Genomic DNA, 41,532 nt, shown 5'->3' with positions numbered 1-41,532 from the left:
GGGCGTTTTAGAGACTTGTACTTGTCTATGGAATATATATACCCGAATGTCGGATGTTCTTCACATCCGAACTCACTTTCATCCCATGCTTAAAGGCGGGCTATGCCCGGTATGGGCTTTCCCGTTCGTAAAATCTGTAATAGCCAACCTGTCTCATACAACGCACCTTGAACGACTTGGCGGACGCGACGATCCTTGAGCGCTTCGTCAATCGTTCCTTTTTCAAACAATGAGCCGATATATGACGCGATCGCATGTCCTGTGTTGACCGTGAACAACTTCCGCTCGATATATGGACCAATCTCGTCGACCCACGTCACACCGTGAAGCGGGGGCCGCGCGTCCAATCCTTGCGTCTCGATCACCCATTCATAGAACGTCTCAACTTCGACGAAGAGCGGGTCCTCGTGTTGTTGCAATGGGACGATGCGATCGACAGCCGCGTTCGGGAACGACGCATGGGCCGTCCCGATTCCACCCGACGCCTCGATTGCTTGTTTGAGCGAGGCGCTGCCGCCAATCATGTTCTCACAGGCGATGACGTATACAGGCGCCTCCGTCTCGCGGTCACGGAGTCCTTCACTGATGAGCGACGCGACTTTTGGAAGCAACGTCGGTCCGACCGCCGTCGTGACAAGATCGGCCTCGGCAATGAGCGCAATGACACGCTCCGGGTCTTTCAAACTGTTGACGCCGCTCACCCGGGCGTTTTACTGAAAGACTCTTAGCCGTGACAGGCGGCGAGAAGGCATCCGCCGAAACTTCGATCACCTTCATCCTCGTCAACTCCGCAAAGTTCTGGCGCTTCTCGATCATATCTAGCCGTTTCTCCAGATACCCTTACATGCTAACGGTTCTCCCTCGACACGAATAGCATTTTTCTCACACCGTCCTCCGATACTTTTTTATCGTTCATGTAAAAGTCACCACTTTCACTAAAAAGCGACTTTTTTTGAACAGGCTTGTCCCGGCGGGCTCGTTCGGGCATGATGGAAGTATCTATTAGATGGAGTGGAGGAATGGCTATGAATATCGGTTTTCTCGTCATCGGCATCATCTTATCGACGCTCTCGAAATGGTTGCAAGTTCAAGGGAATGACGAGCTCGGGGATTTGCTCGTGTTCCCGGCCGCCTTCTTCCTCGGTTTGGCACTTGTGACGAGCTTTCCATTCTTCAAAGACTGGTGGCGCGAACCGTCCAGCCGTCCGAGAGCCCTCCGATTCGCAAGCCTCGTCGCCGCAGGAATTTTATCGTTCCAACTGTTCGCCTGGCTCGTCTTCGGTCAAGGTGAGTGGCTCGGCGCACTGTTCTTGCTCCCATTCTTTGCTTGTGTATACTTCATCATCCGGACGTTCAAATAAAATGGGGCAGCGCTCAGGCGCTCCCCCATTTTCGTTCTTCATTCAATTCAGCTTCAGAGACGTAGTTGTCATCGAGACTAGCCATATAGCGCTCGTACCACTTTCCAATCGGAATCACAAAGAGGAATGAGACCACCCCAATCAGGAAGAACGTTTGGAGTGACATGAGCTTCGTGAGTGCAGCGTAGACCCACAGTAAAACGAGTGGGTACATGAGTAATCCGCTCATCGAACCGAAGTGGATGAGACGTCTTGCCTCGCGAGAGACTAGGTACTTCTTTTTAATCGTCTCACGTCGCCATGACTTATAAAAATCAGGCAGGCCCGCCACCGCGCCGATGAAGAAGACCGTCACCGTGGAGAGCCAGTCATACTCGACCAGAAAAAACAAGGTCATGACACCGACAAAAGACAAGAGAACAACGGATGTCTTTTTCGCGCTGTCGAACGCCATCAGTTCACGCATCTGGCTCCGCTTATTCATGATACTCACGCGCTTCCCGAATCAACTTCAAGTCCTTGTCCGTCAAATAGCGATCGTCATGCGTTTGGATGATGCGGTCGAGCCACTTGCCGATGAACGAGGCGCCCCAGAAGAAGGCTTGCGACAACAGGAAGGCCTGGAACGATTGCGGTTGCGGCGTCTGATTGAAGACGACGTAGCCGAAATAGCCGATGGCGGCAAAACCGATGAACATCGCCGTATAACGTAACGACAACAGCCTGCGCGCCTTTTTGTTCTTAACGAACCGTAACCACAAGTTAAACTTGGCGACTTCGATGCCAATCAATAGGAAGCAAAAACCGAAAATCGTTGCCATGATTGCGCCTGTTGACAGGTCTCGGTAAGAGGCGAATGTCAACATCCCGATGATGACCGTCACAGTGAGAATGCCGATCGTCCAGCCCGTGAACGTCTGAAAGCGGAGCAGCGTATCGATTTGTCGTTTTGAATGCGGGGATAATTCCATCTAACTCATCCTTTCAATCAGTTGTTCGTAAGTCGGTATGTCCGGTTCTACTGCCTGTAGTTTCTTTGTAAGGAGGCGGTCGCGATAGGAGTCCGTGAAGCGCATGAGCGCAAAGAAGACACCAATCAACAATCCGATGCTATGGTCGAGGACTAACGCCGTCATCGATGCCGCCAATAAAAGCGCCTCTAGCCATGTCATCGCATATTGGATGCGAAGCCACTTGATGGCCAAGGGATTCGCTACGACGTGACGCATGATGCGATATTCGTTCCCTCCCATGAAGATGAGAAAGATGGCGAGTAGCCACATTAACGGAATCATCCACATCCGTTCGACGAACAACGCATACAGAAAAACAACAACATAAAACATCGATGCCGGGAACCCGTATCGTCGTATCGTAATCACTTGCCTAACGTCATGTTGGATTTTCCCCACTCCCTCACCCCTTCTTTTTCCATCTCTTCCTTAGTATACGAAAATTTTTTCACCTACGTTTCAAATTTACTAAATATTCCCTCAACAATCGTTCGACGTTTTTCAACAAAAGGCGAAGGATTATCCGCCACCCGAACCTATTTTCTGATATACTGAGAGCGTATTCATACCTACAAATTTTCAACGTGAAAGGTGCAGACAGTTATGGGCCCAAAGTACAAACAAGTTGCCTCCCAAATCGAGACAGATATTATGAATCACGTCTATCAACATACGAACAAACTCCTCACCGAAGACGAATACGCAACAAAATATAGTGTCAGCCGAAATACGGTGCGGAAAGCAATCGAGATTCTCGTCAATAAAGGCTACGTCTATCAAGTGCAAGGCAGCGGGGTCTTTGTTCGTGACCACTATATGAGTGACTATGTAAACTTAGAGAAGTTACAAGGTCTCACGAGCGATTTCAGCGGCCGCAAAGTTGAGACGCGCGTTCTCCATTTCGAATTGACGACAGCGAACGAAGAAGTGGCGGAACGGATGAAGTGCGAGGTCGGAGCGGAGGTTTATTCTGTTAAGCGTCTCCGTCTCGTCGATGACCACCCGTTTTCGATTGAAGATTCTTACTTCCGAAAAGAACTTGTCGTCTATCTCGATCGAAACATTACGGAACAGTCGATTTACAATTACTTCCGGAATGACCAAAAGCTCGCTATCGGTTTTGCCGACCGCGTCATTTATGCCGACTTCTTGACGGCAGAAGATGCGGAACTGCTCGAATTGAACGAGAACGATCCCGCCCTTCTCGTCGACAACACGGTCTATTTGACGAACGGTCAAATCTTTGACGTCTCACGCACCATCCACCATTTCCGCCATGTGAAGATGCTTAAAGTTTCAAATATTAAATCCTAAACGCACGCGAGAGCCAAATCTCGCGTGCGTTTTTTCATTCCCATCTTGTGTAAAAAGTAAGGGTTTACATGTAAGCGGTATCGTGCTACTATCAGTTTGTATAATTTGTACCTATGAATTCAGGTTATCCATACAAAAAGGAGAGATACTATGGTTTCTGAAACAATCGAGATTACACCCGAAGATATCTTTGGTTTAATCGCCCTCTCGGGTGACGCCAAAGCGAGCTACCATCACGCGATGCTCCTCATGCAAGAAGGGAAAGCAGAGGAAGCGGCTGAAGCAGTGAAAACCGGTGATGCGACATTGAAAGAAGCACACGCCATTCAGACGAAATTCGTCACGCTCGAGGCACAAGGAAAAACGGCTACGGTCGGCGTCCTCATGGTGCACGCGCAAGACCACTTAATGAACACGATCCTCGTCAAAGAGATGCTCGGCTATATGATGAACATGCAAAACGAAATCAACCAATTGAAAGGAATGGATCAAAAATGATGAAAATCGGACTCTTCTGTGCAGCAGGTATGTCAACGAGTATGTTAGTAGAGAAAATGAAAGCGGTTGCCGCCGAACGTGGGATTGAAGCTGAAATCGCAGCTTATCCAGAATCGGAGATGGAGACGTATGTCGACGACCTCGATGTCGCCCTTCTTGGACCACAAGTGAAGTACTTGCTCTCGAAAGGCAAACAAATCTGTGAGCCAAAAGGCGTGCCAATCGACGTCATCAACACGATCGACTACGGCATGATGAACGGAGCAAAAGTATTCGACCACGCAATGAAACTTGCGAACAAATAATTCAACTGAGGTGACCACTTTGAAAATGCCTAAAGATTTCTTGTTCGGCGCAGCGTCGGCTTCTTACCAAGTCGAAGGCGCATGGAACGAGGACGGGAAAGGACTCTCGAACTGGGACGTCTTCTCGAAAATTCCTGGAAAAACGTTTGAAGATACGAACGGCGACGTCGCCGTCGACCATTACCACCGTTATAAAGAAGATATCGCACTTATGGCAGAGATGGGACTCGAATCCTATCGCTTCTCCATCTCGTGGCCGCGTGTCTTCCCGAACGGCACAGGCGAAGTGAACGAAAAAGGACTCGAGTTTTACAACAACTTGATCGACGAGTGCTTGAAGCACAACATCGTCCCATTCGTCACACTCTACCACTGGGACCTCCCACAAGCACTCGAAGAAACAGGCGGTTGGAAGAACAAGGAGACGGTTGACGCATTCGTCCGTTTCGCCGATACGTGTTTCCAATCGTTCGGCGACCGTGTCCGTCACTGGATCACGTTCAATGAAGCGGTCATCTTCTGCTCGCTCGGCTACTTGACTGGGGCACACCCGCCAGGCATCGAAGGCGACGTCAAAGGTTACTTCCAAACGACGCACCATGTTAATATCGCCCACGCGCGTTCCGTCGAATTGTTCAAACAAAACGGATACGAAGGGGAGATCGGAATCACACACGTGTTCAACCCGGCCTTCAGCATCGATGACGCCGAAGAGAACAAGTTCGCTGAAATGCACGCGAACGCGTACGCGACGCACTGGTTCTATGATCCGATTTTGAAAGGGGAATATCCGGCGTACGTCGTGAAAGGACTTGACGAAACAGGTCTCCTTCCTGAAATGACAGACGAAGAACTCGATCTCTTGAAGCGCACGGCTACAATGAACGATTTTATCGGCCTCAACTACTACAGCCCACAACGCGTCATGAAAAACGACTCGGCGCTCGTCATGGCCGGTGGTCGCGAGAACTCGACGGGCCGACCAGGTAACCCATCGTTCGATGGCGTCTACAAGACGGTCATGATGGATGACAAAGTTTATACGAAATGGGCTTGGGAAATCTCACCGGAAGCATTCCTCGACGGCATGCACATGCTCCAAGATCGTTATGGTGACGTGAAAATCTACATCACAGAGAACGGTCTCGGCGATGTCGACCCGATCGTTGACGGCGAAATCCTCGACGACCCACGTATCGAATATATCGAAGGCCACATTCGTGCCGTGAAGCACGCGGTTGAACAAGGCATCAACGTCGCCGGCTACTACGCTTGGTCGGCCATTGACCTTCTCAGCTGGCTCAACGGTTACAAGAAACAATATGGCTTCATCTACGTCGACCATGCCAACGGTCTCGAACGGAAGAAGAAGAAGTCGTTCTATTGGTACAAAGATTTAATCGCGACACGCGCTGAAAACCTATAAGGAGGTTCCTCATGAGCCGCTTAGAAACTGTATTTGAAAAATTCACGCCAGGGTTTGTTCGTTTCGCGAACGCCAAGCCCGTCCTTGCGATTAAGGACGGGTTCATCCTGACGATGCCGATGACGATCATCGGATCCTTGTTCTTGCTCATCCTCGCACTTCCGATCCAAGGTTGGGCCGAGTTCATGTCCGGTCTGTTCGGAGCGGATTGGACGCTCCCGCTCACGCAAGTCGTCGGCGCCACGTTTGACATCCTTGCATTAATCGGTGTTTTCGGGATTGCTTACTCGTATGTCAAAAACGAAAAAATTGAAGGGGTGCCTGCCGGGATTCTCGGGATCATCTCGTTCTTGATCATCACGCAAGCCTCCGTTCTCTCGGAAGGCGGCGAAACAATCGGTGGTGTCATCCCGAAAGTATGGACAGGCGGACAAGGTGTCCTCGCTGCCATCGTCGTCGGTCTCGTCGTCGGATTCATCTATTCGCAGTTCATCAAACGCGGCATTCGCATCAAAATGCCTGACGGTGTACCACCAGGTGTCTCGAACTCATTCTCGGCGTTGATTCCAGGTCTCGCCATCGTCTCACTTGCGGTCGCGACATTCGCAGTCTTCCAAGCGGTTGCGGAGCGAACGTTCACAGAAGTCGTCTATGACGTGCTTCAAGCACCGCTTCAAAACTTGACGGACACGCTCGCAGGAGCGGTCATCATCATGGTACTCATGTCTGTCATGTGGTGGTGTGGGATTCACGGAGCGGCAATCATCATGGGGATCATGGGACCACTCCTTACAGCGAACGCGCTTCAAAACCAAGCCATCCTCGACTCGGGTGAAGCACTCGTCGTCGGCGAGAACGCAAAAATCGTGACCATCCAGTTCCTCGACGTCTTCACGAAACTCGGTGGATCCGGAATCACCATCGGTTTCATCATCGCGACGCTCATCGTTGCCCGTTCGGCTCACTTGAAGCAGCTCGGTAAACTCTCGCTCGCACCGAGTATCTTCAACATTAACGAGCCGGTCATCTTTGGGATGCCAATCGTGTTCAACCCGATCATGTTCGTCCCGTTCGTGATCGTCCCGGCGATTGCCTCGTTCATGGTGTACTTTTCAATCCTTTGGGGCTGGGTCGATCCGTTCAACGCACTACAAGTTCCATGGACGACACCACCTGTCATTTCTGGTTTCTTGATTGGCGGATGGCGTGCAGCGCTCTTACAGATTGCAACGATTGCCATGGCCGTCGCCGTCTACCTCCCGTTCGTCCGCATGCAAGACCGCGTGTCATACGGTGAAGAAGTAAAAGCACAAGAAGAAGCAGACAAAGCGTCAGCCTAAATAAATAACGACAGCCCTTCTCATCACAGAGAAGGGCTGTTATATTTAGGGAAAGTCGTAAGAGAGTTGGTATAAAATGAAAAACTACACACCGAGCTTCCTAATCTTTTCGAGCGCCGCCCTTGCGTTCGGTCTCGGCTTCCAAACGATTATCCCGCATGCGATGTTGATTGGCATTGGGCTACATATGATTTTCCTGATGTGTGCCGCCTACTCGTTCGGCAAGTATCGGGCACATATCGCCAAGGTAAACACATAACGCCATGACGAAAGCCGTCATGGCGTTTTTTCATTCAACCTCTCGAACAGGGAACTCACTTGCGATTTCCCGTAACCCCTGTAAGAACTGTTCCACTCGTAAGACCGACGTCTCGAATTCAAAGTCGAGCGCTTCGGTCTCATCGCCGAGCGGGTGTTCGAGTTGACCCCGTACGTCCACTTCATCCCCGCCCCCGTCTCGCCGCGTCAACGTCAAACAGACATACGGCTCTGTCGGCTCGAACTCGACTTGTCGCACGTTACCGGCCAGAAACGACTCAAACACCGGTATGTAGTGCGCGACGAGCAGACTGTCGAGCATGATGTCATCGAATGTGATGCGGTGCTCCGGTGCGTGGAAGCCGACCCAATTCCGATGCCACGCTGCGTCATGGATGTTGTCGGCGTCTTTATACGCGTACGCATAGCTCTCAATCGAAATGTCAGTCGTTCCGTCACGCGACGCCAGTTTTGTAAGGGCCATCGTCAACCGTCCTTCCTGAGCGAATAGCCGTCAATCTCTAATAGGCGCATCCGTTTCTGGTCGACGGCCGCATGGACGATGACCGTCACCCCTGGATTGAGTTGCATCATCTTCCTGATTTTCGTCAAGTCGTCCCCTTTAATCTCGACGGGTAAGACGAACTCGCCTTCCTTCAAATGAACGAACTTGATCTTTCCTTTGTCGTCATAACCTGTCACTTCGTATGTCGCATACTCGCGTTTCATTAACATCTCTCCTTCTTCTGAATCGATTTCCACATCGAGACGACGAACGTCCCGTTCTCGCTCGATTCGTTTATCGCGTGCAATCAGTCCTTTCACCCCGAGAAACGAGGAGACCAAGACAAATACGATAACGAGTACGTCAAAATGGATGAACCCATAGAGCAACCCGTATAGGAACCAGCACAACAATGACATCATCATGAGCGACGTCGTCTTTTCCTGTTCCCGTTCTTGATTCGTTCTATGGTCTAACGCCATCATCCGTCCTCCTCTCCCTACTTCTTACGTTCCCTGCCCGAGTTGGTTCCACACAAAAACAGCCAATCCCTGTAGCGGCAGGAACTGGCTGTTTAAGTTGTTATGCTTCGACGATATCGCCGTATTTCGCTTTATGGTCGGCGATGACGCCAGCGTACCATTTTGCGCTATCTTTCCACACACGATCTTGCGTTTCGAAGTCGATGTAGAGAATGCCGAAGCGCTTCTCGTAACCGAAGCTCCATTCGAAGTTGTCCATGAGCGACCAGAGGTAGTATCCGGCGATGTTCATGCCTTCATCGTTCAAATCAGACACGGCAGTGAGGTGCTTTTGGACGTAGTCGATGCGTTTCACGTCATGGACTTCGCCGTTCTCGAGCACGTCGTCATACGCCGCGCCGTTCTCTGTGATGATGATTGGAAGGTCTGTGTACTCGTTACGTAAGCGACGGATCAGGTCTTTGAATTCGTTCGGGGCGATATCCCAGCCCATGCCCGTCTTCTCGTAATCGGAGTACGCAGCCACTGTCATGAAATCGTTCGCCGCACTGAACTCGACGAGTCCGCGACTATAGAAGTTGATTCCGAAGAAGTCGCATTCCGTCGAGATCGTTTCCATGTCACCTGGTTTGATGAAATCGTACGTATGCACGTACTTCGCGAACAAGTTCATCATGTCGACCGGATACTGGCCTTTGAATACTGGGTCGAGGAACCAGCGATTCGAGTACCCGTCCGAGTTGTTCTGTGCGAGGCGGTCGTTCACCGAGTCCGTCTTCGCATAGACCGGCGACAAGTTGAGCGTGATGCCGATCGGTGTCGTCGACTTCAAGTCTTGTTTCAACAGTTCGACGGCTTTTCCGTGTGAAAGCAGCATATGGTGCACAGCGCGGACCGCTTCGTTCAAGTCACGGTGACCCGGTGCGTGCACGCCGAGATGGTAACCGAGGAAGCCGGCACACCATGGCTCGTTGTGCGTGATCCATGAGTCGACGACGTCGTCGAGCTCATCGAAACACACTTTGGCGTAGTCGAGGAACCAATCGACCGAGTCGCGGTTCACCCAGCCGCCTTCCTCATGCGCCCACATCGGGAGGTCCCAATGGTAGAGCGTGACGGCCGGTTTGATGCCTTCTTCGCGGAGACGTGTCGCGAGCGTCTTGTAGAACGCCATCCCAGCCGGGTTGAACTCACCTTTCGCCGGGAAGATGCGCGGCCAAGCGATCGAGAAGCGGTACGTGTAGACACCGAGCTGTTTAATGTGCTGGATGTCTTTTTCGAAGCGGTGATAATGGTCGCAGGCGACATCACCGTTATGCTTCTCGAACACGCGACCGTCGATGTCACAAAACATGTCCCAAATCGACGGGGTCCGCCCGTCTTCGTTGTGCGCACCTTCGATTTGATACGAAGATGTCGCCGTTCCGAAGACGAAGTCTTTGTTAAATTGCATAGTGTTTTCCTCTTTTCTCTATTATTCTTTGACCGCGCCAGCCGAGATACTGCTGACGATATACTTCGACATGAACAAGAAGGCGATCATAATCGGCACGACCGAGATGGCGATACCGAGATACAAGGCACCGAGGTTCTCGGCGACTTGTGAACCTTTCAAGAAGCCCATGAGGACCGGGAGCGTGTACTTCTCTGGTGAGAACAAGAGTACGAGCGGCATCAAGTAGTTGTTCCATGAGCCGATGAACGTGAAGATCGACATCGTGGCGACGGCCGGCATCATCATCGGGAGTGCGATCGTATGGAAGATGCGAAGCTCACTCGCGCCGTCAATCCGGGCCGCTTCAATCATACTGACGTGAAGCGTCGCCTGCGTGTACTGGCGGATGAAGAAGACGACGAACGGACTCGCGATCGACGGGATGATGAGCGGGATGAACGAGTCGAGAATTCCGAGTGTCTTCGAAATCTCGTAGAATCCGATCAAACCGAGCTGTCCTGGTACCATCATCATGACGAGCATGAAGATGAACATCGCGTTTTTGCCTTTGAACTCATAGAACGCGAAGCCGAACGCGGTCATCGCCGAGAAGTAACCGGAGAGCAACGTGACGAGCACGGCGATAATCAAACTGTTTTTGAAGCCGGTCCAGATGTTGATGTAGTCACTTAAAATCGCATAGTTGTCGATAAGCGCCGTACCCGGGATGAGGGAGAAACCAGACATGATTTCTCCGTTCGTCCGCGTCGCGTTGACGAGCATCATGAGGAACGGGATGAAACAGACGATCGTCAAGACGATCAACCCGGTGTAAATGACACCGCGGCTAAAGATTTTTTTCTTTTGCTTTTGTTTCGGTGGCTCCACGCGAAGCGGTTTCTCTTCACGCGGCGGCTGTACTTCGCTGTCGGCGAGCATACGCCGTGTTTCTGCATTCTGTTCCATTGCTTATGCTCCCTTCTGCGCAGCGCGCTCTTTACGGAACATGCCTTTGAAGACGACCGCCGAGAAGACGAGCGTGATCAAGAACAAGCCGTAAGCGACCGCTGCCGCATAGCCATAGTTGTTATACTTGAACGCTTGGTTGTACAGGTAAAGGACCATCGTGTTAAGCGAGCCGTCCGGTGCACCGATTCCGTCCGTCAAGAGGAGCGGAAGATCGAACAATTGCAGGCCGCCGATGAGCGACGTGATCATAATGTACAAGAGAATCGGTTTGAGTAATGGTAACGTGACATACGTGAACATTTGCCAACGGTTCGCGCCATCGATATGGGCGGCTTCGAAGAAGTCTTTTGAGATACCCGATACGCCGGCCATGACGATGATGAACGAGTGACCGAACCACATCCATGTCAAGATGAGCGAGACGGACAGTTGTGCCGTCACCGGTTGCGAGAGCCAGTTGATTGGGTCTGAGATGATTCCGACTTTGAGAAGAATCATGTTGAGTGAACCGTGCTGCCAGTCGAGCAAGATTCCGAACAAGAGCGCGACCGAACTGATCGTAATCAAGTTAGGCAGATAAAAGAACGAGCGGAAGAACGCGAGTCCTTTGAGCTTCAATCGAAGGTCAGAGAACAAGAGTGCCAGTGCCAATGCAAGACCGATCTGTAAGGCGAAGTTTACTCCCCAAATCTTGATCGTATTGACGAACGCCTCGATGAAGAACGTATCCGTCAACAAACGCGCGTAGTTCGCGAAGCCGACGATTTCTTCTCCTGGGCTGCCGGTATAGTTGGTGAAACTGTAATACAGGGTCAAGAAGACCGGGTAGATACTGAATGTCAAAAAGACGACCCAAAACGGGGCAATAAAGGCATAGCCATAGCGGTCTAGTTTTTTCACGTCGTGTTACTCCTTCCATAGCAACCCTTAGGGGGGAGGGTCGTCCCCCCAAGGATTAGCTGGCTTCAGTCAACTTGGATATCTGGGTAAGCGTTTTTCGCTTGTTTCTTGAATTCGGCAATCGCTTCTTCTTTCGTCTTCTTGCCTTCCACGTATTGGAGGACCGAAGCGCCGTAAAGCGTGTCGAGCTGTTGGTCGTACTTCGTGACGATACCTGGTGTGATTTCATCCGCTTGGCCAAGGAAGAACTCGTAGTTGTTCTGTCCGCCGAGGAACTCATCGCTGAAGTCGTCTTTGATTTTGTCTGTTACTGGTTTGAAGGCAAGAACGTCGCCTGTCTCTTCAGCCCAGTCCGTCAAGAACTCTTCGTCTTGTGTCATGAGTTTGACGAAGTCGTAAGCGGCTTCTTTGTTTTTCGATCCTTCGTACACACCGAGCCATGTGCCGCCCCAGAAGTACGGGCTTGGGCCGTTTGTGACTGCCCAGTCGCCGGCTGTGTCTTTCGCGCTGTCTTTCAAGACGCTGTGAAGGCCCCATGTCGGAAGGACGTATGAGAAGACTTGTGTTTCTGTCTCTGTGCCGCCTTCTTTCACTTTGATTGGTTTCGACATACCTTCGAACCAAGATGGTGACCATTCAGGAGCGAGTGCCGTGTACTGCTTGTCACGAAGCTCTTTCGCGTAGTCCATGTAGTTGATCTTGTCTTCTGTCAACACGAGTTCGTTGTTTTCGTTTACCCATGCTTCTGGGTTCGCGCCTTGTGAGAACCAACGGATCGCGCCTTCGTCTGGGAACATTTTGTAGCCTTTTTCTTTCATCTTCTCAGCGACTTCGAAGACGCCGTCCATCGAGCTCATCATGTTTCCGATTTCAGCCGGATCGTCCGTGCCGAGCACTTCTTTCGCTAAGCTACGTTTGTAGTAGACGCCACCTGGTGTCGTTTGCCATGAAAGAGCGCGCACATTGCCTTCTGAGTCTTTCCCGAGGTCGAAGACGTAAGGGATGTAGTCGTCAGCGATTTCGTTGACGTTGTATGGCTCGTCCGAGAGGTTTTCCCAATAGCCTGCGTCTACCCATTGCTTGAGGAAGGCGATTTCACCTGTGAATACGTCAGGTGCTCCGACGCCGCTCTCGAGTGCTGGCTTCAATTTTGTCGGATAGTCGGCGATTGGCACGATTGTCAATTCAACTTTGACACCGTTACGCTCTTCGTATGTTTTGATTGGTTCTTTCAACTCATCTGTGAACGACCAAACTTTGAGGACGTCGTCTTTCGAGCCTGAAGTAGAACCTGAAGTTCCTTCGTCGTTTGAGCATGCGCCCAAGACGCCGACTGAAAGTGCACCGATTGAAAGTAAGCTGACTAATTTTTTACGCATGTGTAAGTCCCATCCTTTTTAAGGTTTTTAGAAAGCGTTTGCAAGAAGAGGTAAATAATTGTCGAAAGCGCTTTCGGTTTGGTTGAAATAAATAATCGAAAGCGGTTTCGATTTTTAGTGAATGATGCTTCGAAATCGCTCTCTTCTCTCCATCCCGCTGAAGGGAACAGAGCGACTTCGAAAGATCATCGTCAGTTCTTCACTTGTAATGGCGCGCATGACGCCCGTTCCATCAATTTGACCGGAATGACGCGACGCTCGGTCCGTCGTTCCTTGGCGGTCATTTGTTCAATCAACAGTTCCGCTGCCGCTTCGCCGATTTCGTCCGTATCTTGGCGAATCGTCGTCAGCTTCGGCGTAATGTATTGAACCATTTCGATATCGTCGTATCCGATGACGGAAATGTCTTCCGGCACGCGTAGCCCCCGTTCATGGATGGCTTCAATCGCACCGATGGCCATCTGGTCGCCGGCGACGAATACCGCGGTCGGACGTGACTCGAGGTCGAGCAACTTTTCCATCGCCTGTTTGCCTTCTCCAACCGAGAAGAAACCGGCGTTGACCAAGTACCCGGGTTCAATCGGAAGACCGATCGCCTCCATGGCAAGTTCATACCCTTTCACACGAGCGGCTCCCGCATCAATCGTCTGGTCCCCAGCGATGTGCGCAATTCGAACGTGTCCGAGGTCGTGCAAGTAGTTCACCGCGAGGCGTGCCCCTTCGATGTTGTCGGAATAGACGACGCTACAGTTGGCGCTGTCCATGTCGACGACGACGATTGGGATATCGCTTTGCATGAGCTCTTGAACTTGTTCGTCCATCCGGTCCGAACAGATGACGACGATGCCGTCGACGGTCCGATGTTTGAAATGCTCCAAGTAACTCATGTCACGGTTGCGCAGGTTTCGCGAGGCGAAGATTAAATCGTAGCCTTGCTCTTCTGTCGCGTGACGAAAACTTTCGATAATGCCGTTGAAGAACGGGTGTTTCATCCCGACTTCGTTCGCTTCTGAGAACATGACACCGATCGCCCACGACTTCTTCGTCGATAACGACTGTGCGTGTGCGTTCGGTAAGTAGTCCATCTCAGCCGCAGCCTGTAAAATCTTGGCCCTCGTCTTCTCACTCACGTCTTTATAGTTATTTAACGCTTTAGAGACGGTCGTGATCGAGAAGCCTGTTTTTTTCGCTAAATCATAAATCGTACCCATATCAGTCTCCTCTTCCCGAAAGCGCTTTCGGTAATTTGATTGTAGCGCATGAATTTGTAGGAATCAATTCTTTTTCGTGGAATATTTTGCGATAAATTTTCATACCGTCTTTCTTCTATATTACTGCAAGTCGTAACTTTTTGTCGTTAGTGTTCCTCTCATAAACACTGAAACCTTCGACTTCTATTACTTTATTCTTTAACAGTAATCGTCCAATCTCCATCTGCTTTTACAACAAAAACATATACACTAGTATCTTCAAAAGAATATCGCTGAGAACCTTCATAATTTCCAATTTCATTTACTAATAAATCTATTGCATTTACTGTTACGGCAAAATTCGAATCTCCATTATGCGTAAATGCTATTTGATAGCTTCCTTGATTAATTTCAAAAAAGATTACGTCGTCCCCATTCCCCTCTAAAATACCAGGTAAAGTTTCAATCTCTAAAGGACGGTATTGCATAATTTTAATATCCCAATTACCTTGATTACCGTTTATATTCAAATAATAATCTTCAGTTTCTTTAATCCATATGAAACTTTTTCCCTTGTAACTTCCGATTTCATTAACGAGTAAATCTAACATATTTCCCTGCGCATCTTGAAGTACTACTGCAAAGTTACCTGAACCATCATACGTACTCTCCACTACAGCAAAACCTTCTTTAAGTGAAATCGCGTCTGTGCCTGCGTCAGTTGAGCCACTAATTGTAGTCGTTAGCTCATCTTGATATTTTTTAATTTGTTCGTCTTTAAGTTGATTTATATTTTTTTCAGTTTCTACTTCGATGATTGAATTGTTATTATATACAATTACTATATTTCTATTCTCAATTGTAACTTCATCAATTTTTCTATTGTAAACATTGTATCCTCGAGACGTTTTTAATCCATGTTCCTCCATGTAGTCTTTATAACTTGATGTTGGATCCCCAACCTTTACCTCCTGCATAAACTCTTCAATAGAAGCTTTTGTAGCATCGGCTTCTTCCTTTTCATTAACTGATTCATTCTCGATTTCGTCTACTTCAGTATCTTCTTGCTCAGATGCTTCATTTGGCACAGTGATAGCACTTCCTTGATTTGAATCTGTTACAAGTTCTTGATTATTTCTTTCAATAATTCCTAAAAGAAAAACTAACCAAACTCCTACTAGAATAAATGAGCCTCCAAGGATAATGGGAAACGGGGTAACGTCTTTTTTAATGAAATAACGATAAATGGAAATGAAACAGAACAATGCCCCACCTATCATCAAACCGAAACCGCCAAATGACAGTACGATTTCTATCATCGCTAATGCCCCCTCTCTAAAATTTAAATCCGGGTGATTCGTTATAGATATTTACCCATATTTCCCAGACAACTCTTCATTTTTCTAAATTTGATTAACGAAAATAAACCCACTTAAATAGTTTTAAGTAGGTTCAGATCTATACAATTTTAGCCTAGTGCGTCCGCGTATATAACCAGACGAGGTTCGTAAATTTTTGGACTTCTGTCTCGCCCGTCACACCTTTAAAGAGACGTTGGAACGGCTTCAACAGTTGCTCAAGAACGATTTTCCGGAGACGCGGTTGATGCAGCTCGTAAGTAATCGCTTCAAACAAGTCCTCCTGTTCCTCCGTCATATTCACGTGAGCGCCGATTCGTTCGGCCATCTCAATCAATTCTTCTTTCGTGACAAGATTTTTATCCGTCGTCCCGCGCATCTGATCGACGGTTACCGGATTCAATATGTGTTCGTTCGTCTCAATCATACGGGCTGCCATTAACTCCACATAGGTGTATAAGTTTCGGACGAGCTTTTGAATCGAGTAGGCCGTGTTTGTAATCCGGAGGGTGAATAAGATGTGCTGCAACATCCCGTTAAAAAGTACCGTCAATTCGACAGAGTACGGCCGAATCTCTTCCCCAATGATTTCGGTCAAGCGCATTGCGAGCCATTCAATCTCATACACACGATGCTGTAAGACGAGTTTCTTTAACTCCGGTTCATTTGCGGACATGATTGACTCGAACAGGGCATGAAGATTACGTTCTTCATTTAATTGGATGAGGATCGAGATTTGTTCGATAAAGACATCCTTGTCACGTTTATCTCGGCCCATCTGCATTTCAATCCGGCGTTGCCCCGCGTCATAGCGCAAGTTTTCAAGGATGTTTGCGACACAGTCTGTCTTCGAGGCGAAATAATTATAAAACGTTCCTTTTGAGATATTAGCTCGCTCAATGATTTCCTGTACCGACGTTTGCTGGACACCATTCTCAATGAATAAGTTCATCGCGACGTCAGCCACTTTTCGTTTCTTATCTTTCATATTTTACGGGCTCCGTTCTGCTTAGTTTGTAGCTTAAGTATACCATTTTAAACTAACGGTTCAAAATGGTTGATTTATTTGTACAACGGGTATAAAATCATCACATCAACACTTACTAGTATATAACTATTCAGAACATAAAGGAGCAACTCGTATGAAACCAGAATTCCAAAAGAAACCGCCATATGTTATGCTCGCGGTCCTGTTCGCAGGGGCGTTCATCGCCTTCTTGAATAACTCATTACTTAACGTCGCGCTCCCGTCCATCATGGTCGACTTAGAGATTGCTGACTATTCGACCGTGCAATGGCTCGCGACCGGCTTTATGCTCGTGACGGGAGTCCTCGTTCCGGCGTCTGCTTATCTGATCACACGTTTCTCGAACCGGACGCTCTTTATCACCTCGATGGCCATCTTCGCGGCCGGTACAGCCATCGCTGCATTCTCGCCGACGTTCGGCTGGTTGCTCACAGGACGAATGATTCAAGCGGTCGGCGCCTCGACGATGGGGCCGCTCCTCATGAACGTCATGCTCGTCAGTTTCCCGCGTGAAAAACGTGGGACGGCGATGGGCGTCTTCGGGCTCGTCATGATTTCAGCGCCAGCGATCGGTCCGACACTCTCGGGTTACATCGTCGAGTATTATGATTGGCGCGTCTTGTTCGAAATGATTCTCCCACTCGCGATCATCGGTCTCGCCCTCGCGATTTGGAAAGCAGAGAACGTCATGGTGCAAAACAAAGAACAATCGCTCGACTATTTGTCACTCGTCTTATCCACAATCGGTTTTGGTGGCGTCTTGTATGGTGTCAGTTCGGCAAGTTCTGACGGTTGGGACAACCCGATCGTCTTGACGACCATCATTGTCGGATTGGCAGCTTTAATCGCGTTTGTTATCCGTCAACTCAACATGGAAAAACCACTCCTTGACCTACGGGCATATAAATACCCGATGTTCGCACTCGCATCGATTATTGCGATTGTCAACGCCGTCGCCATGTTCTCCGGAATGATTTTGACACCGGCCTACGTCCAAAGCGTCCGTGGCATCTCGCCGCTCGACTCCGGACTCATGCTCCTCCCAGGGGCCATCATCATGGGTATCATGTCGCCAATCACCGGGAAACTGTTCGATAAGTTCGGACCGAAGTTGCTGTCGATTATCGGTCTCACGATTACAGCCGTTTCGACGTATATGCTCGCTCACGTCCAACTCGATTCGACGTACACGTATATCGTCATGACATATACGCTCCGCATGTTCGGGATGTCGATGGTCATGATGCCCGTCATGACTAATGGTCTCAATCAATTGCCGACGCATCTTAACCCGCACGGAACGGCCATCAACAACACTGCCCAACAAGTTTCGGGTGCGATCGGGACGGCCGTCCTCGTCACCATCATGAACTCAGTTACACGGACCGAAGCCGAATCGCTCATGACCGGCGTCGACCCGGCGACACTCACCGAGAGTGCGATGGGCGCGTTGACGCAGCAAGCACTCCTCTCAGGGATTCAAGTCTCGTTTTATGTCGCCCTCGGCATGAACATTTTGGCGCTCGTCCTCGCCTTCTTCGTGAAGCGGGTCGATGTTCGAAACCTTGATTTCAAACAAGAAGATATAAACAAAGAACTGAAACGCGCAAACTAAACAGACAAGAAATTAATGTACAGGAAAATGGACGAGTCTCCTCAGAGGTTCGTCCATTTTCCTGTATAACGATGTAAATCATTTAAAAATGTCAATGCTTATGATACCGATAATGACTTTTCAATCCACGCACCTACATGAGGTGCGATAAGCGCGTCGACGTGAAAAAACTCGATTTCAAAATTTCAATCCACGCACCTACATGAGGTGCAATCACGGAAACGATGGCAAGCAAGGCCGCCTACGAATTTCAATCCACGCACCTACGTGAGGTGCGATGATGGGAACAGCTCGAAGCTGGACGGACGAAGGCATTTCAATCCACGCACCTACGTGAGGTGCGATCTTATCCAGTCTCCGAGTTACCAGACGTTACGCGAATTTCAATCCACGCACCTACGTGAGGTGCGATGTGCAGGACAAGGCGATGACCTCGATGTTCTCCGAATTTCAATCCACGCACCTACGTGAGGTGCGATAAGGAGGATTCGACACAATGGCAAACATCAAGAAATTTCAATCCAAGCACCTACGTGAGGTGCGATCCAAAATGATTTTCATAGCAAAATCGAACTGATCGAATTTCAATCCACGCACCTACGTGAGGTGCGATGTACCCGCTCACACTCGACATTCAATTCTTTTCTATTTCAATCCACGCACCTACGTGAGGTGCGATATTTTACCGAGATATTCAGCTTCGTAGGAGTTGCTATTTCAATCCACGCACCTACGTGAGGTGCGATGTCAAGTTTATACACGGGTCGTCAAACAATTAAGAATTTCAATCCACGCACCTACGTGAGGTGCGATTCGATAGCGACTGCTGTATTGTCGTCTAAACGATTTCAATCCACGCACCTACGTGAGGTGCGATTGCTGATTGATATGGATTTGCCTATGGATTTATCATTTCAATCCACGCACCTACGTGAGGTGCGATGGTCTAAACGTGGAAGATGAAACGCTCGAAACAACTATTTCAATCCACGCACCTACGTGAGGTGCGATCTATCCATCGTCGCCAAGTAGGGCGTGCCTTATGAATTTCAATCCACGCACCTACGTGAGGTGCGATTCCGCAACGCCAAGCGTGACTTCGGGATCCCGATATTTCAATCCACGCACCTACGTGAGGTGCGATTTGTCCACCAACTTATAGAGGACCATTGTCGTATTTCAATCCACGCACCTACGTGAGGTGCGATGGGTCTCCCACATCATCGAGCTCTCGCTCACGATATTTCAATCCACGCACCTACGTGAGGTGCGATCCAGTGGTCATACCGTCACCTGTACCACCAGGAGATTTCAATCCACGCACCTACGTGAGGTGCGATGTCCTTGTGGAGCTTCGGGGCAAGCTTGGACTTATTTCAATCCACGCACCTACGTGAGGTGCGATTAAAGATATCGTCAATTTGGATAAAGTCGTCAAAATTTCAATCCACGCACCTACGTGAGGTGCGATGTGTGAGCCCGACGTCCTTCGCGTGGTCGTCTAAATTTCAATCCACGCACCTACGTGAGGTGCGATTAACTGGGTACGAACAGAGGTACAGTTACGAGATATTTCAATCCACGCACCTACGTGAGGTGCGATCCCTTCCAGTTGCGGGTCATGCCGGGCGCTAAGGATTTCAATCCACGCACCTACGTGAGGTGCGATGTCCTCCGCCCCCCCTACTAACAGGGGGGTGGAATTTCAATCCACGCACCTACGTGAGGTGCGATTGTTCCGTCGGGTCATAAACATAACCACCCGGAAATTTCAATCCACGCACCTACGTGAGGTGCGATGTCTACCTTGAGTTGGACGTTCGTCTCTTGGTTTTATTTCAATCCACGCACCTACGTGAGGTGCGATAAGAGCGAATTGCCCCTTGTCATCCAATCTAAACATTTCAATCCACGCACCTACGTGAGGTGCGATCAGCGGCGCTCGATTGGTTGAGCGTGGTCCGGGAGATTTCAATCCACGCACCTACGTGAGGTGCGATCAGGAGGCGTTGATCCACCAGGCGCACGCTGAGGTATTTCAATCCACGCACCTACGTGAGGTGCGATAAAGTCGCGCACTGACTCATGGCCTGTACTGGATATTTCAATCCACGCACCTACGTGAGGTGCGATAAATCCGAATCATAACCCAATTCATCCAAGCAATTATTTCAATCCACGCACCTACGTGAGGTGCGATAAATTGCCACGATCATTCAATGACAAATCGAGATATTTCAATCCACGCACCTACGTGAGGTGCGATAGGTAGATCATCGGGACTCGTTTGTTTTTCTGTCATTTCAATCCACGCACCTACGTGAGGTGCGATGATGACCTCATCGTCGCGCTCAATCCGTTTGTAAATATTTCAATCCACGCACCTACGTGAGGTGCGATTTCTCCCAGGTCGATTGAAATACGCGACGCTTGTTATTTCAATCCACGCACCTACGTGAGGTGCGATATGCGTCCAGTCCCGACTTCGCGAGCTGTTTGATGATTTCAATCCACGCACCTACGTGAGGTGCGATGGTTGTATGAGTAATAGAACGAATAGTCAAAATCATTTCAATCCACGCACCTACGTGAGGTGCGATGATAACGTAAAGGGTTATAGTAATAGCCAACATATTTCAATCCACGCACCTACGTGAGGTGCGATAGCATGGACGATTACACCAAGCGCCTGGAGGCTGAATTTCAATCCACGCACCTACGTGAGGTGCGATAGAAAGTGATTCCCCGACCGCCGTACTCGTCGTAATTTCAATCCACGCACCTACGTGAGGTGCGATAAGTACCGGCGTTACCTGCAAGACCTTCAAAAAATTTCAATCCACGCACCTACGTGAGGTGCGATGCGGCTTCTTGCTGAAGGTGGTCAAATATGTGGGAATTTCAATCCACGCACCTACGTGAGGTGCGATAAGATCTCGACCTTTATGACATGAACGCCTGGATATTTCAATCCACGCACCTACGTGAGGTGCGATAAACCCATCCCATGCAATATTGTTGTTCATCGAAAATTTCAATCCACGCACCTACGTGAGGTGCGATAGCCGATTCCAAATAAAAAACCGACTAAAAATAAATACAAGAAACAATATTATCCTTTTTAGGATACAAATCTTAAAAATCATTAGTCTCTTATCTAGGAATATGCTGAAAAAATGGTGCGAACCTTTCTAGAAAATACTGTGCACTACATGTTCGCACTCACTAAAAACAACTTCCCCTTTAAAAAATGAGAGGTCCTTCCAAATCTAAAGATTCTTTTGCTCCATAATGCTCCACTTTTGTGGCATGTTGATTGCCCAAGCGATAAAATCGGAGACTGTCTTTATCCGCATCAACAATATCCTTTAATTTCAGTTTCAACGCTGTAAATTCAGTTTGATCTACGATGCATTCAAACACACTGTTCTGTACGCGCTGACCGTATTGCTGACAAACTTTCGCAACTTGTCTAAGCCGCTTCGTGCCTCCAGGTGAAATAGTATTCACATCATACGTCACTAAAACGAGCACATACATCCCTCACTTGTATAGGAAAGTTGGATATTCTTCTAAGTCACCACGCAAATGCCTTGCCAAAAGTAACGCTTGTGCGTAAGGTACGAGTCCCCACATCATTTTTTCTTTTAAGTAAGGATGCTGAATCATCTCCTGTTTTTTCTTCTGCCAGGAAGAGAGAAAAACTTTACGCCCTTCTTCCGTCATGAGTACAGCCCCGTTCTCCTTTTGAATAAAATGCTTTGCTTGAATGACTTTCATATTGATTAGCGAAAGTACAAATCGATCCGCATAAATCCCGCGAAGCTCTTCCATCAAATCAAGCGCCAGCGAAATCCGTCCCGGACGTTCCCGATGCAAAAATCCTACGTACGCATCGAGTCCGACTGCCTCGAGCGCTGCGCCAGTATCTCTTGCTAACAAGCTATAAGCGAATGACAACATTGCATTCACGCGATCAAGAGGCGGTCTTCTCGAACGTCCTTTAAATACGAAATCGTCTTTTTGCTGAAGAATCATTTCGTCAAACAATTGGTTGTAGCGAACCGCCACTTTTCCTTCAAGTCCTCGCAACCTCTCCAAATCTTCGCATTCTCGAATTTCGATTAACTTTTTAGAGAAATATTGTGACGTCTCTTTGAAACGCGTAACGTCAATTCGCATTGGATAATCTCGAGTCGTTCGTTCAAGCATCCACTTTTGGTTGTACACTTTTCCCAGAATAAAATTGCGGGCAAGGTTTGCCGATTGGATTTCACAGTCAGACTGTCGATACTGCGTTTTGCGTAATACAACATTGCCTTTGCTTTCACCAATAACGCGCGCTAAAAATCGACCGTTCCTTGTCATAAACGTCAAAGGTACACCGTTCTCGGCGCAATATCCCATCAATGCAGGACTCGCACCGGTATACCCAAACGTAACGATTCCCTCAAGGTTATGGAGAGGCACTCGGCCTATAACTTTGTCATCTATCTTTACTACTACGTTCCCGCCATCAAGCGCAAGGTATGCATCCGATTGATTTACAAATAGCGTATTTAGCATCTTTTTCAATCCCGAAGCCTCCTCTCCATATACTCACTGACACTTTCTCGAACCATCAATTCTGGCAAGCAGATGTTTTGAAGCGAACAACTTTTACAATGTGATCCGGTTTTTACTTTCGGCGTGTGTCGGTGATGATAATAGTTGTTCATTTTTGTCACGATTGCTTTTACTTCTTGTTTTAATGAATCTGACAATAGTACAAGGTGACGATGCTTCGTTTCGTTGTAATACAGATACCCCTCAGTAATTCGACATAAGAACATTTCCTCAAGACAAATCGCTTGCGCAGCTAACTGAAGCTCATCTTCTTTACCGACTTTCGGCTTCCCTCGCTTATACTCGATTGGAACCGGACGATACAGACCAGGGTTCCCATATAAAGAAACCCCAGCCGAATCCTCGACGAATTCAACGACGTCACATTGTCCACTGATGTTCAACGCTTCTGACTTGATTGCCATCCCACGTACAATTAGTCGATCTTTCCTTTTTTCGCGCACATGCGAATCATCCGCTTTTTTATGCAAATACTGTCCTTCAACAGTTCGAGTGTTTTCTTCCCATTGTTGTTCGATGTGGATGAGTGCCCACTGTCTCGGACAAAACTGAAAATGTTGAATGCCCGACAACAACAAATAGGAATCGTCTTGTTTATAATCCATCCAAAATTTCAGGCTCTAAACCATCAAGTGTAGCAACATGAATTTCATAATCCGAAAAATCTTTTGGTTCTTCTGTCGTTGGTTTTATTGAGATGGACCGATGTACTTTCGCAGATGAATATTGTCCTAATTTCGAACTATGTTCCCACCAATATACTTTATGCACTTCCATACTTCCTTCTGGGCGAGCCGAAGAAGCATCATTCTCAAACAGTGACACTAAAACCTGTTTTAGTTTCTCAGCATCCTCTTTCGTAAAATTTGTCTTTTCGGCAAGTTGCGTATTGATACTTCCGTTCAATACATAGACTCCATGATCGACGCGATGTTTCATTCCCATCGTGTCAGAGCCACGTTCTTTGCCGCTCTCAGAGTTCACACTTTTCGTAATCTGCATACTCGTAATATCGATCGGGGCCACACTCGTTGCCGTGTGTATGGAGACAGGGCCACGCACACCAATGGACACTCCAGATTTCTCCCCTTTGAAAGCAAACACCTGACCAAACGAACGGACGTCCATCCATGCTGCACACGCTTCTTGTGCAAATTGCTCTCCCATCCCTTTGCCCTTCATCAACTTCTTTAATTCTTCATTTCCTTCAGCGCGATCCCGCAGACTCTCATAACTATCTGAACGACGATCATTCGATTGTACAAAAATCGACTCGCCCATATCTTGGAGACGGTTCCGAATCTTACGTTTAATGGCGACATCTGAAATCTCGCCGTACCCATCATAGTTTTGACGAGGACGGTTACCGTTGAGCGGATCCCCGTTAGGGTTTGCTTTAGAAACAGACAGAATGACGGTAAAATCGATTTTGTGATCTAGCACGTTCATGCTTCAACACTCTCCTCGTTAGATGAATTTGTTTCTTCACGTTTTTGGTACAATTCATGTCGCTGACTATAAAAACCTAAAAGGTACTTACCAGATAACGGTTTGTTCGTAAAATCACTCGGATCAAGTTGTGATCCTACCTCGTCAATCAATTTGTTAATGTAAGTCACTTTCCCACCAAGTTTCGCTTGATATGGTTGAAGTGCACTTTGAATCGTCATCCATGTCCGTGCAGGATTTTGAGAAAATGCGTTCATGTAACGAATCGCGTTGGTTGAACGATTTTCTTTCCCTAGCGCTTTCCGCTCCAAATAGTCAGCAAGCGCTAATAATCGTCCGAACAAATAATCTCGATCTTTGAAATTTGAATCTAATGCCACATTCATCCCTTCTTTCTTGTTAATCATTCCACAGGCGATTTGTAACGTTTTCTCCCACTCCCAAGCTTCTAGACCTACCGGATTCGATGCTCGTTGAATTAAACTACGACGAATATCATCTGGTACGATACGCCCGTCCACTACACACGGAATCAGTCTTTCTACAGCAGCTTTTATCAGTTTTTCATTAGCTCGCGGGCCATAGGACGCTGTTGCAATATCGTGCAAAGATGGCGCACCGATGAAAGTTCGACGTTTTTTCTCACGATCAAAGTAAACGTATTCCCATGGATGTTCGGTGTGCCAGGATTCGAGTCGACTAAAGTATTGTTCTTGATCAAATGAGCGATAGTACAAAATTGCCAAGCGTCCTGTCGTTGCCGCATCGAGTATTAAAATATTCACTGTTTGTAGAGGCAATTTTCTTTTATAACCGATGAGTGCGTCAGAAAATGCTCGTGCACCTTCTCGGTTCGTATCGAATACTTCTTTCTCCTCCACATCGTTAAATAACGCAGCAAGCGAAAAAGTCGAATCCACCGCACTCGGCATCTTGGTCACTTGACTCCCCCAAACGAGAAAGACACGTCGGTCAATCAGTTTCCCTTGTCTTTGAATAAGCCACTTAAGTGCATTGTGTGCTTTTTGCGATACTTCGTAACTGATCGTCGCTGCTTCAGAGGCTTTGTCAAAACGACCTCGAAACGTGAATCCACTACTGTCGTTCGCCGAGATGAGCTTTGCTTTATCTCCAGCATTACGGATTTTATTCGCATGTTTGGTGGAACCAACTTTTTGTTCCCCCGTTACAAAACATAATGTAGAGTCCCCTGCTTGTTCAGCGTAGTAAGCGATAAAAGATTGATAAAACTCTGAATCTTGCCATGGCTCTTTATAGAGTTGTTCTGATGAATGAACATGAAAACGTATAAACGCTCCTTCCATTCCACCGGTAACTATGGAGTAGATTTGTGGCTTTTCTTCTTTATCCTTCCACGTCCATTTCAACGTGCCGTCCGTCTCTGTAAAAAGTACTTTCTCGTTCACTAAATCTTCAATGAGTCGTCCCTTTTGTAAGTACGTATAGATACTCTTCAACCGATCAAATCCATAAGAGGATTCAGACCATTTTTTCAGGTTATCCATGTACACTTGATGCGCATTGTCTTTTTTATACACGCCGCCAAATGCTTCATAGTCACCAGCTACGTAAGGTAACTTGTCGTGTAGCGGATAAGGAGCAATGACACTCCCTGCTCTGCTAGATGAATCTTCAGTGCTAGGAATCAATGTGTTCCCATGACCCTTCTCAATCACTTCGGATGAGTGAAATTCACCGTCAGATGTTATATTGACAGTGATATGAGCCGTTTGTGTCGTATGAGAAATCGGAAGCAACGTGAACGTCTTCCCTTCCCAACGACTTCCTGATTTACCCACTTCATCGAGATGTTGATTGTATGTCTCGTATAGTTGTTGCCAAACGCTCATGCCATCACCTCCTATAGTTGATCATGCAACGATTCTACTGACTCAATCGAACTTTCTGTAAATAGTTTGGCATGCATCTTTTTGATGGGTTGGACAAGCGAACAGTCTTCTGGTCTTGTGAACGCGATCACACCATTTTGCATCACTGGATGCCACAAACGAACAGCAAGTTCATTAACCCCTGTCTCGTCGGCATAATTGAAACCGTGAACCATCGTTCCGAAATGAAGATCTACTCCATCGTAAAAACCTTCCCCTTCATCAAATTCAATGGGCTCTACATACGCTTGGCATTCTCTTGCCCCTAGGAAAATATCTCTTCGACCACCCGCTTCCAGCGAACGTTTCAGAATGGCATAATGCTTTCCTTCATTTCGATCAAACGCTAAATCAGGACGGTGTGGATTGAATTCGAAATGCGCTCGAACGTGATAGCACACGTCCCGCAAATATGTGTAGTGCGCTAGAGAATTCCCACCACTATACTCAATTGGCCGCATCCCCTTCGATTCCATTTTAATCGGCTTTATAATCCGAATCGCATCGACAACCATGACAATCGTCGGCTTCCAGTAAATTGATTCGACAATCCCTTTGATGGCCTGATACGTAGGAATTTGATACGACATTTTCTCGCCACCTAGTTTAGTTAATGGATCCGTAAACAAGGCGTAATCTCCATACACTTTAAACTCAATCGAATTTCGCATAATTCTCTCCTTTCATCACATGAATAAACTTTGCATCTCCGAATCTTGAGAAAGATTTAGCCCGTACTGTTCATCGTATGCCGATGGTTGAAGCACGAGCAAACGACCATCTAGCAAAGAAACAATCCCCCCATTTTGCTCAAGTGCTTGTCGTTCATTACTATAAATGCTGATCGTGTATTGCTGAGACTCCGTCAACCATTTCCGCGCATCTTCCCAATTGATGTCGCCATTCAAGAGTGCAATCAATTCTTCTCCCTTATCTCCATAAGGAACGAGCACGTCGTCCGTTTTCTGATCGATTACATGAAAGTTGTCAGCAACCGTCCGATGACGAGCGACCAACAGGAGTGGAGTATCACTCGCTTGATGTTGATTTGCAACTCCTTTAAACAGCATAGGCGCGAGCGTTTCAGCAGTCGGTCCATTAATCGGGTAGTCTAAGTCAGCTTCACGGAGTTGATAAAACTCTTGGAAATATCGTTGCATCGCAAGCCGGGATAGCAACTCTCCACCATAAGCGTTCGAATCTCGCTCCAAATCGACAACCAATCGTTTAACAAGCTCCTGTCCTTTTGCAATGTCCGTTAATTTGGAGACACTTTCCTCAACGTGATTGATTAAGTAAACCGTTCGCCGTTCTACCTCACCATGTCGATTGCAACGTCCGGCTGCCTGCGCGATTGAATCGAGTCCTGCGAACGAGCGAATGACACATTGGAAACTCACATCGACTCCCGCTTCTATCAGTTGGGTGCTTACACAAATCACTCTCTTACCGGCATCAAGTCGTCCATTGATTTTTTCTAATATGCACTTTCGATGAGCAGCGCACATCGATGTACTTAAGTGATAAACTTCATCTTCGGAAAACGATGATTTCAATGATTCGTATAGCCTACGGACGACTGTTTTTGTGTTTAAAATGATTAGAACGCTTTGATTGGTAACGCTCTGATTTTGCACGAATAAATCAAGTCGTTCCGTATTAAAGTCTTCGGAGACAACTTCAATATTAGTCCGTTTAAACGCTTCAATGACGGTCGGTAACTCTTGAATCATTTCTCCATCACTCGTTAACCGATGTTTAACAAAATCTAGTGCGGGTTGCGTAGCCGTACATAGAATCACACTTGAACTTAGTCCGTCTTTTAAGAAATTCAACGATTCATTGAATAGCGATACGCATTTGGTAGGAACTTTTTGCACTTCATCAAAAATGACGACCGCTTCACTTAAATGATGAAGACGACGTGTATTACGATTGCCCTTCGCATAGAACGTATTCAAATATTGAACCATTGTCGTAAAGATAATGGGGGCGTCCCAATTGTCTTTTGCTAAATTCAATTTCGCCTGTAAACTCATTTCATCTTCCGAGGCATCATCTAATCGAATGACATTAGAGTGGTGTTCGACGATTTCTTCAGTGTTTAATACTGCTCTCGCCACTTGAGCATTTTGCTCAATAATTGTCGTAAAAGGTACAACATAAATAATTCTTTTTTTCTGATGATGAGAAGCGTGGTGTAAAGCATAGCGTAGGCTTGCCAGCGTTTTGCCCCCACCTGTCGGAATCGAAAGTGTATAAACCCCGCTCGGTCGTTCAGCGTACTTCATGCACTGCTCAGACATTTGCTGCCGAAGAACGTTTATCGGGGAAATAGTTGAACAATCGCTTTTCAAAGAGGACAAATGTTGCTCTAGGTTTTCTTTTAACATCTGTAGATCAACAGCTAAACTGGAGTCGACTCCCTTTTCTTCAAACTGTCTTGTATTCGTTCGATCTGAATCGATCAAAATGCTGAAGACTAACTTTGTAAGAAAAGTGGAGTTTACTAGCGTCTGTCCGATTCGCTCCAAATAACTCATCAATTGTTGAGAAGCTGCCTCCACATAATTTATGAAGTCTGGTTCTGATATCACTTCATCAAAGAATCGCTTTTTACATACCTCGTATTCATTCAATACTTTTAATTCAACTCGTTGTAGAAAGGGTGAGTCCTCACCTTGAATGTAATTATGGAGATTTCCATGATGTGATATGATCGCGTTGCTCACGATTTCTCCCAATAACTGGTCCGGCATTTTTCTTTTTAATGTCTCGAACAATAGACGCCCGCCTGCTGTAGCATGATCCACTTCGCCTCGTCTAACCTTTTCTCCAGACACGGCTCGACGGATGTAATGTTGGAACGCATCACTGTACTTGCCCATATCGTGTAGCAAGGCTGCAAGACCACAAACTTTCGAGATGCCAAGAGATTCTCCCCATCTCTCAGCTAAAAATTTCGTATCCAATAAATGCCGGTGAACGGATTGAATTTCTCCATCTCCAGCGCGTACATGAGCAATGTATTCCACGATTCTCTTCCTCCCTAAGCCCTAAAAACATTCCACTAAACAGGTGTTTATACCTTTATTTTATTACACTATTTTACTTTTGGTGGTTAAATTTTCTTTTAGGGTTCAAATAAAAAAAGCGACATTCGCCGCTTTTCATTTCACTCGCTTCACTGTCACAAACTCTTGCAACATGAAATTGATTTTATCCAATTGATAAGGTTTCACGTCTTTGGATGCTGCTACATACTCTTCATATTGTGGATGGTTCGGATTTTTTAAGATGTCGTGAATCATCTGATTTCCTTCCATTCCGCCGACGTCTTCGAACGGCGTCTCTCCTTCCCATTCCGTCACCGTCGGATACGGGAGTGGATAGTCGTCGATGACTTTCTCGAGCGTCAGTTCATGTCTCCAATCATCCCCGTAGTCATACGTGTAGTAAAGGGTCGGATGCGACTCGATGACGGTCGGCAACTTCACGTTTTTCATATCTCGAACGGAGACGTGCTTGTAAAGCTCATAGATTCCTTTTTCAAATTCGCTTAATTCCGATTTCGATTTATAAAAAGCGAGCTGCGCTTTATGATCTAGCACTTCTTCTGAAAATAAGACGAATCGGAACGTCGGCTTCCGTAAATCATCTTCAAATTTCGCCAAGTGTGCGTCGTCCCACCACATCACGATTTGAATCGCGTCATGGAGCCGTTTGAAGTTCGTCTCGGCCGGGATAATGAAGCGGCGCCAGACCGGCGTCGGGCTGTCAAGCAGTTGAATGTGGAACTGGTACGCTTTAAACATAAAACTAAATCCTCCTTGTTTCGTTTTAGATGTTTTGCTTTGATGTCACTTGAGCATCGCCTCTTCCCTTTATTTACGTCATTCTTTCTTTTCAAAAATAACTGAGTAGGAAGAAATACACCAGACAAACAACGAAAATCGTCTTGAAATCAAAAACTCAAATTTGGGTTATTTTCCCTCTTAATCAAATTGAAATAATTTCGAAGGTGAATATATGGTATTATTTTCATAGTTTGTTCAATCGTTTAGGAGGAATGGATGATGAAAAACTGGCTCGTCACGTGTTTGACCGTCGCGTTACTGTTACTCTCGTCTTTCGTACCACTCTCATCAGCAGAAGCCTCATCAAAGAAAGAGAATCGTGCAATCATGGGTTCTTCCACTGTGACACCTCAACAGATGGCCGATTTCGTGAAACGAAAGAATCCGCATAACGTTCGACTCGAAGGGGTGACGGTCGAGGAGCTGGCGAAGCTATTCATCATCATCGGGGCGAAAGAAGGTGTCCGCGGTGATGTCGCGTTCGCACAGGCGTTGAAAGAGACTGGCTACTTCAGCTATAAGGGCGATGTTCTGCCGAGACAACATAACTACTCAGGCATCGGCACGGTCGGCAAAGGGGTGAAAGGCCATTTCTTCCGGTCTCCACACCAAGGGGTGACGGCCCAAATTCAACATCTGAAGGCGTACGCCTCCAAGGACGACTTGAACATGACACGTGTCGACCCACGCTTCCATTATGTGAAACGAGGATCGGCGACGACGTGGCCGGCGCTCCATCGTAAATGGGCGATGCAGCCAAAAGGCAACTACGGCACCGAAATCTTATCCATCTATCGGGAGATGGAACGGACACAGCTTCGCGTCGCCAAAAAATGACAGGACATATAGGGGTGAAAGATAGTGACTTGCAATCAAGTACGATTGTTTAGCGGACTCGCGCTTCTCGTGGCGGGCGTCGCTCTACTTCTCAAACGTTAAGCATCCGGGCATCTGCTCAGATGCTTTTTTAGCACAATCGATGAACATAAAGGAGATTTTGTTTAGATGCAACCACACACCTACATCTGCAATGGTCGACAATGTACCATTCGCCTTGCCAAGACTGCCGACGCGAAGCAACTTGAATCGGTCCGTCTCCAGATTGACGGCGAAACTGAATATTTAGACCGTGAACCAGGCGAATCGTATTTAGATGTGCATGTGTTCGAACGATTGATTCATATAGATTGCGATACGGATAATCATGTTTTTCTTGTCGCTGAAGTTGATCACCAAGTCGTCGGATTTGCCCGCTGTGAAGGCACCTCATTGAAACGGAAAGCTCATGTCGTCGAGTTCGGCGTCGGGGTTCTACAAGCTTATTGGGGACTCGGTCTCGGTTCGGCACTGTTGCGCGCTTCTATCTATTGGGCTGATGCGAACCATATCTATAAAATTAGCTTGAGCGTCCTCTCAACGAACGAAAAAGCCGTCGCTCTCTATGAGCGTTACGGCTTCGAAGTCGAAGGTAGATTGCGACACGACAAGCGACTTCGTGACGTTCTCTACTACGATACGATTTTAATGGGACGTCTGAACGGGGTTTGAGCATAGCGTTCGAATTCTGTTTTTAATGCCCTCGATACTTCCCGAGTGCACGCATGTTGAGCGAGTAGAGCACGCCCGCATAGATGACGAGTCCAAGTAAATATGGCCAGATTCCGGACAAGCCGCTCCCGTACACCATCACTTCTTTGATGGCGGTCGCCCCGTAAAAAATCGGCATGACGTAACTCAAATTGCCGAGACCATACGGGATGAGATCGAGCGGGATGAGTCCGGAGAAGAACACTTGTGGGATGATTGTGAACGGAATCATCTGGACGACTTGAAGTTCAGAGCGGGCGAACACTGAAATCGTCGCCCCGAACAAGACAGCTGTCCCCGCCATGAGCAGCATCGCCAACATGACCCACGCCATATTGCCGACCGAGGTCAGGCCGAGCACGTAAATCGTATAGAGCACGATGATGACCGACTGCACGACGGCGAACACGCCGTAGCCGATCGTGTAGCCCAAAATGACCTGTCCCCGTTTGAACGGCGTCATGAGGAGACGCTCGAGCGTGCCGCCGCTCCGTTCTTTCACGAGCGCCATCGCCGATAAGATAAAGACGAAGAAGAACGAGAACAGCGACAAGAACACGTAACCGAACGAATCGAACGTCGATTGCCCTTCTTCCCCGTATACATAATTCATCTCGATATCAGCCGCCGGATTCAACGTCGACAGCGCCGTTTGCATCTCTCTTACCGCCTTCGAGGACTTCGTCGACGGTTCCCGGAGTGTGATCGTCGTCCCTGCCTGCGTCGCTTCGAACACCGCATCGACGTCTGGATTGTCTTCCAAGTAGCCGAACGGATTGTCGAACGTATCCAACCGGACATCGAGCGTCTCGGCCTCGAACGCCTCGACGAGTTGCGTTTGTGCGTTCTCATCGAGTACGACGACCGGGACATAATCCGAGTCCCCGAGCAAGAAGTAGACGAGCGTCAAGATGAGGAGCGGCGCAATCAAAATCAAGGCGACGCTCCGCTTGTCGTTCAGCGTCTGAAAGATGACGCGTTTCGCCAAGTTACGCATGACCCGCCCCTCCTTGTCGTCCGGCGATGAGGAACAGTTCCTCGACGCGACCGTTGTCTGTCTGACCTAACAGATGCGGGATCGTGTCATAGGCAATCAAGCGTCCGTTATAAATGAGTGCGGCCCGGTCGCATTCTTGCACTTCATCCATGACATGAGTCGAGACGATGATCGTTGTTCCGGTCGCCCGAATCGTCTGAAACTGATCCCAAATCTGGCGGCGTAAAATTGGGTCGATGCCGACGGTCGGCTCATCTAAAAACAAGACGTCGGGCTGATGCAGGATGGCGATTGCGAGCGAGAGCCGCTTTTTCATCCCGCCCGAGAAATTTCGGACGAGTTTCTTCCGGTCATCCGCCAAATCGACGAGCGTGAGCACTTCTGTGATACGCGTTTGGAGCTTCGTCTTGCCGAGCTTATAAATGGACCCGAAAAACTCGAGGTTCGCCTCACCCGACAAATCGTCGTACAGCCCGTCGTTTTGCGGCATGAAGCCGATCTTGTGGAGCATATCCATGCTCGGCATGACCTTCTCCCCGAGCTGAATCATCCCCTCGTCTGCTTTCAACGCGCCGATCATCAGCCGGATGAGCGTCGTCTTCCCCGAACCGGACGGACCGAGCAGGCAACAAATGTCCCCTGAGTTGATAGTGAAGCCGACGTGGTCGATGGCAATCTGTTTGCCAAATGATTTCGTGACGTCGTGTATATGGATATCCATGGGCCTACTCCTTTTTCACGTCATCCTATATTTCCTAGACAGTGTGTTGAGTTAGCTTTAGTATAGTCTCCCGATTCAGACACAACAATCGCCAATTTTTATACGATTGTTGTAGTTGAACCGTTCGATCAAAGGATGAGACAACGTATTTTGAAGGCGCAATGTGCTGAAATTGAATGTTCAGAAGTGTGCGTGCAGGGAATAGAGGCAATAGTGGCAAATGAATCAATAAGCGTTTCATAAATCATGTCGGAAAGAGGCGGTACGTGTATGCAGAGCGTGAACAAGTCAGTGATTGTCATCGGGGGCGGGCTAGGCGGGATTTCGGCAGCCATCTCGCTCAAACAAAAAGGCTATGACGTGGCTTTATATGAAAAGAACGACCATATCGGAGGGAAAGTGAACCGGCTCGAGCAAGACGGGTTCGGATTCGACCTCGGTCCGTCGATTTTGACGATGCCGCAAATTTTCGAGAAGTTGTTCACCGGGAGCGGCAAACGGATGGAAGACTACGTGCCGATCAAGCGGTTAGACCTCGAATGGCGCTCGTTCTTCCCGGACGGCACAGTGCTCGACCTGTATCATGACCTCGACGTGATGGCGAGCGCGAACCCGTCGCTCTCGAAGAAAGATATCAACGAGTATCGCAAGCTGTTAAACTACGCTAAGCGCATTTATAACACGACAGAGCGCAGTTACTTAAAGGATGGGTTCGAGTCGCCGCTCGAGGCGGTCACGCAAATCGGTCCGATTGCGACGCTCATGGGCTTCGATTTGGCGTCGACGATGTACAGCGCCATCTCGAAACGAATCAGCAACCCGCACCTCCGGACGATGCTGTCGTATTACGTCAAATACGTCGGGTCGTCGCCATATAGCGCCCCTGCCGTCCTCAACATGATGATTTACATGCAGCACGCGCAAGGGTGTTGGTACGTCGAAGGTGGCACACATAAGCTCGCCGAAGGTTTGACAACACTCGCCGAAGAGATCGGCGTCAAGCTAAACACCGGACAAGGCGTCGTTCGGGCCCATACGCTCAACGGGAACATCTCGGCGATCGAGCTCGAGGACGGACGACTCCGCTCTGCCGATTACTACGTCTCGAACATGGAAGTCATCCCATTCTATCAAAAGATGGTTGATGTCGAAGAGGCGTTCGTCGACAAACTCGTCGACAAATACGAACCGGCCAGCTCCGGCTTCGTGCTCCATCTCGGCGTCAAAAAAGAATACCCGGCACTCGCACACCACAACTTCTTCTTCTCAGAAAACTTACAAGAGCAGATGGAGAAGATTTTCGACAGACACGAGTTGCCGGACGACCCGACGATTTATTTGGTGAACGTCAACAAGACCGATGCGACCCAAGCACCGGCGGGACATGAGAACATTAAAATCTTGCCGCACATCCCGTACATTCAAGAAGACCCGTTCACCGAGGCCGATTACGCGGCGTTCGAGGAACGGGTGCTCGATAAGCTCGAACGGATGGGAATGGATGGCCTACGTGACAACATCGTCACGCGGAACGTCTGGACGCCGCACGACATCGAGCGCATGTACGGGTCAGACCGTGGTGCGATTTACGGGACCGTGTCGGACAAAAACCAGAACGGCGGATTCAAGCATAAGAAGAAAAGTGAACTGTATGAGAATCTGTACTTCGTCGGCGGCACGGTCAATCCGGGCAGCGGGATGCCGATGGTCACGCTCAGCGGCCAACAAGTGAGCGATAAGATCGCGAAGCGCGACGGTGTGATGACACGATGACCGAATCATTTTGGGAACGGCATCGCTTCAAGTTTTATACTGCCGGCATGGTCATCTGCGGCTGTTTGATTGGTATGTTTTCATAAGAAACCCAGCCTCTGACGAATCAGAGGCTGGGTTCTATTTTTCCATCCAACGGTAGACGACCATGAAGCCAATCCATGCCGCACAAAACGGTAGGACGAAATTGATCAGTTGCCACATACTATCTGTTAATTGCATCGCTTCGCATCTACTTTCGTCTTACTCATTCTTCTAACTGAAGGAGATCACGGACTTCTTCGGCATCGGTTGGATTCATCTCAAACACGTCTTCTCCAGCGAGCCCTCTCGTGAACTGCATCGTTCCCGCTTCGTCCTCCCAAATGTTCACCATCAATTCCATCGTCGACTCCGCCGGGTTGTTGATCGTCACGACGTAGTCGGGTAACCCTTCCATCTCAACCTCAATCGCAGGACTCGCTTCCACAATCTCGATGAAGCGGTTAATGTCGGCTTCGTCTTGAACCGACGTCTCTGAGAAGACGACCGTCTCTTCATTTTTGTACGTGCCGACGACGAGCTCTCGTCCTTGTTCGCCACATGCGGCGAGCAGGAGGAGCGGAGCGAATAAGCAAGCGAGCAGTGTCCGGTTCATCCATCTTCCTCCTTGTCAGTTAAGCCGATTTTTCGTTGCTTCCCGATGTGCCATCCGGAGCTCGTGATTGTTCACATGGTTCGGATCGATCAGTTCGAGCTTCCGGTTCACCCACACCGACAAAACAATGAACGGGATGAACAGGGCGAGCAACATGACCGCAAACACGACGAGCGACCCTTCGATCGACCAGGCGATGGCAATAAACAGACCGAGCAGGATGACGTTCGCGAGCACGATCCCAAATTCGAGACGGACGTATTTTTGATAGCGCGCCTCGTCATTGAACGTCTTGAGCAGTTTCATCCGGTGCCACGCTCGATATAGGCTCGGCAACTGGGTCGCCATGATGATGACGGCGAACGTCGCGAGCGAGATTTCTTGCGTGAAGATAAAGAAAAAGGCGATCCCTAAAATCATGAACGTGAGCAAGAGCGCCGTTTTGTTCACGTTGCGGTCGTTCTCGACCATTTGTTTGATGCGTTGTTCTTTTTCAACCATATTGATTTCCCCCCATCATGATGTCTTTCGTTTTTGACGCTCGAGTTGCGCCTTGCTGAGCTCTGTCCCGGTTACATGATCTGGGTCAATCGTTTTCAACTCGCGGTCGATGCGATAGCCGAGCACGATGAACGTGATCAAGCCGACTAACACGACGATGATGAACGTGAGTAACGTGATCCACCCGAGGATCGAGCTCGTGATCAACAACAAGAGGAAGACAAGGTTCCCGACGGCCAATCCAAACTCGGAACGTACCTTTTCTTGATAGCGGGTATCGTCATTGAACGTGAGGAGCAATTTCATCCGATGCCAACTCTTATAGAGTATCGGAAACTGTCCGACTAAGATGATAGGCAACAATAAAAGAACATCCGTCGTCATAAAATAGATGATGAACAGCGCGATGAATCCGAATGTCGGATACAGCGTTTGTTTTTGTCGTTTGCGGTCGTTCTCAATCATGCGTTCTAGTCTTACCGTGTGGTCAATCATCCAATCCTCCTAGCTAAATCTCATTTCCTTCTTTTACGAATCAGTCGTGCGAAAGGTTTCACTCAAACGGAATATCATTCTCGACGATGTACTTCGTTTCCTCGTAACTTTGTTTACTGAACGGGTCGTCGTTCTGTCGAAGTGCCTCCAAGAAGGCGTCGATCGACGCGTCATCTTCAATCTTCCGCATGAGAATCAAATGTTGCATCGTACAGATTGCCGTGACCCGGAGCGTCTCATCATTCATCCATGTCAGCAGTTCCGTGACGAGCTCGTCTGCACCAAGCATGTCGACTCCGTTCGCCCACGTGTTCGCCCCCTTCGCTTTCTCACTCTTATCGGTGCTGTACAGTTGTCGTCGCGCATAATCGATAAACGCCTCTCCGTCGGCGAGTCCCGTGAACGGCTCGAACTCGACCGTCGTGAGCGCTTCCGTGAATTGGCGGAACGAGTCGAACAAGACGTCAATCTTTTCCGTGTCCGTGTCGATATACGCAATCTTTGGCGTCGCACTCTCGCGATAGTCGAACGCGAGGAAGAAGTGTCCATCGCCCGCGAAGGCGATCAATCGCTCATCCTCGACGCCCCACTCGGTCAATAGCGCCTTCGATTGGATCAAGCCGTCCGACAGACCGACGCCGGCAATCGAATCGACGAGGGCGATGTCGTCTTGTCCGTTCCACACAATCGGCAAGTCACGTGGCTCGACTCCACCACCGTTTTGGATGCGAATCGCTTCAAGATAATCATCTGGGAGTTTCACCCCAAGGCGCGCCTCGACTTCTTTCAATACATCTTCTGTTAACTCGGGTAACCGATTCGGGTCGTCCGGGTCTTGTCTCCATATATTCATCGTTTCCCTACTTTCATTAGTCTTCTCTGCTTCCGTAGTTCTTGATATGTGACATGCTCTGAGTCGACTTCTTTTAAACGACGGTCCACCCACGCTGACATATATACGAATGGCAAAATAATCAACGTACCGAGCCAAGAATAGGCGATGTTCTGATTTACTTGCATGACACCGCCCCAAACAAATAGAGAGAGTGCAACGACTGTTAGCAGCACTCCTACTCCTTCGATTTGAACATAACGTCGATACGTTTTATTCGAATTGAAACGAAACAACAGTCTCATCCGTGCCCAACCCCAGAACAACAGTCCTGCATGAATCATTAAAAAGATTGTGAACAACAGAACGCTCGTCCACATCCCGACCGCATATAAAAGATACCCTGTGATTAAGACAAGAATGAAGATAAGCAGGCCTGAACAAATTGCAACGTTCTCTAGCCTCGTCATCTTCTCCATGCGAGCTTGGTGTGAGACTCTCATTCTTCTTCCCAATGCCGTTTCATCCGCTCCCGTTTCGTCAATCCGAGCAAACTGTCGACGACGTGCTCGTCATCGATTTGAAGCAGGCGCCGGTCCACCACCATCTCGATAAACAAATAGCCGATCGCCAAGCTCACTATAGTCCCTGTGAACAACGATAACGGGACGAACCCTGATGCAAAGAGCGACATCATCCCCATCATGCCAAACAGTAAGACGAAATTCAAAAGCCCTTTAAAGCGAATCCAGCGCCGATAGCGTTGATCCTCATTGAACGTCAATAGCGTCCGTGTCTTCCGCCAAGCCACGAAACCGAGCGGCAACGCGACGACGAAAAAGAAGACGAATGCGGCGATCTGTTCATATGCGCCTCCCGTGAAAAGCCATAATCCGCCTGCGAGTCCGATTAAGAATGTGCCGATTAACATCACGATTCCCGTTCGGTTTCGTACGTATAATTGTTCGACTCGTTCTTCACGTGTCATTTTTTCATTCCCCCTGAAACCAAATGCTTGCGAGTTGCGTACATAAGAATAGCATACCAATAATTAGGAGGCTTTCATATGGATATCCTCATCTTAATCGCTTTACTCGGTGCCGTCGTGTTCATCCTCTTCAGCTGGAAACCGCATCACCGCTCCCCTTTCGAGCATCGTTCGACGTTTTATCCGAGAGAGTCGCAAACGACAACATGCCCGCATTGCCAAACCTCCGTCAGAAGGCAGGAACACGGGCAGACTTGTCATAGTTGCGGTAAGTCATTTTAACGTCATCCGACGCGTCGGACACGCTCGTTCAATACTTTTTCTTTCCCGCTCAATTGAAACAGCAATACTCCGCCGACAATCAAGACGATGCCGACGACCGTCTTCCACGTGAACGGAATCGCCTCGAGCCCGAACAAGCCGAGTGTGTCCCAGAGGAGCGCGAACAGGATTTGTGACACCATGACGATGGAGATGGCGTAACTCGGGCCGAGCCGCTCGACGCTTTGTGTCACGCTCATGACGACACCGACCCCGATGATGCCACTGAACCAATACCACGTCTCCATTCCGGTGACGGCAAACAAGGCCGTCCCGTCACTGATTAGTCCCGCCACGAGCGAGGCGAGAAAGCCAAGCCCGAGAACGAGCGTCGTCGTGGCCCAAGCCCCGACACGTCGCTTCACGTTCGCATTGAACGTATTTTGGATACAGACGAGCATCCCGCCGAACACGGCAAGCATCATCCCGATGGCCATACGTTTCCCTCCTCACTCATAAATACTCTCTCCCGCCATATCAATTAGACGATTCCGATCGACGACCGTGATCGACCGTCTGTCCCGTTCAATTAACCCGTCCTCGACGAAGCGTTTGAGTGTCCGATTGACGTGCCGATAGCTCGTCCCAATCAAATCGGCGATGTCGGTCAACTCATCGACCGTCGAGCCAAGTGTCGTCGTCTCGGGCGTCATCGACAACAAATAACTCGCGAGCCGGACGTCGACCGGATAAAACAAGTTGAAGCTCATCGATTGCGACTTTCGCTCGAACTTGCGGGTGATCTCCGCTAATAAGTAGTTGAGCCAAATGACGTCTTCAGTCGCGTGACGCGCCAGCGCCTCGAACGAAATGACGAGCATCTCGACGGTCGTCACCGCCTCGACCGTGTTCAAATAAGGAGTCCGCTGCACATATTCGATGTCCCCAATCAAGTCGAGCGGTTGCTTGAACGACAAGACGAGCCGCTTCCCCGCAGCCGACGTGTGAGAGACGCGAATCTTCCCGTTGACGAGAAAGCGGAGTGCATGGGCTGCGTCACCTTGCGTACAAATCGTCGCCCCCGGTGCGTAACGGACGAGCGCCAAATCCGGCCACGCCGCACGCGGCAACACCTCGTCGAGCCCGACTTGGCTCATGTAGCGTTCCACTTGCTCGTTCCCTACCATTTCAACAACACCACCCCGGCAACCATCATCGCCACACCGACAAGTTGCGTGACGTTCAAGCGACGCCGCACCATCCCGAACCAGCCTCGTCCGTCAATGACGAGGGCGAGGGCAAGCTGGGCGATTAAAAACAACGAAATCGTGAGCGTGACGCCGAGCGTATGCACGGCCGTCATGTTGCTGAACAAGATGAGCGCCGCGAAGGCTCCGCCTGACAGATAGAGTGGCTTCACATGTCGCATCTCGCGATAAGTCCGGTCGCGGACGAGGAGCATGATGAGGAGCGCCACGATAAAACCGGTCAGCTGGGTGAGCGTCGCCGCCTGCCACGTGCCGATTGCAGAACTGATATTGGCATTGGCCACACTTTGTAAGGTCAAAAAGAATCCACCGCTGATGGCGAACAAGACACCGCGCATCTCCATCTCCTCCTTTTTTTCTTTAGTTAACAATAATGGACAGCTTCGATAAAGGACAGATGTCCTGAACCATGAAAAAAAAGGCCATGACGAATCATAGACCTGCGCGATATGCTTCCAATCGCTCTTCTTTCGCGACCGACAGTTGCTTATTCGTGACGTGTGCCGGGTCAATCTGACGGATGCGTCGCTGCAAGAAACGCGAGACCCCGAACGTCAACGTCGAGACCCCACCGATGATACCAAGCAGCCATGGCAGCGACAGGCTTTCCGCGAGATAGCCAATCACAAGGCCGAGATACACAACAAACTGAAGCCAGAGGGAGGCAAACTCGAAATAGATGAGCCGACTGTATCGTCGATCCTCATTGAACGTCAGTAACAGTTTCGTCTTCCGCCACTCCAAGCAGAGGTACGGGAAAAAGAGGACGAGCGTACTGAATGGCACCCATCTCGGGGAAGCGCCACTCACAATAATCGTCACGACGATCCCGACAAACCAAACGCCCCAGCGCCAGCGCCAATGGACGTCGTCTTGCTCCAACAACTGTTTAATTCGTGTTTCTTTCGTTACCATATGTACTCCTCTCGTACGAGCGGTAGAACCGTGAGATGTCGTTTCGTGTCGGCTGATTTGGGTCAACGTGCTCGAGCTGTCGACGTGTCGTGTAATGATGCCACCCTAACATCGCCGAACAGACACCGTAAACCATCCATCCGATGATTGGGACGCCCAAACGACTGAAAATCACCGCCGCTGTGACCCACACCATCCAAAGAGGATACATGCCATACAAGCGCTTTTTGACACTCCCACGATTGAAACCTTGGGATTCTGAAGTGCTTGTGCGAGCGCAGTCCATTTCTGTTTTGCTCAAGCCTTCAGATGAGGGTGTGCCATCACCCCTCCTGAGACA

At 48.6% G+C, this 41,532-nt stretch carries 45 protein-coding genes and 1 CRISPR repeat array; of the genes, 12 read left to right on the top strand and 33 right to left on the bottom strand.

The genetic code is table 11. The annotated features are described in order from the left end of the window. Positions 1-89: 89 nt before the first annotated feature. Positions 90-701, bottom strand: a complete 612-nt coding sequence (locus tag KNP76_RS11520) for a mannitol dehydrogenase family protein (RefSeq protein WP_246514260.1) — start codon at positions 699-701, stop codon at positions 90-92. Between the two features lie 324 nt (positions 702-1,025). Between KNP76_RS11520 and KNP76_RS11515 the strand changes: the two genes are divergently transcribed. Further along, positions 1,026-1,361 (top strand): hypothetical protein, encoded by a 336-nt coding sequence (locus KNP76_RS11515; RefSeq protein WP_034807116.1) that lies wholly within the window; start codon positions 1,026-1,028, stop codon positions 1,359-1,361. Between the two features lie 13 nt (positions 1,362-1,374). Here KNP76_RS11515 and KNP76_RS11510 read toward each other — a convergent pair whose 3' ends face one another. Genes KNP76_RS11510 through KNP76_RS11500 form a run of 3 tightly spaced genes read right to left on the bottom strand, consistent with a single transcriptional unit; the run spans position 1,375 to position 2,743 of the window. Further along, positions 1,375-1,845: a hypothetical protein gene (locus tag KNP76_RS11510; protein WP_214844619.1), complete on the bottom strand. Its 471-nt coding sequence runs from the start codon at positions 1,843-1,845 to the stop codon at positions 1,375-1,377. Further along, positions 1,838-2,332: a hypothetical protein gene (locus KNP76_RS11505; protein WP_211779988.1), complete on the bottom strand. Its 495-nt coding sequence runs from the start codon at positions 2,330-2,332 to the stop codon at positions 1,838-1,840. Before KNP76_RS11505 ends, KNP76_RS11510 begins: the two co-directional genes overlap by 8 nt. Continuing rightward, positions 2,333-2,743, bottom strand: coding sequence for a hypothetical protein (locus KNP76_RS11500; protein WP_214844618.1), 411 nt, complete (start codon positions 2,741-2,743; stop codon positions 2,333-2,335). A gap of 234 nt (positions 2,744-2,977) precedes the next feature. On the opposite strand from KNP76_RS11500, the gene KNP76_RS11495 reads away from it, so the two are divergent. The 6 genes from KNP76_RS11495 to KNP76_RS11470 all read left to right on the top strand — a co-directional run bounded on the left by KNP76_RS11495 (position 2,978) and on the right by KNP76_RS11470 (position 7,516). Next, positions 2,978-3,688, top strand: a complete 711-nt coding sequence (locus tag KNP76_RS11495) for a GntR family transcriptional regulator (protein ID WP_214844617.1) — start codon at positions 2,978-2,980, stop codon at positions 3,686-3,688. A 150-nt stretch (positions 3,689-3,838) separates the two neighbouring features. Beyond that, positions 3,839-4,186, top strand: coding sequence for a PTS lactose/cellobiose transporter subunit IIA (locus KNP76_RS11490; RefSeq protein WP_034815658.1), 348 nt, complete (start codon positions 3,839-3,841; stop codon positions 4,184-4,186). After that, a complete protein-coding gene (locus KNP76_RS11485; RefSeq protein WP_305826034.1) occupies positions 4,183-4,491 on the top strand; it encodes a PTS sugar transporter subunit IIB in 309 nt (102 codons plus the stop codon). The genes KNP76_RS11490 and KNP76_RS11485 overlap by 4 nt, the downstream gene beginning before the upstream one ends. 19 nt (positions 4,492-4,510) lie before the next feature. Continuing rightward, positions 4,511-5,917, top strand: coding sequence for a GH1 family beta-glucosidase (locus KNP76_RS11480; RefSeq protein WP_214844615.1), 1,407 nt, complete (start codon positions 4,511-4,513; stop codon positions 5,915-5,917). A gap of 11 nt (positions 5,918-5,928) precedes the next feature. Continuing rightward, positions 5,929-7,257, top strand: a complete 1,329-nt coding sequence (locus KNP76_RS11475; protein ID WP_214844614.1) for a PTS sugar transporter subunit IIC — start codon at positions 5,929-5,931, stop codon at positions 7,255-7,257. A gap of 76 nt (positions 7,258-7,333) precedes the next feature. Further along, positions 7,334-7,516 carry a hypothetical protein gene (locus tag KNP76_RS11470; RefSeq protein WP_214844613.1) on the top strand — a complete coding sequence of 61 codons (183 nt, stop codon included), beginning with the start codon at positions 7,334-7,336 and terminating at the stop codon, positions 7,514-7,516. A gap of 30 nt (positions 7,517-7,546) precedes the next feature. On the opposite strand, the gene KNP76_RS11465 is transcribed toward KNP76_RS11470, so the two are convergent. The 9 genes from KNP76_RS11465 to KNP76_RS11425 all read right to left on the bottom strand — a co-directional run bounded on the left by KNP76_RS11465 (position 7,547) and on the right by KNP76_RS11425 (position 16,721). Further along, positions 7,547-7,999 (bottom strand): WapI family immunity protein, encoded by a 453-nt coding sequence (locus KNP76_RS11465; protein WP_214844612.1) that lies wholly within the window; start codon positions 7,997-7,999, stop codon positions 7,547-7,549. A 2-nt stretch (positions 8,000-8,001) separates the two neighbouring features. Continuing rightward, positions 8,002-8,502 carry a hypothetical protein gene (locus tag KNP76_RS11460; protein WP_214844611.1) on the bottom strand — a complete coding sequence of 167 codons (501 nt, stop codon included), beginning with the start codon at positions 8,500-8,502 and terminating at the stop codon, positions 8,002-8,004. Positions 8,503-8,602: 100 nt separating this feature from the next. Beyond that, positions 8,603-9,955, bottom strand: coding sequence for a GH1 family beta-glucosidase (locus tag KNP76_RS11455; protein ID WP_214844610.1), 1,353 nt, complete (start codon positions 9,953-9,955; stop codon positions 8,603-8,605). A gap of 21 nt (positions 9,956-9,976) precedes the next feature. Further along, on the bottom strand, positions 9,977-10,903 hold the full coding sequence (locus tag KNP76_RS11450) for a carbohydrate ABC transporter permease (protein WP_209325629.1): 927 nt from the start codon (positions 10,901-10,903) through the stop codon (positions 9,977-9,979). Between the two features lie 3 nt (positions 10,904-10,906). Further along, complete coding sequence (locus tag KNP76_RS11445; RefSeq protein ID WP_214844609.1) at positions 10,907-11,806, bottom strand: carbohydrate ABC transporter permease; 900 nt, start codon at positions 11,804-11,806, stop codon at positions 10,907-10,909. A gap of 65 nt (positions 11,807-11,871) precedes the next feature. Continuing rightward, positions 11,872-13,185, bottom strand: coding sequence for an ABC transporter substrate-binding protein (locus KNP76_RS11440; RefSeq protein ID WP_034815641.1), 1,314 nt, complete (start codon positions 13,183-13,185; stop codon positions 11,872-11,874). 191 nt (positions 13,186-13,376) lie between these two features. Next, positions 13,377-14,396, bottom strand: coding sequence for a LacI family DNA-binding transcriptional regulator (locus tag KNP76_RS11435; protein ID WP_214844608.1), 1,020 nt, complete (start codon positions 14,394-14,396; stop codon positions 13,377-13,379). 191 nt (positions 14,397-14,587) lie between these two features. Beyond that, a complete protein-coding gene (locus tag KNP76_RS11430) occupies positions 14,588-15,694 on the bottom strand; it encodes a hypothetical protein (RefSeq protein ID WP_214844607.1) in 1,107 nt (368 codons plus the stop codon). 154 nt (positions 15,695-15,848) lie between these two features. Beyond that, positions 15,849-16,721, bottom strand: a complete 873-nt coding sequence (locus KNP76_RS11425) for a TetR/AcrR family transcriptional regulator (RefSeq protein ID WP_214844606.1) — start codon at positions 16,719-16,721, stop codon at positions 15,849-15,851. A 154-nt stretch (positions 16,722-16,875) separates the two neighbouring features. Here KNP76_RS11425 and KNP76_RS11420 point away from each other — a divergent pair, with 154 nt between their 5' ends. Further along, on the top strand, positions 16,876-18,375 hold the full coding sequence (locus KNP76_RS11420) for a DHA2 family efflux MFS transporter permease subunit (protein ID WP_214844605.1): 1,500 nt from the start codon (positions 16,876-16,878) through the stop codon (positions 18,373-18,375). A gap of 117 nt (positions 18,376-18,492) precedes the next feature. After that, a CRISPR array of direct repeats spans positions 18,493-21,438; the repeat unit is 32 nt; unit sequence ATTTCAATCCACGCACCTACGTGAGGTGCGAT. Between the two features lie 180 nt (positions 21,439-21,618). Here the strand turns inward: KNP76_RS11420 and cas2 are convergent. The 8 genes from cas2 to KNP76_RS11380 form a co-directional block, all read right to left on the bottom strand. Then, positions 21,619-21,909 carry a CRISPR-associated endonuclease Cas2 gene (gene cas2, locus KNP76_RS11415; protein WP_214720128.1) on the bottom strand — a complete coding sequence of 97 codons (291 nt, stop codon included), beginning with the start codon at positions 21,907-21,909 and terminating at the stop codon, positions 21,619-21,621. Positions 21,910-21,918: 9 nt separating this feature from the next. Continuing rightward, the gene (gene cas1c / locus KNP76_RS11410) at positions 21,919-22,950 is read right to left on the bottom strand and encodes a type I-C CRISPR-associated endonuclease Cas1c (RefSeq protein WP_214844604.1); all 1,032 of its coding nucleotides are present in this window, start codon (positions 22,948-22,950) and stop codon (positions 21,919-21,921) included. Further along, positions 22,947-23,606: a CRISPR-associated protein Cas4 gene (cas4, locus tag KNP76_RS11405; protein ID WP_214844603.1), complete on the bottom strand. Its 660-nt coding sequence runs from the start codon at positions 23,604-23,606 to the stop codon at positions 22,947-22,949. Before cas4 ends, cas1c begins: the two co-directional genes overlap by 4 nt. Further along, a complete protein-coding gene (gene cas7c / locus KNP76_RS11400; RefSeq protein WP_214720125.1) occupies positions 23,596-24,450 on the bottom strand; it encodes a type I-C CRISPR-associated protein Cas7/Csd2 in 855 nt (284 codons plus the stop codon). The genes cas4 and cas7c overlap by 11 nt, the downstream gene beginning before the upstream one ends. Beyond that, positions 24,447-26,321 (bottom strand): type I-C CRISPR-associated protein Cas8c/Csd1, encoded by a 1,875-nt coding sequence (gene cas8c, locus KNP76_RS11395; protein ID WP_214844602.1) that lies wholly within the window; start codon positions 26,319-26,321, stop codon positions 24,447-24,449. The genes cas7c and cas8c overlap by 4 nt, the downstream gene beginning before the upstream one ends. 11 nt (positions 26,322-26,332) lie before the next feature. After that, complete coding sequence (gene cas5c, locus KNP76_RS11390) at positions 26,333-27,031, bottom strand: type I-C CRISPR-associated protein Cas5c (RefSeq protein ID WP_214844601.1); 699 nt, start codon at positions 27,029-27,031, stop codon at positions 26,333-26,335. Between the two features lie 15 nt (positions 27,032-27,046). Beyond that, positions 27,047-29,395, bottom strand: a complete 2,349-nt coding sequence (gene cas3 / locus KNP76_RS11385; RefSeq protein ID WP_214844600.1) for a CRISPR-associated helicase Cas3' — start codon at positions 29,393-29,395, stop codon at positions 27,047-27,049. A gap of 135 nt (positions 29,396-29,530) precedes the next feature. Further along, entirely contained in the window at positions 29,531-30,175 is a 645-nt protein-coding gene (locus tag KNP76_RS11380; RefSeq protein WP_214844599.1) for a plasmid pRiA4b ORF-3 family protein, read from the bottom strand. A 261-nt stretch (positions 30,176-30,436) separates the two neighbouring features. On the opposite strand from KNP76_RS11380, the gene KNP76_RS11375 reads away from it, so the two are divergent. After that, positions 30,437-31,054, top strand: coding sequence for a glucosaminidase domain-containing protein (locus KNP76_RS11375; protein WP_251137456.1), 618 nt, complete (start codon positions 30,437-30,439; stop codon positions 31,052-31,054). Positions 31,055-31,222: 168 nt separating this feature from the next. Continuing rightward, positions 31,223-31,765: a GNAT family N-acetyltransferase gene (locus KNP76_RS11370; protein WP_214844597.1), complete on the top strand. Its 543-nt coding sequence runs from the start codon at positions 31,223-31,225 to the stop codon at positions 31,763-31,765. Between the two features lie 22 nt (positions 31,766-31,787). Here KNP76_RS11370 and KNP76_RS11365 read toward each other — a convergent pair whose 3' ends face one another. Together KNP76_RS11365 and KNP76_RS11360 are read right to left on the bottom strand one after the other, a co-directional pair. After that, complete coding sequence (locus tag KNP76_RS11365; RefSeq protein WP_214844596.1) at positions 31,788-32,801, bottom strand: ABC transporter permease; 1,014 nt, start codon at positions 32,799-32,801, stop codon at positions 31,788-31,790. Beyond that, positions 32,794-33,522, bottom strand: a complete 729-nt coding sequence (locus KNP76_RS11360; RefSeq protein ID WP_214844595.1) for an ABC transporter ATP-binding protein — start codon at positions 33,520-33,522, stop codon at positions 32,794-32,796. Before KNP76_RS11360 ends, KNP76_RS11365 begins: the two co-directional genes overlap by 8 nt. Positions 33,523-33,792: 270 nt before the next feature. Between KNP76_RS11360 and KNP76_RS11355 the strand changes: the two genes are divergently transcribed. Continuing rightward, positions 33,793-35,295 (top strand): phytoene desaturase family protein, encoded by a 1,503-nt coding sequence (locus tag KNP76_RS11355; RefSeq protein WP_214844594.1) that lies wholly within the window; start codon positions 33,793-33,795, stop codon positions 35,293-35,295. Positions 35,296-35,542: 247 nt separating this feature from the next. Here KNP76_RS11355 and KNP76_RS11350 read toward each other — a convergent pair whose 3' ends face one another. The 10 genes from KNP76_RS11350 to KNP76_RS11305 all read right to left on the bottom strand — a co-directional run bounded on the left by KNP76_RS11350 (position 35,543) and on the right by KNP76_RS11305 (position 41,192). Beyond that, positions 35,543-35,932, bottom strand: a complete 390-nt coding sequence (locus KNP76_RS11350) for a hypothetical protein (RefSeq protein ID WP_214844593.1) — start codon at positions 35,930-35,932, stop codon at positions 35,543-35,545. Positions 35,933-35,947: 15 nt separating this feature from the next. Further along, the gene (locus tag KNP76_RS11345; protein WP_214844592.1) at positions 35,948-36,433 is read right to left on the bottom strand and encodes a hypothetical protein; all 486 of its coding nucleotides are present in this window, start codon (positions 36,431-36,433) and stop codon (positions 35,948-35,950) included. 15 nt (positions 36,434-36,448) lie between these two features. Then, positions 36,449-36,928, bottom strand: coding sequence for a hypothetical protein (locus tag KNP76_RS11340; protein ID WP_214844591.1), 480 nt, complete (start codon positions 36,926-36,928; stop codon positions 36,449-36,451). Positions 36,929-36,986: 58 nt separating this feature from the next. After that, the gene (locus tag KNP76_RS11335; protein ID WP_214844590.1) at positions 36,987-37,781 is read right to left on the bottom strand and encodes an SMI1/KNR4 family protein; all 795 of its coding nucleotides are present in this window, start codon (positions 37,779-37,781) and stop codon (positions 36,987-36,989) included. Beyond that, positions 37,778-38,263, bottom strand: a complete 486-nt coding sequence (locus tag KNP76_RS11330) for a hypothetical protein (protein ID WP_214844589.1) — start codon at positions 38,261-38,263, stop codon at positions 37,778-37,780. The genes KNP76_RS11335 and KNP76_RS11330 overlap by 4 nt, the downstream gene beginning before the upstream one ends. Next, entirely contained in the window at positions 38,260-38,748 is a 489-nt protein-coding gene (locus tag KNP76_RS11325; RefSeq protein ID WP_214844588.1) for a hypothetical protein, read from the bottom strand. Before KNP76_RS11325 ends, KNP76_RS11330 begins: the two co-directional genes overlap by 4 nt. A 284-nt stretch (positions 38,749-39,032) precedes the next feature. Further along, positions 39,033-39,506, bottom strand: a complete 474-nt coding sequence (locus tag KNP76_RS11320; RefSeq protein ID WP_214844587.1) for a DMT family transporter — start codon at positions 39,504-39,506, stop codon at positions 39,033-39,035. 12 nt (positions 39,507-39,518) lie between these two features. Next, a complete protein-coding gene (locus KNP76_RS11315; protein WP_214844586.1) occupies positions 39,519-40,196 on the bottom strand; it encodes a Crp/Fnr family transcriptional regulator in 678 nt (225 codons plus the stop codon). After that, positions 40,190-40,615, bottom strand: a complete 426-nt coding sequence (locus KNP76_RS11310) for a DMT family transporter (RefSeq protein WP_214844585.1) — start codon at positions 40,613-40,615, stop codon at positions 40,190-40,192. The genes KNP76_RS11315 and KNP76_RS11310 overlap by 7 nt, the downstream gene beginning before the upstream one ends. A 94-nt stretch (positions 40,616-40,709) precedes the next feature. Then, on the bottom strand, positions 40,710-41,192 hold the full coding sequence (locus tag KNP76_RS11305; protein WP_214844584.1) for a hypothetical protein: 483 nt from the start codon (positions 41,190-41,192) through the stop codon (positions 40,710-40,712). 143 nt (positions 41,193-41,335) lie between these two features. On the opposite strand from KNP76_RS11305, the gene KNP76_RS11300 reads away from it, so the two are divergent. After that, positions 41,336-41,532 (top strand): hypothetical protein (locus KNP76_RS11300; RefSeq protein WP_214844583.1); only part of this gene is annotated, 197 nt, incomplete at its 3' end.

Origin of the sequence: Exiguobacterium sp. s150 (assembly GCF_018618435.1) — a bacterium.
Taxonomy (GTDB): domain Bacteria; phylum Bacillota; class Bacilli; order Exiguobacteriales; family Exiguobacteriaceae; genus Exiguobacterium; species Exiguobacterium alkaliphilum.
This window is presented reverse-complemented; position numbering and strand designations above follow the sequence as displayed.

Bases quoted from the DNA above. Each gene is read 5' to 3' on its own strand.
- KNP76_RS11350 (WP_214844593.1), bottom strand. From the start codon at position 35,932: ATGAACCGGACACTGCTCGCTTGCTTATTCGCTCCGCTCCTCCTGCTC.
- KNP76_RS11380 (WP_214844599.1), bottom strand. From the start codon at position 30,175: ATGTTTAAAGCGTACCAGTTCCACATTCAACTGCTTGACAGCCCGACG.
- KNP76_RS11345 (WP_214844592.1), bottom strand. From the start codon at position 36,433: ATGGTTGAAAAAGAACAACGCATCAAACAAATGGTCGAGAACGACCGC.
- KNP76_RS11375 (WP_251137456.1), top strand. From the start codon at position 30,437: ATGAAAAACTGGCTCGTCACGTGTTTGACCGTCGCGTTACTGTTACTC.
- KNP76_RS11460 (WP_214844611.1), bottom strand. From the start codon at position 8,502: ATGGCGTTAGACCATAGAACGAATCAAGAACGGGAACAGGAAAAGACG.
- cas8c (WP_214844602.1), bottom strand. From the start codon at position 26,321: ATGAGCGTTTGGCAACAACTATACGAGACATACAATCAACATCTCGAT.
- KNP76_RS11315 (WP_214844586.1), bottom strand. From the start codon at position 40,196: ATGGTAGGGAACGAGCAAGTGGAACGCTACATGAGCCAAGTCGGGCTC.
- KNP76_RS11510 (WP_214844619.1), bottom strand. From the start codon at position 1,845: ATGAATAAGCGGAGCCAGATGCGTGAACTGATGGCGTTCGACAGCGCG.
- KNP76_RS11340 (WP_214844591.1), bottom strand. From the start codon at position 36,928: ATGATTGACCACACGGTAAGACTAGAACGCATGATTGAGAACGACCGC.
- KNP76_RS11305 (WP_214844584.1), bottom strand. From the start codon at position 41,192: ATGGTAACGAAAGAAACACGAATTAAACAGTTGTTGGAGCAAGACGAC.
- KNP76_RS11370 (WP_214844597.1), top strand. From the start codon at position 31,223: ATGCAACCACACACCTACATCTGCAATGGTCGACAATGTACCATTCGC.
- KNP76_RS11355 (WP_214844594.1), top strand. From the start codon at position 33,793: ATGCAGAGCGTGAACAAGTCAGTGATTGTCATCGGGGGCGGGCTAGGC.
- KNP76_RS11485 (WP_305826034.1), top strand. From the start codon at position 4,183: ATGATGAAAATCGGACTCTTCTGTGCAGCAGGTATGTCAACGAGTATG.
- KNP76_RS11425 (WP_214844606.1), bottom strand. From the start codon at position 16,721: ATGAAAGATAAGAAACGAAAAGTGGCTGACGTCGCGATGAACTTATTC.
- KNP76_RS11325 (WP_214844588.1), bottom strand. From the start codon at position 38,748: ATGACACGTGAAGAACGAGTCGAACAATTATACGTACGAAACCGAACG.
- KNP76_RS11320 (WP_214844587.1), bottom strand. From the start codon at position 39,506: ATGGCCATCGGGATGATGCTTGCCGTGTTCGGCGGGATGCTCGTCTGT.
- KNP76_RS11440 (WP_034815641.1), bottom strand. From the start codon at position 13,185: ATGCGTAAAAAATTAGTCAGCTTACTTTCAATCGGTGCACTTTCAGTC.
- KNP76_RS11465 (WP_214844612.1), bottom strand. From the start codon at position 7,999: ATGGCCCTTACAAAACTGGCGTCGCGTGACGGAACGACTGACATTTCG.
- KNP76_RS11335 (WP_214844590.1), bottom strand. From the start codon at position 37,781: ATGAATATATGGAGACAAGACCCGGACGACCCGAATCGGTTACCCGAG.
- cas7c (WP_214720125.1), bottom strand. From the start codon at position 24,450: ATGAACGTGCTAGATCACAAAATCGATTTTACCGTCATTCTGTCTGTT.
- KNP76_RS11470 (WP_214844613.1), top strand. From the start codon at position 7,334: ATGAAAAACTACACACCGAGCTTCCTAATCTTTTCGAGCGCCGCCCTT.
- KNP76_RS11435 (WP_214844608.1), bottom strand. From the start codon at position 14,396: ATGGGTACGATTTATGATTTAGCGAAAAAAACAGGCTTCTCGATCACG.
- KNP76_RS11330 (WP_214844589.1), bottom strand. From the start codon at position 38,263: ATGAGAGTCTCACACCAAGCTCGCATGGAGAAGATGACGAGGCTAGAG.
- KNP76_RS11310 (WP_214844585.1), bottom strand. From the start codon at position 40,615: ATGCGCGGTGTCTTGTTCGCCATCAGCGGTGGATTCTTTTTGACCTTA.
- KNP76_RS11430 (WP_214844607.1), bottom strand. From the start codon at position 15,694: ATGATAGAAATCGTACTGTCATTTGGCGGTTTCGGTTTGATGATAGGT.
- KNP76_RS11475 (WP_214844614.1), top strand. From the start codon at position 5,929: ATGAGCCGCTTAGAAACTGTATTTGAAAAATTCACGCCAGGGTTTGTT.
- cas5c (WP_214844601.1), bottom strand. From the start codon at position 27,031: ATGCGAAATTCGATTGAGTTTAAAGTGTATGGAGATTACGCCTTGTTT.
- KNP76_RS11490 (WP_034815658.1), top strand. From the start codon at position 3,839: ATGGTTTCTGAAACAATCGAGATTACACCCGAAGATATCTTTGGTTTA.
- KNP76_RS11505 (WP_211779988.1), bottom strand. From the start codon at position 2,332: ATGGAATTATCCCCGCATTCAAAACGACAAATCGATACGCTGCTCCGC.
- KNP76_RS11495 (WP_214844617.1), top strand. From the start codon at position 2,978: ATGGGCCCAAAGTACAAACAAGTTGCCTCCCAAATCGAGACAGATATT.
- cas4 (WP_214844603.1), bottom strand. From the start codon at position 23,606: ATGGATTATAAACAAGACGATTCCTATTTGTTGTTGTCGGGCATTCAA.
- KNP76_RS11420 (WP_214844605.1), top strand. From the start codon at position 16,876: ATGAAACCAGAATTCCAAAAGAAACCGCCATATGTTATGCTCGCGGTC.
- KNP76_RS11365 (WP_214844596.1), bottom strand. From the start codon at position 32,801: ATGCGTAACTTGGCGAAACGCGTCATCTTTCAGACGCTGAACGACAAG.
- KNP76_RS11360 (WP_214844595.1), bottom strand. From the start codon at position 33,522: ATGGATATCCATATACACGACGTCACGAAATCATTTGGCAAACAGATT.
- KNP76_RS11450 (WP_209325629.1), bottom strand. From the start codon at position 10,903: ATGGAACAGAATGCAGAAACACGGCGTATGCTCGCCGACAGCGAAGTA.
- KNP76_RS11455 (WP_214844610.1), bottom strand. From the start codon at position 9,955: ATGCAATTTAACAAAGACTTCGTCTTCGGAACGGCGACATCTTCGTAT.
- KNP76_RS11515 (WP_034807116.1), top strand. From the start codon at position 1,026: ATGAATATCGGTTTTCTCGTCATCGGCATCATCTTATCGACGCTCTCG.